General features: G+C 59.4%; 61 protein-coding genes and 1 pseudogene (1 of these 62 running past the window's edge). 28 read left to right on the top strand and 34 right to left on the bottom strand.

The window, feature by feature from the left end; all coding sequences use genetic code 11:
- Positions 1 to 631 carry the beginning of a hypothetical protein gene (locus ACIOZM_RS08845; RefSeq protein WP_401212134.1) on the bottom strand. It extends 1097 nt beyond the left edge of the window, so only the first 631 of its 1728 coding nucleotides appear in the window; it begins with the start codon at positions 629 to 631; its stop codon lies beyond the left edge, outside the window.
- A gap of 78 nt (positions 632 to 709) precedes the next feature.
- Positions 710 to 1192 carry a hypothetical protein gene (locus ACIOZM_RS08840; RefSeq protein ID WP_401212131.1) on the bottom strand — a complete coding sequence of 161 codons (483 nt, stop codon included), beginning with the start codon at positions 1190 to 1192 and terminating at the stop codon, positions 710 to 712.
- A gap of 284 nt (positions 1193 to 1476) precedes the next feature.
- On the opposite strand from ACIOZM_RS08840, the gene ACIOZM_RS08835 reads away from it, so the two are divergent.
- On the top strand, positions 1477 to 2211 hold the full coding sequence (locus ACIOZM_RS08835) for a substrate-binding periplasmic protein (RefSeq protein ID WP_401212128.1): 735 nt from the start codon (positions 1477 to 1479) through the stop codon (positions 2209 to 2211).
- 78 nt (positions 2212 to 2289) lie between these two features.
- Here ACIOZM_RS08835 and hcnC read toward each other — a convergent pair whose 3' ends face one another.
- The 5 genes from hcnC to ACIOZM_RS08810 form a co-directional block, all read right to left on the bottom strand.
- Positions 2290 to 3549 carry a cyanide-forming glycine dehydrogenase subunit HcnC gene (gene hcnC, locus ACIOZM_RS08830; protein WP_401212125.1) on the bottom strand — a complete coding sequence of 420 codons (1260 nt, stop codon included), beginning with the start codon at positions 3547 to 3549 and terminating at the stop codon, positions 2290 to 2292.
- Positions 3542 to 4951 carry a cyanide-forming glycine dehydrogenase subunit HcnB gene (gene hcnB, locus ACIOZM_RS08825; protein WP_401212122.1) on the bottom strand — a complete coding sequence of 470 codons (1410 nt, stop codon included), beginning with the start codon at positions 4949 to 4951 and terminating at the stop codon, positions 3542 to 3544. Before hcnB ends, hcnC begins: the two co-directional genes overlap by 8 nt.
- Complete coding sequence (gene hcnA, locus ACIOZM_RS08820) at positions 4948 to 5262, bottom strand: cyanide-forming glycine dehydrogenase subunit HcnA (RefSeq protein WP_401212119.1); 315 nt, start codon at positions 5260 to 5262, stop codon at positions 4948 to 4950. Before hcnA ends, hcnB begins: the two co-directional genes overlap by 4 nt.
- 239 nt (positions 5263 to 5501) lie before the next feature.
- Positions 5502 to 6050 carry a hypothetical protein gene (locus ACIOZM_RS08815; protein WP_401212116.1) on the bottom strand — a complete coding sequence of 183 codons (549 nt, stop codon included), beginning with the start codon at positions 6048 to 6050 and terminating at the stop codon, positions 5502 to 5504.
- A gap of 220 nt (positions 6051 to 6270) precedes the next feature.
- The gene (locus ACIOZM_RS08810) at positions 6271 to 7215 is read right to left on the bottom strand and encodes a hypothetical protein (RefSeq protein WP_401212114.1); all 945 of its coding nucleotides are present in this window, start codon (positions 7213 to 7215) and stop codon (positions 6271 to 6273) included.
- A gap of 296 nt (positions 7216 to 7511) precedes the next feature.
- Here ACIOZM_RS08810 and ACIOZM_RS08805 point away from each other — a divergent pair, with 296 nt between their 5' ends.
- Together ACIOZM_RS08805 and ACIOZM_RS08800 are read left to right on the top strand one after the other, a co-directional pair.
- Entirely contained in the window at positions 7512 to 8195 is a 684-nt protein-coding gene (locus ACIOZM_RS08805; RefSeq protein WP_401212111.1) for a response regulator transcription factor, read from the top strand.
- Entirely contained in the window at positions 8173 to 9567 is a 1395-nt protein-coding gene (locus ACIOZM_RS08800; protein ID WP_401212108.1) for a sensor histidine kinase, read from the top strand. Before ACIOZM_RS08805 ends, ACIOZM_RS08800 begins: the two co-directional genes overlap by 23 nt.
- 274 nt (positions 9568 to 9841) lie before the next feature.
- Here the strand turns inward: ACIOZM_RS08800 and ACIOZM_RS08795 are convergent, their stop codons facing one another.
- From ACIOZM_RS08795 to ACIOZM_RS08785, 3 genes are read right to left on the bottom strand one after another with little or no spacing between them, the layout of a single operon-like run.
- Positions 9842 to 10252: an SRPBCC family protein gene (locus tag ACIOZM_RS08795; protein WP_401212105.1), complete on the bottom strand. Its 411-nt coding sequence runs from the start codon at positions 10250 to 10252 to the stop codon at positions 9842 to 9844.
- Positions 10253 to 10282: 30 nt separating this feature from the next.
- Entirely contained in the window at positions 10283 to 11080 is a 798-nt protein-coding gene (locus ACIOZM_RS08790; protein WP_401212102.1) for an SDR family NAD(P)-dependent oxidoreductase, read from the bottom strand.
- The gene (locus ACIOZM_RS08785) at positions 11077 to 12099 is read right to left on the bottom strand and encodes an aldo/keto reductase (protein ID WP_401212099.1); all 1023 of its coding nucleotides are present in this window, start codon (positions 12097 to 12099) and stop codon (positions 11077 to 11079) included. Before ACIOZM_RS08785 ends, ACIOZM_RS08790 begins: the two co-directional genes overlap by 4 nt.
- Positions 12100 to 12212: 113 nt before the next feature.
- Between ACIOZM_RS08785 and ACIOZM_RS08780 the strand changes: the two genes are divergently transcribed.
- Positions 12213 to 13154, top strand: a complete 942-nt coding sequence (locus ACIOZM_RS08780) for a LysR substrate-binding domain-containing protein (protein WP_401212096.1) — start codon at positions 12213 to 12215, stop codon at positions 13152 to 13154.
- 86 nt (positions 13155 to 13240) lie between these two features.
- Positions 13241 to 13900: a methyltransferase family protein gene (locus tag ACIOZM_RS08775; RefSeq protein WP_401212093.1), complete on the top strand. Its 660-nt coding sequence runs from the start codon at positions 13241 to 13243 to the stop codon at positions 13898 to 13900.
- Positions 13901 to 14023: 123 nt separating this feature from the next.
- Here the strand turns inward: ACIOZM_RS08775 and ACIOZM_RS08770 are convergent, their stop codons facing one another.
- Together ACIOZM_RS08770 and ACIOZM_RS08765 are read right to left on the bottom strand one after the other, a co-directional pair.
- On the bottom strand, positions 14024 to 14692 hold the full coding sequence (locus tag ACIOZM_RS08770; RefSeq protein WP_401212090.1) for an HAD-IA family hydrolase: 669 nt from the start codon (positions 14690 to 14692) through the stop codon (positions 14024 to 14026).
- 78 nt (positions 14693 to 14770) lie between these two features.
- The gene (locus ACIOZM_RS08765; protein WP_401212087.1) at positions 14771 to 15184 is read right to left on the bottom strand and encodes a response regulator; all 414 of its coding nucleotides are present in this window, start codon (positions 15182 to 15184) and stop codon (positions 14771 to 14773) included.
- A 199-nt stretch (positions 15185 to 15383) separates the two neighbouring features.
- Here ACIOZM_RS08765 and ACIOZM_RS08760 point away from each other — a divergent pair, with 199 nt between their 5' ends.
- Positions 15384 to 16325 (top strand): class I SAM-dependent methyltransferase, encoded by a 942-nt coding sequence (locus ACIOZM_RS08760; protein ID WP_401212084.1) that lies wholly within the window; start codon positions 15384 to 15386, stop codon positions 16323 to 16325.
- A gap of 112 nt (positions 16326 to 16437) precedes the next feature.
- Here the strand turns inward: ACIOZM_RS08760 and ACIOZM_RS08755 are convergent, their stop codons facing one another.
- Positions 16438 to 17211, bottom strand: coding sequence for a LuxR C-terminal-related transcriptional regulator (locus tag ACIOZM_RS08755; RefSeq protein ID WP_401212081.1), 774 nt, complete (start codon positions 17209 to 17211; stop codon positions 16438 to 16440).
- Between the two features lie 110 nt (positions 17212 to 17321).
- Here ACIOZM_RS08755 and ACIOZM_RS08750 point away from each other — a divergent pair, with 110 nt between their 5' ends.
- Entirely contained in the window at positions 17322 to 18425 is a 1104-nt protein-coding gene (locus tag ACIOZM_RS08750; RefSeq protein WP_401212078.1) for a polyamine ABC transporter substrate-binding protein, read from the top strand.
- Positions 18426 to 18586: 161 nt separating this feature from the next.
- Complete coding sequence (locus ACIOZM_RS08745; protein WP_401212075.1) at positions 18587 to 19705, top strand: P1 family peptidase; 1119 nt, start codon at positions 18587 to 18589, stop codon at positions 19703 to 19705.
- 370 nt (positions 19706 to 20075) lie between these two features.
- Here ACIOZM_RS08745 and ACIOZM_RS08740 read toward each other — a convergent pair whose 3' ends face one another.
- Positions 20076 to 20762, bottom strand: a complete 687-nt coding sequence (locus ACIOZM_RS08740; RefSeq protein ID WP_401212072.1) for a GNAT family N-acetyltransferase — start codon at positions 20760 to 20762, stop codon at positions 20076 to 20078.
- 138 nt (positions 20763 to 20900) lie between these two features.
- Here ACIOZM_RS08740 and ACIOZM_RS08735 point away from each other — a divergent pair, with 138 nt between their 5' ends.
- Positions 20901 to 21224, top strand: coding sequence for a YXWGXW repeat-containing protein (locus ACIOZM_RS08735; protein ID WP_401212069.1), 324 nt, complete (start codon positions 20901 to 20903; stop codon positions 21222 to 21224).
- Between the two features lie 42 nt (positions 21225 to 21266).
- On the top strand, positions 21267 to 21479 hold the full coding sequence (locus ACIOZM_RS08730) for a YXWGXW repeat-containing protein (protein ID WP_401212066.1): 213 nt from the start codon (positions 21267 to 21269) through the stop codon (positions 21477 to 21479).
- A 15-nt stretch (positions 21480 to 21494) separates the two neighbouring features.
- Here ACIOZM_RS08730 and ACIOZM_RS08725 read toward each other — a convergent pair whose 3' ends face one another.
- A complete protein-coding gene (locus tag ACIOZM_RS08725; RefSeq protein ID WP_401212063.1) occupies positions 21495 to 22052 on the bottom strand; it encodes a YceI family protein in 558 nt (185 codons plus the stop codon).
- Positions 22053 to 22218: 166 nt separating this feature from the next.
- Positions 22219 to 23580 carry an MATE family efflux transporter gene (locus ACIOZM_RS08720; protein WP_401212060.1) on the bottom strand — a complete coding sequence of 454 codons (1362 nt, stop codon included), beginning with the start codon at positions 23578 to 23580 and terminating at the stop codon, positions 22219 to 22221.
- 176 nt (positions 23581 to 23756) lie between these two features.
- On the opposite strand from ACIOZM_RS08720, the gene ACIOZM_RS08715 reads away from it, so the two are divergent.
- Both ACIOZM_RS08715 and ACIOZM_RS08710 read left to right on the top strand, forming a co-directional pair.
- Positions 23757 to 24317: a chorismate mutase gene (locus tag ACIOZM_RS08715; protein WP_401212057.1), complete on the top strand. Its 561-nt coding sequence runs from the start codon at positions 23757 to 23759 to the stop codon at positions 24315 to 24317.
- Between the two features lie 122 nt (positions 24318 to 24439).
- Positions 24440 to 24802 (top strand): hypothetical protein, encoded by a 363-nt coding sequence (locus tag ACIOZM_RS08710; protein WP_401212054.1) that lies wholly within the window; start codon positions 24440 to 24442, stop codon positions 24800 to 24802.
- Between the two features lie 172 nt (positions 24803 to 24974).
- On the opposite strand, the gene ACIOZM_RS08705 is transcribed toward ACIOZM_RS08710, so the two are convergent.
- Together ACIOZM_RS08705 and ACIOZM_RS08700 are read right to left on the bottom strand one after the other, a co-directional pair.
- Positions 24975 to 26063 (bottom strand): polyamine ABC transporter substrate-binding protein, encoded by a 1089-nt coding sequence (locus ACIOZM_RS08705; protein ID WP_401212051.1) that lies wholly within the window; start codon positions 26061 to 26063, stop codon positions 24975 to 24977.
- A gap of 49 nt (positions 26064 to 26112) precedes the next feature.
- Positions 26113 to 27414: an NAD(P)/FAD-dependent oxidoreductase gene (locus tag ACIOZM_RS08700; RefSeq protein WP_401212048.1), complete on the bottom strand. Its 1302-nt coding sequence runs from the start codon at positions 27412 to 27414 to the stop codon at positions 26113 to 26115.
- 157 nt (positions 27415 to 27571) lie between these two features.
- Here ACIOZM_RS08700 and ACIOZM_RS08695 point away from each other — a divergent pair, with 157 nt between their 5' ends.
- Positions 27572 to 28450: a LysR family transcriptional regulator gene (locus ACIOZM_RS08695; protein ID WP_401212045.1), complete on the top strand. Its 879-nt coding sequence runs from the start codon at positions 27572 to 27574 to the stop codon at positions 28448 to 28450.
- A 9-nt stretch (positions 28451 to 28459) separates the two neighbouring features.
- On the opposite strand, the gene ACIOZM_RS08690 is transcribed toward ACIOZM_RS08695, so the two are convergent.
- Together ACIOZM_RS08690 and ACIOZM_RS08685 are read right to left on the bottom strand one after the other, a co-directional pair.
- Positions 28460 to 28867: a c-type cytochrome gene (locus ACIOZM_RS08690; RefSeq protein WP_401212042.1), complete on the bottom strand. Its 408-nt coding sequence runs from the start codon at positions 28865 to 28867 to the stop codon at positions 28460 to 28462.
- A 63-nt stretch (positions 28868 to 28930) separates the two neighbouring features.
- Entirely contained in the window at positions 28931 to 30262 is a 1332-nt protein-coding gene (locus ACIOZM_RS08685; protein WP_401212039.1) for a PLP-dependent aminotransferase family protein, read from the bottom strand.
- 90 nt (positions 30263 to 30352) lie between these two features.
- Between ACIOZM_RS08685 and ACIOZM_RS08680 the strand changes: the two genes are divergently transcribed.
- The gene (locus ACIOZM_RS08680) at positions 30353 to 31246 is read left to right on the top strand and encodes a DMT family transporter (protein WP_401212036.1); all 894 of its coding nucleotides are present in this window, start codon (positions 30353 to 30355) and stop codon (positions 31244 to 31246) included.
- A gap of 3 nt (positions 31247 to 31249) precedes the next feature.
- On the opposite strand, the gene ACIOZM_RS08675 is transcribed toward ACIOZM_RS08680, so the two are convergent.
- A complete protein-coding gene (locus tag ACIOZM_RS08675) occupies positions 31250 to 32068 on the bottom strand; it encodes a cupin domain-containing protein (RefSeq protein WP_401212034.1) in 819 nt (272 codons plus the stop codon).
- 132 nt (positions 32069 to 32200) lie between these two features.
- On the opposite strand from ACIOZM_RS08675, the gene ACIOZM_RS08670 reads away from it, so the two are divergent.
- Positions 32201 to 32713, top strand: coding sequence for a carboxymuconolactone decarboxylase family protein (locus ACIOZM_RS08670; RefSeq protein ID WP_401212031.1), 513 nt, complete (start codon positions 32201 to 32203; stop codon positions 32711 to 32713).
- Between the two features lie 159 nt (positions 32714 to 32872).
- Here the strand turns inward: ACIOZM_RS08670 and ACIOZM_RS08665 are convergent, their stop codons facing one another.
- Positions 32873 to 34318 carry a SulP family inorganic anion transporter gene (locus tag ACIOZM_RS08665; protein ID WP_401212028.1) on the bottom strand — a complete coding sequence of 482 codons (1446 nt, stop codon included), beginning with the start codon at positions 34316 to 34318 and terminating at the stop codon, positions 32873 to 32875.
- Between the two features lie 161 nt (positions 34319 to 34479).
- Between ACIOZM_RS08665 and ACIOZM_RS08660 the strand changes: the two genes are divergently transcribed.
- Complete coding sequence (locus ACIOZM_RS08660; protein ID WP_401212025.1) at positions 34480 to 34782, top strand: hypothetical protein; 303 nt, start codon at positions 34480 to 34482, stop codon at positions 34780 to 34782.
- 105 nt (positions 34783 to 34887) lie between these two features.
- Positions 34888 to 35433, top strand: a complete 546-nt coding sequence (locus tag ACIOZM_RS08655; RefSeq protein ID WP_401212022.1) for a hypothetical protein — start codon at positions 34888 to 34890, stop codon at positions 35431 to 35433.
- Between the two features lie 42 nt (positions 35434 to 35475).
- On the opposite strand, the gene ACIOZM_RS08650 is transcribed toward ACIOZM_RS08655, so the two are convergent.
- Both ACIOZM_RS08650 and ACIOZM_RS08645 read right to left on the bottom strand, forming a co-directional pair.
- Positions 35476 to 36111, bottom strand: a complete 636-nt coding sequence (locus ACIOZM_RS08650) for a hypothetical protein (protein ID WP_401212019.1) — start codon at positions 36109 to 36111, stop codon at positions 35476 to 35478.
- A 128-nt stretch (positions 36112 to 36239) separates the two neighbouring features.
- Positions 36240 to 36698, bottom strand: coding sequence for a GNAT family N-acetyltransferase (locus ACIOZM_RS08645; RefSeq protein ID WP_401212016.1), 459 nt, complete (start codon positions 36696 to 36698; stop codon positions 36240 to 36242).
- Positions 36699 to 36840: 142 nt separating this feature from the next.
- Between ACIOZM_RS08645 and ACIOZM_RS08640 the strand changes: the two genes are divergently transcribed.
- On the top strand, positions 36841 to 37482 hold the full coding sequence (locus ACIOZM_RS08640; RefSeq protein ID WP_401212013.1) for a TetR/AcrR family transcriptional regulator: 642 nt from the start codon (positions 36841 to 36843) through the stop codon (positions 37480 to 37482).
- A 64-nt stretch (positions 37483 to 37546) separates the two neighbouring features.
- Here ACIOZM_RS08640 and ACIOZM_RS08635 read toward each other — a convergent pair whose 3' ends face one another.
- The 3 genes from ACIOZM_RS08635 to ggt all read right to left on the bottom strand — a co-directional run bounded on the left by ACIOZM_RS08635 (position 37547) and on the right by ggt (position 41079).
- Positions 37547 to 38566, bottom strand: a complete 1020-nt coding sequence (locus ACIOZM_RS08635; RefSeq protein WP_401212010.1) for a lysozyme inhibitor LprI family protein — start codon at positions 38564 to 38566, stop codon at positions 37547 to 37549.
- 128 nt (positions 38567 to 38694) lie between these two features.
- Entirely contained in the window at positions 38695 to 39273 is a 579-nt protein-coding gene (locus ACIOZM_RS08630; RefSeq protein ID WP_401212007.1) for a cysteine hydrolase family protein, read from the bottom strand.
- 78 nt (positions 39274 to 39351) lie between these two features.
- Positions 39352 to 41079 carry a gamma-glutamyltransferase gene (gene ggt / locus ACIOZM_RS08625; RefSeq protein ID WP_401212004.1) on the bottom strand — a complete coding sequence of 576 codons (1728 nt, stop codon included), beginning with the start codon at positions 41077 to 41079 and terminating at the stop codon, positions 39352 to 39354.
- Positions 41080 to 41230: 151 nt separating this feature from the next.
- Here ggt and ACIOZM_RS08620 point away from each other — a divergent pair, with 151 nt between their 5' ends.
- On the top strand, positions 41231 to 41746 hold the full coding sequence (locus tag ACIOZM_RS08620) for a methylated-DNA--[protein]-cysteine S-methyltransferase (protein WP_401212001.1): 516 nt from the start codon (positions 41231 to 41233) through the stop codon (positions 41744 to 41746).
- A gap of 81 nt (positions 41747 to 41827) precedes the next feature.
- Here the strand turns inward: ACIOZM_RS08620 and ACIOZM_RS08615 are convergent, their stop codons facing one another.
- From ACIOZM_RS08615 to ACIOZM_RS08600, 4 genes and pseudogenes are all read right to left on the bottom strand, one after another.
- Complete coding sequence (locus ACIOZM_RS08615) at positions 41828 to 42418, bottom strand: NUDIX domain-containing protein (protein WP_401211998.1); 591 nt, start codon at positions 42416 to 42418, stop codon at positions 41828 to 41830.
- Positions 42419 to 42569: 151 nt separating this feature from the next.
- Positions 42570 to 43571: pseudogene (locus tag ACIOZM_RS08610) on the bottom strand (chitinase); the annotation flags it as partial.
- A 40-nt stretch (positions 43572 to 43611) separates the two neighbouring features.
- Positions 43612 to 44247, bottom strand: a complete 636-nt coding sequence (locus tag ACIOZM_RS08605) for a lytic polysaccharide monooxygenase auxiliary activity family 9 protein (protein ID WP_401211995.1) — start codon at positions 44245 to 44247, stop codon at positions 43612 to 43614.
- Between the two features lie 221 nt (positions 44248 to 44468).
- Positions 44469 to 44906, bottom strand: a complete 438-nt coding sequence (locus tag ACIOZM_RS08600) for a hemerythrin domain-containing protein (protein WP_401211992.1) — start codon at positions 44904 to 44906, stop codon at positions 44469 to 44471.
- A gap of 147 nt (positions 44907 to 45053) precedes the next feature.
- Here ACIOZM_RS08600 and ACIOZM_RS08595 point away from each other — a divergent pair, with 147 nt between their 5' ends.
- Positions 45054 to 45479 carry a GNAT family N-acetyltransferase gene (locus ACIOZM_RS08595; protein WP_401211989.1) on the top strand — a complete coding sequence of 142 codons (426 nt, stop codon included), beginning with the start codon at positions 45054 to 45056 and terminating at the stop codon, positions 45477 to 45479.
- 154 nt (positions 45480 to 45633) lie between these two features.
- Here the strand turns inward: ACIOZM_RS08595 and ACIOZM_RS08590 are convergent, their stop codons facing one another.
- Entirely contained in the window at positions 45634 to 45984 is a 351-nt protein-coding gene (locus ACIOZM_RS08590) for a hypothetical protein (protein WP_401211986.1), read from the bottom strand.
- Between the two features lie 134 nt (positions 45985 to 46118).
- On the opposite strand from ACIOZM_RS08590, the gene ACIOZM_RS08585 reads away from it, so the two are divergent.
- From ACIOZM_RS08585 to ACIOZM_RS08550, 8 genes are all read left to right on the top strand, one after another.
- Positions 46119 to 46448: a DUF6388 family protein gene (locus ACIOZM_RS08585; RefSeq protein ID WP_401211984.1), complete on the top strand. Its 330-nt coding sequence runs from the start codon at positions 46119 to 46121 to the stop codon at positions 46446 to 46448.
- Positions 46449 to 46473: 25 nt separating this feature from the next.
- Positions 46474 to 47178 carry a YoaK family protein gene (locus ACIOZM_RS08580; protein ID WP_401211981.1) on the top strand — a complete coding sequence of 235 codons (705 nt, stop codon included), beginning with the start codon at positions 46474 to 46476 and terminating at the stop codon, positions 47176 to 47178.
- Between the two features lie 183 nt (positions 47179 to 47361).
- Positions 47362 to 47754: a sulfurtransferase complex subunit TusD gene (gene tusD / locus ACIOZM_RS08575; RefSeq protein ID WP_401211978.1), complete on the top strand. Its 393-nt coding sequence runs from the start codon at positions 47362 to 47364 to the stop codon at positions 47752 to 47754.
- Between the two features lies 1 nt (position 47755).
- A complete protein-coding gene (gene tusC, locus ACIOZM_RS08570; RefSeq protein ID WP_401211975.1) occupies positions 47756 to 48112 on the top strand; it encodes a sulfurtransferase complex subunit TusC in 357 nt (118 codons plus the stop codon).
- Positions 48112 to 48405 (top strand): sulfurtransferase complex subunit TusB, encoded by a 294-nt coding sequence (gene tusB, locus ACIOZM_RS08565; RefSeq protein WP_401211972.1) that lies wholly within the window; start codon positions 48112 to 48114, stop codon positions 48403 to 48405. The genes tusC and tusB overlap by 1 nt, the downstream gene beginning before the upstream one ends.
- Entirely contained in the window at positions 48402 to 48737 is a 336-nt protein-coding gene (locus ACIOZM_RS08560) for a TusE/DsrC/DsvC family sulfur relay protein (RefSeq protein ID WP_401211969.1), read from the top strand. Before tusB ends, ACIOZM_RS08560 begins: the two co-directional genes overlap by 4 nt.
- A complete protein-coding gene (locus tag ACIOZM_RS08555) occupies positions 48734 to 49735 on the top strand; it encodes a glycosyl transferase family protein (protein ID WP_401211967.1) in 1002 nt (333 codons plus the stop codon). The genes ACIOZM_RS08560 and ACIOZM_RS08555 overlap by 4 nt, the downstream gene beginning before the upstream one ends.
- 91 nt (positions 49736 to 49826) lie before the next feature.
- Entirely contained in the window at positions 49827 to 50828 is a 1002-nt protein-coding gene (locus ACIOZM_RS08550; protein WP_401211964.1) for a glutathione S-transferase family protein, read from the top strand.
- 135 nt (positions 50829 to 50963) lie between these two features.
- Here the strand turns inward: ACIOZM_RS08550 and cysG are convergent, their stop codons facing one another.
- On the bottom strand, positions 50964 to 52358 hold the full coding sequence (gene cysG / locus ACIOZM_RS08545; protein WP_401211961.1) for a siroheme synthase CysG: 1395 nt from the start codon (positions 52356 to 52358) through the stop codon (positions 50964 to 50966).
- Positions 52359 to 53588, bottom strand: coding sequence for a serine--tRNA ligase (gene serS / locus ACIOZM_RS08540; RefSeq protein WP_401212407.1), 1230 nt, complete (start codon positions 53586 to 53588; stop codon positions 52359 to 52361).
- Positions 53589 to 53753: the final 165 nt, after the last annotated feature.

The following is a 53753-nucleotide window of genomic DNA, read 5'->3' as shown; positions in this document are numbered from 1 at the left end:
CCAACGGATCAAGCACGCCATTAACCGACTTTTGAAAGCGTGGCGGCTTCAGATCCGATAGTCCTCCACCCAGCACCCGCGCCGTAGCGATTCTGGAGCGACCGATCCGCACGCTACCCCTGAACAACTCATACCACGCGGTTACTGTGCTACCACCAACCACCTGCCCGTTGGCCACTTGCAGTATGCAGGGTGATTTCTGCCCGAAATCGTCCGTCTCTACGGTCCCGCTCACTGTCACCACGATGTCCGGCTCGCCATCGATTTTCGCGGTATAGGTAGCGTTGATCACATCCCGCGGTTGAAAACCGGGATCGGTGGTCAGCGCAATCATCAATAACGGATTAGTACCGAGTTTTTCCGGATCGATGATGCCTGGGTCATCCGAAGGATCGTCGGGTTTTTCTCGCAGGATCAGCCCCGACAAACGCTGCCCGGCCAGATCCACGTCCACCTCCGTTGTAGCTGACCACGGCGAATCGGTATCCGGGGTGTTACTCAACTTGTCGGTTACCGTGAAGGAGAGTTTGAAACTCGAACTGTCTCCGTGCGACAGATCGGCGCGGGTTACCGGGAAGCACACAGTCACCGGGATGTCCGAAGCGGGGAGCGGTGCTTCGGATTCGGTCACCGTATGATCCACGTCATGGCCATTGCAGTTCAGACGAATCTTGTCGCCCGGGCGGCAATACGGGTACGAAACACACACCTAGGCACCGACGAAATCAGGCCCCACTCCGTTTTTGATGGCATCAGGCAACAACAATTCGAGCCGCGAATGGCCATCGACACCGGGGTCGGTGTCCTGATTGCCGGGACGAATGGCGTTGTACAACATCGTCAGCGGTGGCTCCGAAGTACCGATATTGTTGCTGCTGCGCTCCACCGTGTAAGTCATCTGGTTCAGCACACCATCGCGGAGCATTTTTTTCGGTAGATACAGCGTGGTATTGCTGCTGTTGCTTTGAGTCTGCGCATTGGTGATGTCGACCTGACCATTGAGATTGATACGGATGGTGTCCCCAGCCGCCTGCCCCAGATAAGCCTGCACCGTAATGAGCAGCCCCATGGGCTCAAGGTAAATGTGCAGTGGTACACCGTAATTGGCCCCCGCCACCGGTGTTGTACCTCGGGGAATTAGCGGTCGGTCTAACACCAAGGGACCGTTTTTGGGCAACACGGGGGTGGTCATGACTGAAGCTCCTGCACGCTGGTGGATTGCTGCCCTTATCAAACAACCTGGTGGTGGGCTCCGCTACTGTCATATCTGACAGGTAAAGGAAGCTTTCCGACCTACGGCGCTCTGAGAAGTACTCATCGCGCCACGAGATGATGACCTTCGCGAGCAAGCTCGCTCCCACAGTATTTCAGGTGACTCTCCAGTCCTGCTTCCTGACACAAAAGCCCCACAGATTCCCCACGACAGCCTTCACCGGCCGTACTAAGCTGCGCGTTTGTTTTCGTCAGGGAAGATTCATGAAACGGATTGCCGCGTATCTGCTGTCATGCCTGGCCCTGGCGGCCAACGCGGCGGATCTGCAACTGCTCACCGACAACCATCCGCCGCTGCATTTTCTGCAAGGCGATCAACTGGTGGGTTACGGGGTGGACGTGGTACGGGCGCTGGCCGCACAGACTGGCGATCACATCAATCTGCAACAAGTACCGCTGCTGCGCGCCCTGCGCATGGCGATCGATACACCGGACACCGGTGTCTTCACCGTGTTGCGCACCGAAGAACGCGATGACCGCTACCAATGGGTCGGGCCGCTGATTGAAGTTGAAACCGCGCTTTACGCACAAGACACTCGTCACCCTCGGGTGCAGAGTCTGCAAGAGGCTGACCAATTGGGCCGGATTACCGCGCCGCGTAAATGGCTGGTCTACAGCTATCTGCAACAGCAAGGCCTGAGCAATCTCTACGGCGTGGAAACCCCCGAGCAAATGATGCGGCTGTTCAGCCTCGGCCGTACCGATTTCGTGGTGTCCGATACCCTGTCCAGCGCTTCCCTCGCCCGCGAACAAGGCATGGAGCCGGGCCGCTTGCAGTATCAGATTCCACTGATGAAGCAGGAAACCTACATCGCCTTCTCGCTGCAGACCGACCCGAAGCAGGTGGCACGTTGGCAACAGGCACTGAACACCTTGCGCAAGAATGGACAGTTGGAGCAGATGCGCCAGCGCTGGCTGGTGAATGCCCTTCCACGTTGATCATTGATCTTCGCTAGGGGCACCCGGTTTGGCTCTATACCTGTTGGAGCTGCAGCGAGCAGCTCCGACAGGATTGGATCAGGCCATTTCCAGTTCTAGCGCCTGTTTGACCGGAGCAACCTCGAAGCGATCCGCCAGGAACGGCGTAATGTCCAGCGGCAACGGCTCATCGTTGACCAGTTTATCCAGCAACACGCCGGTAATCGCCGAAGTCAGGATGCCGGTGCGGAAGTGCCCGCAGGCATTCAGATAACCCTCCACCCCACGCATCGGCCCGAGGATCGGCAACTCATCCGGCGAGCCCGGACGCAGCCCGGCCCAGGTGCGTTTCAGATTGACGTCCTTGAGTTCCGGCAAACACCGCACCGCGCCCTGCACCAGCCCGGCGATTTCCGGGTAGGTGGTGGTGACGTCGAAGCCTTTGTCTTCGGTGGTGCTGCCAATCAGGATCTCGCCATTGTCCTTTTGCGCCACGTAGCAGTCGCTGGTGGTCAGGCAACCGTTGAGGATTTTCGGCATGCGTTCGGTGAGCAGAATCTGCCCTTTCACCGGTTTCACCGGGATGCGGATGCCGCTGGCCCACTCGCTCAGATCCGCCGCCCAGGCACCAGCGGCGTTGATCAGGGTCTTGCAGTGGAACACGCCAGCCTCGGCGGTCTGCACACCAGTCACGCGGCTGCCGTGGTGCAATACGCCAGTGACGTTGGTGTTGACGAAGATATCCACGCCATTCTGCCGTGCGCCTTCGGTGTAGGCATCGGCGAGGCGGAACGGGCTGACCTGATGGTCACAGAGGAACTCCAGCGCCCCGCGTGCTTCGTGACTGACGCTCGGCTCGGCCTCGCGCAGTTCTGCCTGATCGAGCCAACGCACCTGGTCGGCGAGATGCGGAATGCAGCCGACAATGTGCTCGGCGTAGAGCCGGTCTTCATCGTCATAAATCACAAATTTCAATCCGGTCTTCTCGAACTTGAAATCCATCCCGTGGTTTTCCATCAATTCACGGTGCAACGCCGGGTACAGCGCATTGGACTGCAAGGCGAAATCGAAGAATGAGTCCGGCAGGATATGCGGCGTACTGGAATCCACCGCGACTGCCGCGCCCTGGGTTTCGCGCTTGCGGTTGGCCGACATCATGCGAAAGAAAATCACCCCGCAGCCCAGCCCGACCGACTCGCCAATCGCCCACAAGCCACCGGCCGAAGCACGGGTCGCATTGCCCGGACGCTTGGCGTCGATCAGCGCAACCTTGAGGCCTTTGCGCTTGGACAATTGATAGGCGCAGGACGCCCCGATCACACCGCCGCCGGCAATGACCACGTCATAGAACTTACTCATGGGAAGCGGCCTCCGTGCCGACGGATGTGAATGCGGAAAAAGGAATCGGATCAATCGGGAAGCGCGGACGCAGCCAACCGACGTCCTGACGTCCGGTGGCCTGGCGCAAGCGGTCGCTGCAATAACCGACGCACATCCGTCCCTGACAGTCGCCCATGCTCACGCGGGTGCGCATTTTCAGGCTGGCGATGTCTTGCACGCCCTGCTCCAGCGCCCGGTCGATGTCGGCGCGGGTCGCGTGTTCGCAGCGGCAGATCACCGTGTCGGCGGCTGGCAGTGCAGTTTGCCCGACACCGCGTTCGGTATAGCGATCCACGGCGGCTCGAAAGCGCACGATGGCCTTGAGCTTGCCGAGGAAGCGGTCGCGACGGACCTTCGCCAGTTCTGCTTCAATCACGCCACGTTGCAGCAGAATCGAGGTCGCGGCGATCTTGCCCGCCAGCATCGCTGCCTCACCGCCGCGAATGCCGTTGACGTCGCCGGCCAGATGCACATGCCGCTCGTTGCTTTGCTGCCAGACATTCGAGTTGGCGCGCAGGTAACCGTCGTCGCTGAAGCCGTGATCCAGGCCCATCTGCTGACTGAGTTGAGTACGCGGAATGAAACCGTAACCGACCGCCAGTGTCTGCGCTTCGAAACGCTCGACCCGTGTCAGATCTGGCGCCCAGGTGGCCGAATACGGTGCGACGCTGACGCTTTTCAATTCGCCCTCGCCGTGGGCTTCAACTATGCCCCAACCGTAATTCATCGGGATGCCGTGCAGTTTCAGGTAGGCGAGCATGCTCAAACCGTCGAGAAACAGCTGCGGCTTGTTCAGCAGCGCGAGGCTTTCACGGGCGATCTTGCCGAAGGCGCAGGCTTCATACACACCCGCAACCTTGACCCCGGATGCATGTAACTGCGTCGCCACCAGCGGCAGCAACGGCCCGGTGCCGGCGATGATCACCGGCCCTTGCGGCTTGACCACGCCACTCTTGATCTGCAGTTGCAGGCCACCGAGCATAATCACGCCCGGCAAGGTCCAGCCGGGAAACGGCACGCTGCGTTCATGGCAACCGGCGGCCAGCAGCAATTGCGGGTATTCGATTTCGTGCAGTTGCTCGTCGGCGTCCAGCACCACCAGTGCGCGAGTGCCTTCGGCGCCGACCACGCGATGGTTGAGATGCACGTCAATCAGCCCGGATTGTTCCTGGAATTCACCGTGCAGTTTGCTCAGGGCTTCGGAGTAGCGCGGCCCCAGATAATCCAGCTGCACGCCGTCACGCAGCGGCCCGCGATAAACCACGCCGCCGAGTCGTGAAGATTCTTCGAGCAGAGTGCTGCGCACACCGTGGCGCGCCAGTTCGCAGGCTGCTGCCATACCTGCCGGCCCACCGCCGACAATAACCGGTTGCAGGCTCATACGACCTCCTGCGCGGCGACGCGGTTGACCTGGGTTTCGATCTGCATGCCGTCACGCACGACGGTCTGGCAGGCGCGGCGCTTGTGCCGGCCATTGATTTTCACCAGGCAGCACTGGCACACGCCCATGCCGCAGTAGGCGCCGCTGATCTGGTTGTGATCGTTGCGCGCGACCTGGCGCACGCCGAGGGCCTGGATGACACTGAGGACGGTTTCCCCAATGGCAGCGTTGACCGGTTGACCGTTGATGTGGACGGTCATATCCGCCTGCGCCAAAGGCTGGATATCGAAGGTTCTGTCTTGGCAGTGCATTGCTATGTTCATCCGTGAAGGTTCGGTTGAGGTTGTGTCAGCTCCTTGCTGCACTACACCTGATCGACGCATTTATTTCTTTGATTGGGGGCGTCGACGCGGGTACTCCGTCAGCGCAACAAGGCGCGCGGGAGCACTGTAGCTCAAACACCAGCAAAGGCCTGGATCATTTAAGTTAGGCGATATTGCCAGAGGAAATATTGATCCAGGCCAGTGAAAGCCGTCGGATTGTTCAACGATCAGTTCGAGAAAACGAATTGTCCCTTGATCTTTTTCGCACCGATGAACCCGAGGTCAGGGAACAGCAGGGTTTTCAGCCACGCCGCATAGCCCACAATCGCCAGGGTAATGCCCACCACGACCAGGGTGGTCACCGGGTCTTCTTCGAAGCCCTTGAACATGCGCGATAGCTGGCTGAGCGTCAGGATCACGTAGACGGTGTAAACCGACGCGATGTTCTTGTAGAAGCCCCAGGCAAACAGCAGTGGAATGCCACCGGCGATCAGCATCACCGTCAGAGCCATGCCCGCGCTGAATTCGTAAAACAGGAAAAACCCGGCCACCGCGCCGATCAATGCCTGAATGCAGGTCAGCACGACGAGGATTGTGACTTTGAGTGAGTGACGCTCTCTGAGAGCGGGATCAGGCCGGCCGGCAATCCATGCAGCCAACACACGATCCTTGACCTTCCCGCCCGAGAGCGCCTTGAAAGTTTCGGTCCTGGAGCGTCCGGCGTCGAGCATCTCGACCAATTGCCGTTTGATTTCCTTCTTGTCCAACGTGCTCATCCTTAAATCGCGGTGAAAGCGGCCAATCCACTTCCGCCGGCGATTCTCGCCGTTGGCCCTTGAGAAAGCAAAAAGCCGCTTGCACCGTGAAGTGCAAGCGGCCGAGGCAGTGGCCTCAAGGGAGCATTCGGTCAGTGTACGAACAGGGCAATCAGGATAATGATCGGGATCGGTACACCGAGGAAAAACAGCAGTAATGAGCGCATGGTGATGTTCCTTGTTAGCGGACTGGAGGCAGTGTGGTGGTGGCTGTGGTGTAGGTGTCGACTTCAACGTACTCGACCGCATCCCGACGACGACCGCCGAAAGTGGCCGCGAAGCTGGCAAAGAACGCACCGATCAGCAGCGCAACAAACATCCACAGGGAAGTCAGCGCAGCGACTTTTGCAGCAGCGTCAGCAGCCTGTTGGGCTTTGACTTTGGCGTCGGCGATGGCTTTCTGAGTGCGAGCGTAGACTTCATCAACACGACGTTCGGCGTCGGCCTGAGTCAGGTTGGTGCGTTGCGCTACCAGTTGCGCGAGGTAGGTACGGTCTTCGACACTGAGCTGACCGTTGGCCAGGCTCTGCGCAAAGATTCGCGCTACGGCGCCATGCGCAGCATCGTCACTGACAGCTGCCGGACGGTCATCGCGAAACAGGCTGTCGATGAAGTAGCCGTACTGGTTGCTGTCGGTTTTGGCTGCTGCGGTACCCGCTGCTTGAGTCATAGCGCTGGCTGCACCGCCGGCAACACTTGCACCGGCCTGAACGCCACCGCTGATCACGCTGCTGACCGAGCCGACCACCAGAATCGCGGTCACCAGAGTCGCTACGCACCAGGAGAGGAAGCCGTGGGCCGTGTCGCGGAAATACACTTCGTCACCGTGCATGTTCGCCCACTTCACCCGCAGGCGTCCGGCGATGTAACCGCCCATGCCGGAAGCGATGATCTGCGTCGCCGCCAGCCAGACTATCGTTGAAATGCCCAGGCCCTTGGCGCTGATGCCCTCCCCGGCCCACGGTGAAACTGCAGAGAAGCCAAGCCCGAAGCCCAGCAGCACCAGAATCATCGACAAAGCGGCTGCCGCTGCCGCGCCAGCGAAGATCGCCCCCCAGGACACACCTGAGACGTTGCTCGACTCTCCTTCGAAGGCAGGATAAAACCCATCTGAGGATCTATTCATTGTTGTTCTGCTCCAGGCATGAAAAATGGTGTTACAACTCGTCACGAGATGAATTGCAGCGACCGTGCCAGTCGTCAGAAATAAATAAATCCTTATTTTTCAATAAGTTATAAAGAATGAACTTCTTAAATCCGTGCAATTTGCAACAAGCTGCAGATATCAGCGGGTTTTATGCATTGGCACAAAGTCTGTTATTTGCGTTTGTGACAGGCTCAACATGAAAGTTAATTTAAAGCGTCACGGAAAATACTTGGCAAAATGCTGCCATTCCGTTTCAACCGATCAAGGCCTGCCCTATGACTCGTATTTTGACCATCGAAGACGACGCCGTGACCGCCCGGGAAATCGTTGCCGAATTGAGCAGCCACGGCCTGGATGTGGATTGGGTCGACAACGGCCGTGAAGGCCTGGACCGTGCCGTCAGCGGCAACTACGACCTGATCACCCTCGACCGCATGCTGCCCGAACTCGATGGCCTGGCCATCGTCACTACCCTGCGCACCATGGGTGTGGCCACGCCGATTTTGATGATCAGCGCCCTTTCCGATGTCGATGAACGCGTGCGCGGGCTGCGCGCCGGTGGCGATGATTACCTGACCAAACCATTCGCCACCGATGAAATGGCCGCACGAGTCGAAGTGCTGCTGCGTCGTCAAAGCACTGGCGGCACGCAACCGACCACCTTGCGCGTGGCGGATCTGGAACTCGACTTGATCAGTCACGAAGCGCGCCGCGCCGACCAGGTGCTGACGCTGCTGCCGACCGAGTACAAGTTGTTGGAATTCCTGATGCGCAACAGCGGCCAGATTCTCTCGCGGATGATGATTTTCGAAGAGGTCTGGGGCTATCACTTCGACCCCGGCACCAACCTGATCGACGTGCACATCGGGCGCCTGCGCAAAAAGATCGACGCCGCGGGTTATGTTCCGCTGATCCGCACGGTGCGAGGCTCGGGTTATGTCATTGCCGAACCCGTCTGACGGTTGGCGTTCCTCCAGCAGTCGCTTGCTGGCGCTGTACAGTTCGCTGTTCGTGGCCTGGAGTGCGATCCTCATGGGGGTCATGTATTTCGAGGTGTCCGGGTATCTGGACAACCTGGCCAAGCACTCGCTGATGCAACGTCAGCACCTGTTCTCGCACTTTCGCGGCGAGCAACTGGAAGAAGCCCTGGCCGCGAGCATGACCTTCGATATTCGCGGCATCGACGCCTACGGCTTGTTCGACGCCGAGCAGCGCTACCTCGGTGGTGCCTTGCAGCAAATCCCCGAAGGCCTTCCGCTCGACGGCAAGATCCACACCCTGGCCGACTGCGCCGATTCCGATGACCCGACCCTTCCCGCCGACAGCTGCGACGCGGTCGCGACCCAGACCCGTGACGGCCGCTGGCTGGTGTTGCTGCGCGACAACGGCTCATTGTTTGCCGTGACACGGATCATTTTGCACGCGTTGTTCTGGGGTGTTTCGCTGACGATTCTGCCGGGGATTGCCGGTTGGCATCTGTTGCGGCGGCGGCCATTGCGGCGTATCAGGGCGATTCAGGCCAGCGCTCAGGCGATTGTTGCCGGCGACCTGACCCATCGTTTGCCGCTGTCCAATCGCCGTGACGAACTGGACATGCTCGCCGCTATCGTCAACGCCATGCTCGAACGCATCGAGCGCTTGATGCATGAAGTCAAAGGCGTCTGCGACAACATCGCCCATGATCTGCGCACTCCGCTGACTCGTCTGCGGGCGCAGTTGTATCGCATGCAGCAACAAGCCGGTGAAGGCTCGCAGCAAGCGGCGCAACTGGATCTGGTGCTGGGCGAAGCGGATACGCTGATGGCGCGGTTTCGTGGGCTGTTGCGGATTTCCGAGCTAGAGGATCGGCAGCGGCGCTCCGGTTTTGTCGAACTCGATCCGGTGCAATTGCTGGAAGAACTGCACGAGTTTTATCTGCCGCTGGCCGAAGAAGACGAATTGCGTTTCGAACTGAACATGCCGGAAACCTTGCCGCCGCTGAATGGTGACCGGGCGCTGTTGTTTGAGGCACTGGCGAATCTGTTGAGCAACTCGATCAAATTCACCCCACCCGGTGGCACGGTGATTTTGCGTGGTGTGAGTGTCGGTGGGCATACGCGCATCGAAGTTCACGATTCGGGCCCCGGAATTCCGGAGGCCGAGCGCGAGGTGGTGTTTCAGCGTTTCTATCGCGCCGAGGGCGGGCAACCACAAAGCGGTTTTGGCCTGGGCTTATCGATCGTTGCGGCGATTGTCAGCCTGCATGGTTTCACGCTTGAAGTGGGTAGCAGTGATCTAGGCGGCGCGAAACTGGCGCTCGACTGCAAGCAGAGCCTGATTTCGCAATCCTGAGGTTGATTGCAAACCTCCAATTCACGCCCCCCCTGTGGGAGCTGGCCTGCCAGCGATAGCGGTGGTTCAGTCGGCATAAATATTGACTGGACCGGCGCCATCGCTGGCAGGCCAGCTCCCACAATGTCCGTGGCGTGACTGGATGCTGTGGTCACACCACAAAACCTGTAGGAGTGAGCCTGCTCGCGATGGCGTCGGCACATTAAGAATATTAGCTGGCTGACACACCGCTATCGCTGGCAGGCCAGCTCCCACAGGTTTTTGTGGTTATCAGTCAGTCCGGATAGTTGGCCCGCAGGGCTTCGAGGCCGCCCTGGTAGATGCCGTTGAACAGCGCCACCACTTCTTCATCGCTGACGCCATTGGCCGTGAAGCGTCCCGACCACGTTACCCGTGCGCCCTGCCCCTGAGCTTCGACTTTGATCGTCGCCAGATATTCCGTCGCCGGGAACGGTGCCTCTACAATCGAATAGCTGTAAATCTTCGCCGCATTATCAAACGTCTGCAGACGCTCGATCACCGTGCCGCCATCGGCGGTTTTCAGGGTGCGCACGCGACCGCCTTCGCTCAATTCGCTGCTCGGAATGAACGGTAGCCAATCCGGCAACGTGTTGAACCCGCCGATCAATTGCCAGACCTGATCGGCCGAGGCCGGGATGTCGATGAATGCTGATGCAGTTGCCATAAATAAACGTCTCTCCAAAAATATTCGGGTTCAGATTGCCATGCTGTCGACCACACCACCATCGACCCGCAGGGCCGCGCCGGTGGTTGCCGAGGACAGCGGTGAAGCGATGTAGGTCACCAGATGCGCGACCTCTTCGACATCGGCCACACGCTGGATTATCGAGGTCGGCCGCGCCTTGCGCACAAAGGCGTCGGCCTCATCGCGCAGGCTGCGGCCGGATTCGGCGGCGGCGTCCTTGAGCATTTGTTCCAGGCCATCGGTAAACGTCGGCCCCGGAAGGATCGCATTGACCGTCACGCCCGTGCCAGCCAGACGCTTGGCCAAACCGTGGGACACCGCCAGATTGGCACTTTTGGTCACGCCATAATTGAGCATGTCGGCCGGCGTCGCCACACCGGATTCCGAAGACAGAAAGATCACCCGGCCCCAGCCCTGCTCGACCATCGCCGGCGTGTAATGCCGCGACAGGCGCACGCCGGAAATCACGTTGACCTCATAGAAACGCGTCCACTCGCTGTCCGGCGTTTCGAAGAAATCCACATCATTAAAGATGCCGAGATTGTTCACCAGAATGTCCGCACGCGGTTCGGCGGCGAAGAGAATTTCCGCACCTTCGGCGGTGCCCAGGTCCGCCGTCAAACCGCGCAATTGTGCACCCGGGACTTTTTGCCGAATGCTCGCCAGCGCCTGATCGACTTTGCTGGTTTCGCGGCCGATTACCACCACGGTCGCGCCAGCCTCGGCCAGCGACTGGCTGATACCGAGACCGATGCCAGCGGTGCTGCCGCTAACGATTGCAAGTTTTCCACTCAGATCGATTTTCATGCTTTCACCTCATCGATTGGCAATGGTGCACGTTCGGACACCAGTTTCGCTTCACGCATGGCCTTCCAGAAACCGGCCGGAATCACCGCCGACAGTGCTGCCATATCTTCAGCAATTCGCCCCGGTTTGCTGGCACCCGGAATCACTGCCGCCACTGCCGGATTGGCCAGCGAGAATTGCAGCGCCGCAGCTTTTACATCGACGCCGTATGCAGCAGCGATGCGTTTGATCTGTTCAACCCTGGCGATGATCTGCGGGCTGGCCTTCTGGTATTCGAAGTGCGCACCACCGGCAAGAATCCCCGAGCTGTAAGGGCCGCCAACGACGATTTCGACATTCTGCGCCAGCGCTGCATCCATCAATCGTTGCAGGGCGCGGTCGTGATCCAGCAGGGTGTAACGGCCGGCGAGCAGGAAGCCGTCCGGTTGCGCTTCAGTCAGGTCCAGCGTCAGTTCGCACGGTTCGACCTTGTTCACTCCGAGACCCCAACCCTTGATCACGCCTTCTTCACGCAAACGGGTAAGAACTTTGAATGCGCCGGTGCGTGCCTGATTGAAATACTCCAGCCACTGATCACCGTAGAAATCCTGGGCGATGTCGTGCACCCAGACGATGTCCAGACGATCGGTTTGCAGGCGCTTGAGGCTGTCTTCAATCGAACGCATCGTTGCGTCGGCGCTGTAGTCGTTGACGATTTTGTTCGGGCGACCGTGCTCGAACACGCCGCTTTTCTCACCGAGATCACGGGCTGCTGCGTCTTCGACTTCGTCGAGAATGACCCGGCCAACCTTGGTGCTCAGCACGTAGTCATCACGCTTGTATTGGGCCAGCGCGGCGCCGAGGCGAATTTCCGAGAGGCCCGAGCCGTAGAACGGCGCGGTGTCGAAGTAACGCACGCCAGCATCCCAGGCTGCATGCACGGTGGCTTGTGCCTCTTCTTCAGGGATGGCGCGGAACATGTTGCCCAGTGGTGCTGTGCCGAAGCCGAGTTTGCCCGGCAGTTTGTCTTTCAAGCTCATTGGTTTGTCCTCGTAGGTGTCTGGGTCTGTGTGACCGTTGAGCAGATCCTAGATTGCGCAGTCGAGACCGTCCAAGACATAATCAGCAGCACTTGAGTCCCTACAGGTCTGACATGATCGACATCCGCCAATTGCGCTATTTCGTTGCCGTCGCCGAAGAAGAACACGTCGGCCGCGCCGCCGAACGGCTGCATATTTCCCAATCGCCGCTGAGCCGACAGATAGCCCAGCTCGAAGAACGACTGGGCCTGACCCTGTTCGAGCGCAGTCAACAACGTATTCGGCTGACCCGCGATGGCCAGACTTTTCTCGCCGAAACCCGCGCCCTGCTGACTCACGCCAATCGTCTGGAGTCCCTCGGCAAACGTCTGGGCCGGGGCGAAGAAGGCGGTTTGTGCATCGGCTACATCGAAAACGCCATGCACGCCGGGGTCTTGCCGAACGCCTTGCGGGTGTTGCGGGTGGATCGGCCTAACGTGCATGTCGCGCTGTACAACCTGAGTTCCACCGAGCAACTGGAAGGACTGCGTCAGCGTAGTCTCGATATCGCGTTAGTGAACGAGCCACCGACCGACGACGATCCGGATCTGCTGGGTTTTCAGGTGCTCGACGACCCGATGCTGCTGGCGCTGCCGGAACAGCATCCGCTGGCGCAGCAGGCGGTGTTGAGTCCTGCGGATCTGGCCGATCAGGAATGGATCGGCGTCCAGCCGCGTCAAGGCGCGGAGGATGACTTTGTGAGTGCCTGCATCCGTGCCGGGTTCACTCCGGATGTGCGCATGCAGGCAACAGAGCCGTTCACCGCACTGGGGCTGGTGGCCTCGGGGCTGGGGATTGCGATGATCCAGAAAGGCCTGAGCCACAACGCCCCGCCCGGCGTGGTGCTGCGGGAAGTGCCATGGCTGGCGTTCACGACACCGTTGTGGGCGGCGTGGCACCGGATCAATTTACGGCCGTTGGTGGAGACCTTTCGTAAAGTCCTGACCGATACCCATCCCTGTGGGAGCCAGCCTGCTGGCGATTTGGCCGGCATATCCAGAATATCTGCTGGCTGATACGCCGTCATCGCCAGCAGGCTGGCTCCCACAGGTTTTACCGGGGATCTACACTTTATGGGAGAGTTGTCTGCCGTGAGGTGCCCATGAAAATGTCCGCACAAATGACTGTGGTCGCTGTACTCGCCACCCTCGCCTACCTTGGCCTGGCGGTGTGGGGCATTGGCGGCCCGGCGATTTTCTTTGCCCATGGTTCGCTGGTGATAGTGGCGCTGGCGACCTTGCTGATGGTCGTCGCATCAATGTTCACCGAGGTCAATCTGAGTTCAGGTGAACGTGAAGACCGCGCCAACCGCTGGGTGCTTCCGGCATTCGGGGTGATTGGCCTGCTCAGCGGATTCCTGCCGGCGTATTGCGACCGCATCGATTTCTGGACCTTTGGTGGCGAGGGCGTGCGTTGGCTGGGGGCGTTGCTGTTCATCATCGGCGGTGCGTTGCGCTTGTGGCCGGTGTTTGTGCTGGGGCGACGATTTAGTGGGTTGGTGGCGATTCAACCGGGGCATCGGCTGGTCACGGATGGCATTTATCAGCGTCTGCGCAATCCGAGTTATCTGGGGTTGGTGGTCAACGCTGTGGGTTGGGCACTGGCGTTTCGCTCGAGCGTTGGATTGTTGCTTGCGGTACTGACCTTGATTCCGCTGATCGCCCGCATTCACTCCGAAGAAGCGTTGCTGCGCAGCCAGTTCGGCGCGGAGTACGACGCTTATTGCAGTCGCAGTTGGCGGCTATTACCGGGCGTCTACTAAACACTACAAATCCCATGTGGGAGCCAGCCTGCTGGCGATGAGGCCTGCAAATCCAAAAGCCTTGTCGCCTGACACTCCGCTATCGCCAGCAGGCTGGCTCCCACAGGGCTTTATCGATGCCGGTTAACGGGTTTCCAAACGCAATTTGCCGTCCGCATCGACGTCCACGCTCAGCGTTTCATAGCTGGCCATCGTCGCGTGCTGCGTTTCAATCGGATGTTGATGCGTGGTGGTGACGACCAACAGCGCAGCGCCTGCGGCTTCAGCCGCCTGAATACCCACGGCAGCGTCTTCGAAGATCAGGCATTCACCTACTTCAAGCCCTAGACGTTTGGCTGCTAGTCGATAACCAGCGGGATCGGGCTTACCGGCAGTGACATCCTCGGCAGTAACCATCACCGCAGGCTCGGAAATCCCCGCCGCCGCCATACGCCGCAGTGCCAGATCACGCGGCGCCGAAGTCACCATCGCCCAACGGTTCGCAGGCAACGAATTGAGAAACGCCTGCGCGCCGGGGATTTCGATGATGCCTTCAACGTCGTCGATTTCCGCTTGAGCGATGAACGCGGCTTGCGCTTCGGCATCCACGCCCGGCAGGTTCAGGCGATTGATGGTATCAATGGCCCGCGCGCCATGAATGGTCGGCAAAAACGTTTCGACGTCCACCCCGTGGCGCACGGCCCAGGCAGACCAGACGCGCTCGGCAGCGGCAATGGAGTTGAGGACGGTGCCGTCCATGTCGAACAGGAACGCGCCAAACGCGCGGTTGAAAATGGTGTCGTGAGCAGACAAAGGGTCGAGTCCTCTGGCAAGGGGCCGGGCAGATTTGCCCGGCAATGTAGCATTAGCGCGGCGGATCGACCCAGCCTGTCAGTGCAGACTCGGCGTCTTCGACTTGAACGCGCTTTCCACACAATCCAGCAACTGCCCGATTGCCCAAGGCTTCTTGATGAACGCCACCGGACGCTTCACCCCGGAAGTCTCGGGGGTTTCATAACCGGACATGACCATCACCGGTTTGTCCGGCCAGCGCTCGCCGACCAGATTGGCCAGATCCGCGCCGTTGAGGGTGCCGGGCATGGTGATGTCGGTCAGCAACAGCGCGACTTCCGGCGCGTGTTCCTCGAGATATTTACTGGCCGCATCCGCACTGGTCTGCGGTTCAACCAAAAAACCTTCCTCCTGAAGAATTTCGCAAAGAAACTCCAGAATCAACGGATCATCCTCGACCACCAGAATCAACCCGCCAGGAAGGTGCGCGCTCGCCGTCGGTGTTGGGCTCATGTAGTGGCACTCCCTGATTTACATTAACGATTTAGCGGCTCAAATCCGCTGCTTATCTGGTATGAGCAGCAGGCCCGGCATTAATTCATTTTTGATACAGCTCTTTTCTAAATGGTCAGTCTTACGCTTTACCAGCGGGCGTTCGCGGCCGCTCATTTGTGGTTAAAATGCCAGCCCTTTTGCTTGCCGATCGTGACTGATGAACCCTGAAGCCCTCGCCACCCTCCGCGCCCACTTGTTGCCAGCCCTTGCAGCGGCGCCAAGCGAAACCCGTCGTTTGTTCCACGGGCGTGGACGTTGCTGGCCGGGTCTGGAACAGGTCACGGTGGACTGGCTGCAAGGTGTGGTGCTGGTGTCGCTGTTCAAGGAACCGCCATCCGAGCAGCTCGAAGCGCTGAAGCAATTGCTGATGGACATCAGCACCAGCGCCGAGTGGCAACAGTCCGGCGCGCACACTTTGCTGATTCAACATCGCTACCTGCCGCAAAGCACCGCCGAATGGCTGTTGGGCAATGAAATCGATGAGATGGGCATTGTTGAAGGTGGCTTGCAGTATCGGGTCGATCTGGGCCGCAAGCAGAACGCCGGGCTGTTTCTCGACATGCGTTACGGACGCAACTGGGTGCGCGAGCAGGCTGCCGGCAAACGCGTGCTGAACCTGTTCGCCTACACCTGCGGTTTTTCCGTGGCGGCCATCGCCGGCGGCGCGAGCCATGTGGTCAACCTCGACATGTCCCGCGCGGCGCTGAGCCGTGGCCGCGATAACCATCGGGTGAACGGGCATGACGTGAGCAAGGTGAGTTTCCTCGGCCACGACCTGTTCAAGTCCTGGGGCAAGGTGATCAACAGCGGTCCGTATGATCTGGTGATCATCGATCCGCCGTCGTTCCAGAAAGGCAGCTTTCTGCTGACCAAGGATTATCGGCGCGTGCTGCGTCGCCTGCCGGAACTGCTTACCCCGCAGGGCACGGTGCTGGCGTGCATGAACGATCCGGCGTTTGGTTCGGACTTTTTGATCGATGGCGTGATGCAGGAAGCGCCGAGCCTGCGCTTCGAGCAGCGCCTGGACAATCCACCGGAATTCCCCGACATCGACCCGGAAAGCGGCCTCAAGGCCCTGATCTTCAAACGCCTCGAATAACCCAACACAACCCCTGTAGGAACTGCGGAACGCTGCGATCTTTTGATCTTGTTTGTGAAAAGCAAGATCAAAAGATCGCAGCGTTCCGCAGTTCCTACAGGGTTATGTGTTTTTAGTGGGGGCGTAGCACCAGGGCGAACAGTTCGCCGTGCCCGGTGACATTAAGCTTGTGATACAGGTTGCGCCGATGGACTTTGACCGTCTCCGGCGAAATGCCCATCTGCTGCGCCATCGCCTTGCTGGAGAAGCCTTGCAGGATCAACCGGGCGGTGTCGATTTCGCGGGTCGTCAGCCGTGCGTCGAAGCGATCAAGCAAGGTCGCCAAATCACCCACCGGCGCCTCAATAACCGGCCCTTGCGCCGGCAACAACTGCACATGCCGACGCATCGCCGCCAGCACCCAGTCCCGAACGCAAAGCAAGCGCCCCTGCTCGGCCAGATCGAACGGCGAGTCGCGCCCGAGTGACAACCCGAGTACGCCGCCCTCGACGTTGATCATGAATTGCAGCTCATCCGCGCCGACCACCGAGCGAAAGTAGCTCTGGTAATACTCGCTTTGCAGAAACTGGTCCGGCGCCACCGAGGCCAGGCTGTGCAAGCCATCGGCAAGCCCTGCCGACGCTGCCTGATAAAACGGATCGAGCAGGTACATGCCAGCGCAATAACCGGCCAGATCCTCCTGTTCATCAGCCCGGCCTTTGCTGTCGAAATCGATCAGCAAGCGCGGCGCCTGCCCCGGCGACATCAGCGCGACCAGGGCGTTATCCAGCGGCACCAGCAATCGCAGCGTATCGACCAGCGCCCGCCAGAAACCCGCCTGCCCGACCCCGGCAAACACCCGCGCCAGACTTTGATGCACCGGCAACTCCTGCAACAACGCGTCCACGCTCTACCCCTTTTGAGTAACCCATGATGGGAATGGGTCCGGCACAGCCCGCCCGATAGGCTGACGGCTCCTGTTCATCACCGGCCTGCACAGGCCAGGAGTGCCGCATCATGCGTCGTCATCACGGGTATATCAACCTGGGCCTGACTGCCTGTCTGTCTGCCGTAATCACCGCAAATGCGGCCGATGCGCCGACCGTGCATGTCTACAACTGGTACGACTACATCGGCCCCACTACCCTGCACGATTTCAAACGCGACAGCGGCATCGAACCGGTCTACGACACCTTCGACAGCGCCGAAGTGCTGGAAGGCAAATTGATGACCAGCCGCAGTGGCTATGACGTGGTGGTAGCGAGCAACTACAGCCTGCCGACCCTGATCAAGGCCGGCGCCCTCGCCCCGCTGCCCCGCGAGCAATTGCCAGGCTGGAAGAACCTCGACAGCGATCTGCTGAGCAAACTGGCCAACAACGACCCGGGCAACCAGTACGCCGTGCCGTATCTGTGGGGCACCAACGGCATCGGCTACAACGTCGACAAAGTGCGTGCCGCGCTGGGCGACAAGGCGCCGGTGGATTCGTGGGATCTGGTGTTCAAGGAAGAGAACCTGGCCAAACTCGGCCAGTGCGGCGTGGCGATGCTCGACTCGCCGTCGGAGATGATCCCGGTTGCCCTCCATTACCTCGGTCTGCCGCCGAACAGCACCAACCCCGAGGATTATCAGAAAGCCGAAGCGTTGCTGCTGAAGTTGCGTCCGCATATCGCCTACTTCAACTCGTCGAAATTCATCAGTGATTTGTCCAACGGCAATATCTGCGTGGCGGTCGGCTGGTCGGGAGCGATGCTCGAAGCCAAGACCAACGCCGAGCAGGCCGGCAACGGCGTGAAGATCGCCTACAGCCTGCCCAAGGAAGGCGCGCCGGTGTGGTTTGACACGCTGGTGCTGCTCAAGGATGCGCCGCATCCGGCTCAGGGCCTGGCGTTTATCGACTACCTGTTGCGCCCGGAAGTGATTGCGCCGGTTACCGATCATTTGTCCTACCCGAACGGCAATCGACCGGCGACGGCGCTGGTGGCCGAGGCTACTCGTGAGAATCCGGCGGTGTACCCGTCGGCCACGGCGATGGCCACGCTGTTCACCCTTGAACCACTGCCCAAAGCCACCGAACGGGTGCGTACGCGGGTGTGGAGCAAGGTTAAAAACGGCCAGTAAACACACCACACAACCACTGCAAAACCCTGTGGGAGCTGGCTTGCCAGCGATGGCGTCGTCCTCGTCAACATTTATACCGACTGAACCACCGCTATCGCTGGCAAGCCAGCTCCCACAGGATCGGTGACAAGCCCTACCTTTCTGTTAAGAGACAAAAACCAATGAACCCACGTGCTCGTGACTTGAACATCCGCATCGGCCAGATGCAGCCCGGCCCGCTCAACGCCATCACCGATGTGCCCGGCGTGCGCGTCGGCCACAGCAACGTGCGTGGCCGCAGTGACGCCGGCCGCGATATCTGCACCGGGGTCACAGTGATCGAACCCCGAGCCGGCTCGACCAATCAGCAACCGTGTTTCGCCGGGGTGCATGTGCTCAACGGCAATGGCGACGCCACCGGGCTGGAATGGATTCGCGAGGCAGGATTGCTCACCAGCCCCATCGCCTTCACCAACACCCACAGCCTCGGCGTGGTGCGTGATGCGTTGATTGTGCTGGATCGTCAGCAACAGCCCGATGACGGGCGTCTCTACTGGAACATGCCAGTTGTGCTGGAAACCTATGATGGCCTGCTCAACGACATCAACGGTTTTCACGTTCGCCCCGAGCACGTTGCCGAGGCGCTGCACAGCGCGCAAAGCGGCCCAGTCCAGGAAGGTGCGGTCGGTGGCGGCAGCGGCATGATCTGCCATGAATTCAAGGGCGGCATCGGCACCGCGTCGCGCAAGCTGAGCACAGCTCAGGGCGGCTGGACCGTTGGTGCGATTGTGCAGGCCAACCACGGCATTCGCAGCGAGCTGCGGGTCGATGGATATCCAGTCGGGCGCTACATGGAACAGGTCGATTCGCCGTTCCTGCGTGCCTCGTTACCGCATCCGGGCATGGGCTCGATTGTGGTTTGCCTGGCCACCGATGCGCCGTTGTTACCGCATCAATGCACGCGCCTCGCGCAACGGGCCAGCCTCGGCCTGGCGCGTACCGGCGGCGGCAACGAAGACCACAGCGGTGACATCTTCATCGCCTTCGCCACCGGCAACGACCACATTCAGCCAGCAGCCTACGAAGGTAAAGGCGCACCAACCTGCAACGGTTTGCGCATGGTCAACAACGACCACATCAGCGAACTGTTCCTTGCTGCCACCGAGGCGGTTGAAGAAGCAATCATCAATGCTCTGCTGACCAGCAACAGCACCGAAGGCAACGGGCATTCGGTGCCGGGGCTGGATGCTGAAACAATGCTTGCGTCTCTCGCAAAAGCAGGCTGGCCCGGCGCCCGCTAATAACACGCCCCCTGCAGGAGCTGCGGCACGCTGCGATCTTTTGATCTTGCTTTCAAACCAACATCAAAAGATCGCAGCGTGCCGCAGCTCCTACAGGGTCAGGTGAACATTTGGCTACCGAGGTCATGGGGGGGCAGGTGCAATGCCGGACTGAACGCCCGGGCGACTAGTGGTACTTGAGTCGGCCCTTGCGCGCTCCCAGTATAAAGATACGCGGTCGTTTCACTCCTGAGCGGCTGCGTAGGGAGTGGGTGTTCTGAACCCCAAACAAGCCCACTCTTGTTTCACGCGCAGCTTGAGCCTCACGGGCTCTACTCTCCCCATCAAAGAGTCTTGAGGCTCTTTTTTATTTTGCGTTTCTCAAGCGTGCTCAGTGAACCGTCAGGCGCTGGCGGACAAATTCTTCGGTATGGCGGGTGACTTGATCCAGATGCCGGTCGCGCTGTTTCTCGGCGTCGACCATGGCGCGCTTGCCATTCTTTTGCAGCAAATAGGTGTGAATCTGCTGCACTTCCAGTGAGCGGTAAATCGGCATGGTGTCGATAAAACCATGCAAGCCGTTGCTGCGGTAATGCCGGGTGCTCATCAGCACCTGCGTCTCGCGCTGACCGATCACCTCAAACCCGAGGTTCTCGAAGTACGGCACTTTGCCGACGCTGCACGCCAGCTCCGCATGCGGATAATGCCCAACCATCTCGGCCAGCATTTCCCGCGCCACACCCTGGCGCCGATGGCCTTCGCGCACGGCCATGTAAGCAACGCTGCACGCCTCCCAATCGCCCTGCACCGGCAGGTACAAAAGGAAACCGGTGACTTGCTCCGGATCTTCCTCGGCAGTGGCAACCAGCAACTCCACCTCGACACCCTTCTCGCCGTTGAGCGCTTCCAGATACAGATGCATCTCGTAGCCAACCGCGTACTGATAGACGTTGTACAGGAGGTTGCTCGGGCCGAGACCGACCGCGCTGATGTCGGTCAGGTAATCGACCACCATCTGCAAAATCTGGCTGTTGACACCCTCAGGACACGGGGTTTTGAAATGGGTGATGCGTGGCATGGCAAACGGGCTCCGGCGGAAAACCGCAACATCATACCCTGAAGAAAATTTCATCTGCTGAAGATCGGACTTTTCAGCGATTTGGCGTCCAACCCTTTAGCTGCGTTCACTTTTCGACGCAGGCCTTGAGGAGTCTTCATGAGCGTTCTGCGTTCTCTGTTCAAATGGCGAAAAGCTTTGCTGTTGGTGCCGTTGACCCTGGCCACGCTGGCGAGTGCGCCGGTGTTTGCGCAACCCGTGGTCATCGTCCAGCAAGCACCACCGCCGATGCGCATGGAAGTGATGCCCGGTGCCCGGCCCGGCTATGTCTGGGATCAGGGCCATTGGCGTTGGCAAGGACGCGGCTACGTGTGGATACCCGGGCACTGGCAACCGGTGCGATATGGCGCCCGCTGGAAACCGGGACACTGGCAGGCTCGCGGGCCTAACTGGTTCTGGGTAGAAGGTCACTGGGTGCGTTAAGCCCCGATCAGCATGCAAACCTCACTTACCGGAAACATCACCATGTCGCGAACCGTAAAAACCCTGATCAGCGCCACATTGTTGGCGATCACGCTGTCCGGCTGCGTTGTCGCGCCGGCCCGTCCGCATCGACCACCACCGCCAGTGGAAGTGGTGCCAGTGATGCCCGCACCGGGTTATCACTGGGTTAATGGCCATTATCGCTGGGGCGGCAATGAATGGCGCTGGGTGCCGGGCCACTGGCGGGCGTACTGATCCGCAGCTGCGGCGTCACTGTTGTGGCGCCACCACCTTGAACTTGATGGCGATGTCTTTGGAAACCACGGTGTCGGCCCACTCGCCGGCACCGAGTCCGAAATCATCGCGTTTGAGTACCAGTTCGCCGTCGAAGATGCCGATGGCGTTGTCCGGTTTCAACTCCACCGGCACTTGTACTTCGCGGGTGATGCCTTTGACGGTGAGTTTGCCGGCAATCAGATAGTGATTGTCTTTGTCCTGAGTCACGCGGGTCGATTCGAACACCGCCAGCGGGTATTTTTCCGTGTCGAACCACGCCGGTTTCACCAGCTCGGTATTGGCGTCTTCACTTCCGGCGTCAATGCTGCTGAGGTCAATGTGCAACGTGGTGCGGGCGTTGGCGAGGTTGTCGGTGTCGAAGTCCAGCGTTGCGTCGAACTTGCCGAACGTGCCGTACATCCGCGAGCCCATCTGGTTGTAGGTGAAACTGATCTGACTGGCGGTGGTGTTGACCCGAGTGTATTCGACCGCCTGCGCGACCGGCATAACGATCAGGCAACAGACGACAGCCAACAGCAATCGGATCGACATGGGGATTCTCCGGCGCCTGCGTGGGCCTCCATAGACTTAAGCAAACAATTCAGGAACTGCCAACAATCCCCTGTAGGAGCTGCGGCACGCTGCGATCTTTTGATCTTGTTGCTCAAAACCAACATCAAAAGATCGCAGCGTGCCGCAGCTCCGACATAGAGCAAAATCAGACCAGGCGTTCAATCTTCTGATGCTGCCAGACCAGTTTGTAATACAGGGTCTGCAACACCAGCATTCCCAGATATGCCACCGGAAACGCCATCCACACACCCTGCAAACCATACTGCCCATCGAGCCAGTAAGCGGCCGGCAACTGAATACCGACCACGCAGACAATCGCAATCGCCACGGGCACCAACACCGTGCCGCTGGCACGCATGATCCCGCCGATGATCGCCTGGAAGCCGAACACCAACAGGCTCCACAACATAATGTGCAACAAGTGTTCGGCCATCGCCCGCGTCGAATCCTCGGTCAGGAACAACCCGAGCAACCAGTGCGACAACAGATAGCCGAGCACGATCAAACCGCCGGTCAAACACACGTTGATCAACAGCCCGGTGCGCAGTATCGGGCCCATCCGCTCCAGTCGCCCGGCACCGATGGCCTGCGCGCCGAGGATCGAGGCGGTGATCGCAATCGACAGCGCCGGAAACTGCACATAGTTGACGATCTGCGTCACCGCGCCATACGCCGCCGTCGCCTGGGAACCGTGCTGGTTCACCAGCGCCAGAATCACCAGTTCCGACAACGACAGCACAATCATCTGCACGCCAGTCGGCAGACCGATGCGCAACACCTTGCCGAGAATCGCCCCGTCGAGTCGCAGCGCTTTGAAAAACTCCCGATCCGGCGCCAGCGGATGGCCCTTGCGGATCAAGCGCCACGCCAGCCACGCCATCGCCGACAGGTTACCGGCCAGTCCCGCATACGCCGCGCTCTGAATGCCCAGTTGCGGCAAGCCGAACCAGCCACGAATCAGTGCCGGCGTCAGCGCCAGCCCGACACTGGTCGAGACAATCAGCGCCAACAGCGGCGACAGCGTATCGCTGACCCCGCGCAACAACTGGGTGAACAGCACAAACACCAGCATCGACGGCAAAATCCACATCATCACATGCGCATACGCCACCGCATCGTCCAGCACATCGGCCGGCGTGCCGAGGCCCTGCAACGCCTGCCGCGCAAACACACTGCCCAGCACCGCCGCCACCAGCCCGATCATCACCCCGAGCAACAACGTCGCCCCGGCGATAGCCTTGACCATATGCGACTCACGCGCACCCCACGCCTGACCGATCAACACCCCGGCGCCCGCGCCCAGTCCAATGACCAGTGCGATGAAGAAAAAAACGATCGGGAACATTCCCGAGACCGCCGCCAAAGCCTGCGTGCCGAGCATCTGCCCGATGTAGATGCTGTTGATCGTGCCGGACATCGATTGCAGGAAATTCGACAGCACCATCGGCGCGAGAAACAGCAGATAGGTTCGCCAGAGTGGGCGTTGGGCAGCGGCGGCACTTTGCATGGGATTGAGGTCCATCTCGGCTACAGGTTGGCAGGTGAAGGATAGCTTCGGCGAGTTGCCGCCAAGGTGCAATTAACATCTCGGACAGGTGATTATTTTTTCGGGTTTAAACGCGCATGCATCCGCCCAATCGTGATAAAAAACAGGCCTTTTCGCCCGTCATCGAGGCCTCGCCCATGCCCCACGCTCCACGTTTTCTGACTTGCGCCCTGCTCGCGCTGATCGCTGGCAGCGCACACGCCGCCCCGGCACCCGAAACCTTGCAGCCGCTGCTGGTCACGCTAAACGAACGCCTGAACATCGGCGATCTGGTGGCGTTGACCAAGTGGGACAGCGGCAAGCCGATTCAGGACAGCGCTCGTGAAGCACAGGTCATCGCCAATGCCCGGACGCTTGCCAGCGAACGCAAACTCGATCCGGAAGATATCGCGCAGTTGATCGCCGCCCAGATGGAAGCCAACAAACTGGTGCAATACGGGTTGCTCGCGCAATGGCAAGCAGCCGGCGCAGCGCCGAACACGCCGCGCCCGGATCTGGCCAAGCAGATTCGCCCGCGCCTGGATGAACTGCAAACGCGCCTGTTGCAGCAATACGCCGCTTTTGCGCCCTATCGCCAAGACCCGGCTTGCCCGACCTGGCTGGCAAATGCGCGCAACGGTTTGACTCACGACACGCTGCACCAGCTGGCCCTGACCCGCGCCACCGGCGAACTCTGCATTCGGCCAACAGCCCTGTAAACCGCGGCGACGGCATACATCGCTGGCGTCGATAGTCACCATCACGTCAATGAAGTTCTCATAAAAAATCCCGGGCGTAAGATCGGCTCCATACCAAACAACTACCCCCGGAGCACACGATCATGAAACGCCAAACCCTTCTCGGCCTCGCATTCTCGGTTTTCGCAATCAACGCTTTTGCTGCTGTTCCAGCTCACACGATGATCGCCGAAGGCGGTTCGGACAAACTGATCGAAAGTCGTGTGGCTGAAGGGGGTTCGGATCGTCTGCTCGAACGCCGTGTAGCTGAAGGGGGTTCGGATCGTCTGCTCGAACGCCGTGTAGCTGAGGGTGGTTCGGATCGTCTGCTCGAACGCCGTGTTGCCGAAGGTGGTTCGGATCGTCTGCTCGAACGCCGTGTAGCTGAAGGTGGTTCGGATCGTCTGCTCGAACGCCGTGTTGCTGAAGGTGGTTCGGATCGTCTGAACGAACGCCGCGCTGTATAAATCGCTGGCTGTACCAAGCGCAAAAAAGTAGCCCGGCCTGATCAGCCGGGCTTTTTCATGAGCGCAGTGGCTCCCGACTATCACGAAAGGTTATTTTTGCTGCAAACGCCCTCTCGCATCGGGTCGCGAAAGAGCGCCGTTCGTCCGTCACTGGAATGAGTGTTTTACCGACTCAGGTATTGGTCTTCAGTTTGGTCCACAACCGCGTACTCAGCCGCGCAATCGCAGCAGGCAACTCTTCGACGGTGAACAACTTCTCCAGCACGCTTTTTGGCGGATAAATCGCCGGATCGTCTTTAACGTCCGGATTCAAGAACTCATTCGCCGCCGCATTCGGGTTGGCGTAATGGATGCTGTTGCTAATGTTGGCAATCACCTTGGGTTCGAGCAGGTAGTTCATGTAGGCGTAACCGTTTTTCTCATGCGGCGCGCTTTTCGGCATGACCATCATGTCAAACCACAATGTCGTGCCTTCGTCCGGGATCGAGTAAGCGATGTCGATACCGTTTTTCGCTTCTTTGGCGCTCGCGGCAGCCTGGACGATATCGCCGTTGAAACCGATCACCGCGCAGACGTTGCCGTTGGCCAGATCGCTGATGTATTTCGAAGCATGGAAGTACTGAATATACGGACGGATCTTCAGCAATGCCTGCTCGGCCTTTTTATAATCTTGCGGTTCGTGACTGTGTGGCGGCAAGTGCAGATAGTTGAGGGTGATCGGCAGCACCTGTGTCGGGTTATCGATGAACGCTACGCCGCACTGGCTGAGTTTCTTGATGTTTTCCTCATCGAAAAACATCTTCCACGAATGGGTGATATCAGTGTTGCCGAAGATCGCCTTGATCTTTTCGACGTTGTAACCGATGCCAGCAGTGCCCCACATGTACGGATAACCGTACTGATTGCCGGGGTCGTTGACTTGAAGATTTTGCATCAACAGGGGGTCGAGGTTTTTCCAGTTGGGCAACTGCGACTTGTCGAGTTTCTGGATCGCTCCGGCCTTGATCAGACGCGACAGAAAGTGGTTCGACGGGCTGACCACGTCATATCCGGTGTTGCCGGTCATCAACTTGGATTCCAGCACTTCGTTGCTGTCGTGAATGTCGTAAGTGGTCTTGATGCCGGTGGCCTGGGTGAAGTTGGCCAAGGTATCCGGGGCGATGTAGCTGTTCCAGTTGGAGATGTTGACGGTTTCATCGGCGTAAGCGGCCGTCGAACTGGCTGCGAGTGCGACGGCCAGGGAAAGTGAGTTGATGCGCATGTTCTATCACCTGTGTTGAATGGCTTTTGTTCTTGTGCGATGCGGAATTTCAGATTTCTGTTCTGGCCCTGACCGCCTCCACGCGCATGCGAAGCATGGCACCGATATCGAAGAAAGGACGTGGCGGCAGCCAGCCGGGCTCGGCCCGTTGCATCACCGATTGCAGAAGTGGCGAGTCAACGCCGCTCGCCAGTTCCGCGAGCAACCGTCCCCACAAGGTTCCGCGTGCCACGCCCGAGCCATTGCAACCGGCGACGGCAAACATGCCCTCTTGCACCCGTTCAAAAAAGGCCTGACCGCTGCGGGTCGCACTCAAATGGCCGGTCCAGGTGTACTGAATGTCTCGCTCGCCAAGGAACGGAAAGCGCCGTTGCAGTCCGCGAGCATGGTGTTGCCGACGTTGGGCCAGTTCGCTGTTGGACAGATCGCGCGTGCGGTATTCGGCAGTGTTGCGGATCATCACGCGCCGGTCAGGCGTTAACCGTACCGTCGCGCCCAGCGGTCGGGTCGAGAGCACGCCCCACGGCTCGACCGCGCCAATCGATTGAAACTCCCGATCAGTCAACGGCCGCGTGAGGCTGGCGCTGAGTTCCATCGGGAACGTCGCGCTATCGCTGATCCCGACTCGGGGGATGAACGCATTCAGGCACACCAGAACCTGCTTTGCCTCGATGCTGCCATCGACAGCATTGGCCAGCAGACGCCCATGGCTCAGGCGCTCAAGAGCGCTGATATCCGTGTTCTCGAAAACCGTGACGTTATCCGGCAATGCATTGAGCAAGCCCTTTACGTATTTGGCCGGCTGCAGCAGGCCGTTGCCCTGGCCGCACCAGATCGCCGATTCGTAGTGACGGGTACCGAGTTTCGCGGCCAGTTGTTCACCCTGCAAAAACTCGGCGCGGGCACCGAGTGCGCGCAAGGTCGCGAGTTTTGCGTCGACATGATCGAGCTTGGCCGGGTCATTGACCGCAAAGTAGTAACCGCTGTCACGAAAGTCGCAGTCGATGGCATGCCGGGCAATGCGTTGGCGCACTTCTTCGCTGGCTGCGCGGGAAATCTGTGTGTCGATTTCGAACCCGGCGAAACCCGGTGCACCAATCAGCTCACTTGTCGCCGGAAGTTCGTGAGCCACGACAAACCCGGAGTTGCGTGCCGAAGCGCCTTGCGCCGCACGTTGCCGATCCACAACCACGATGCGCGCCTGAGGGTGCATTTCAGCAAGTGTATGAGCGGCACTGAGCCCGGTGATTCCCGCACCGATTACCAGCCAATCGGCGCGTTGCGCACCACTCAGGCGACCGCGCTCCGCTGATCCACCCGCCTGCGCGATCCAGCCACATACGTTTTCCATGCTCACCTCATTGACTATCGTTCTGGGCTTGCTTCTCAACATCCGTCATGCGTGAATCGCATGCTCAACTTGAGAAGACTGCCGCCAGAGCTAAAATCTATAAGGTCTTCGCTGGACCAACCAACGTTATAAAATCATCGAGCCATTCTGAAAACGCATGGATAAAATTCGCCACGTTCCGTCGCTGCAAGCCATGCAAGCGCTGGTTGAAGTCGCTGCTTGCGGCAGCTTCACCCTGGCGGCGCAGAAACTGTGCCTGACCCAAAGCGCCGTGAGCCGGCAGATTCAGCAACTGGAAAGTCATTTCAATGTCGCACTGTTGATCAGAACCAGCCGCAGCCTGCGCCTCACGCCGGAAGGTGAACAGGTACTGGCCAGCGCTCGCAGCATCCTTGAACAACTGAAAACCCTCGAAGAACGCCTCGCCCCGCAGCAACGCCCGTTCCGCATCCGCATGCATGTGTCGCTGGCGGTACGTTGGCTTTTGCCGAAACTCAGCGACTTCTATGTGAGCCATCCAGAGGTCTCACTGGCGATTGAAACCGTCGCCACTGAAGTCGTCGAACCGGCCATCGACAGCGATGCGTACATTCTCTATCTGCCGCAAGCCTCCAGCGACCGGGATTGCCTGACGCTGTTTGAGGAAATGCTGGTGCCGGTGTGTTCACCCGATCTGGCAAATGCGCCACGCTCGATAGAGGAGTTATCGCGCTTTGCGTTGCTGCATCGCTCGGTGGATCGTCAGGCCTGGTTCGAATGGCTGACAGCAAACGACGGCAAACCGCTGGAGGATTACCGGCACATTCCATTCAACCTTGATGAACTGGCACTGGATGCGGCGGCACGAGGATTGGGAGTGGCGGTGACGGACATGACACTGGCGGCGGAGTCGATTGAACGTGGTTTGCTGGTTGTGCCGTTCGGCGAGCCGTTGAACACCGGGGGGATTTATTCGTTGTGTTTGCAGCCTGCGGCGGCTTCACATCCGGCGACCGCGTTGGTCATGCAATGGTTTGCGGCAAAAGCTCAGCAGTAACACACACGCCTACTGGGGATTGGCTTTTGCCGCCGGGGAAAAGGTTTGCAGATAGGCCAACAGATTATCGAGTTTTTCCTCGTCACTCAGCCCCCAGAAGATCATCCGCGTTCCCGGCACCACGCCTTTCGGGTCTTTCAGATACGCCGTCAGGGTTTCACGATCCCAGGTCACGCCTGAGTTTTTCATCGCGTCCGAGTAGACGTAATTTTCCGATGTCCCGGCAGGTCGGCCGATGATCCCGTTGAGTTGCGGGCCGAAGCCCGGACGCGCGGATTCGCCGACCTGGTGGCAACCGCCGCACAGGCGCGGGAAGATCTTTGCGCCAGCTTCCGGGTCGCCGGCTGCCAGCACGGAAGTGCTGAGCAGGCCATTGCAAAGGATCAAGGCAAGAATGAGTGAGGCGGTGTTTTTCATCTGGCGGTCCAAAACGGCGTAATGCAATCGGGCTAAGGCTAACACTTTGTGGCGAGGGAGCTTTTACAGGTAGGCGGCGATGGTCTTTCTGACTTTGATCAATGCCTCGCGTAACTCCTCCATCCCCACCGAGCCCAGCGCCAGGCGGATCGCGTGCGGCACATGCGCCGACACCACAAAAGGCTCGGCACTGGTGACTGAAACCTGTTCGTGCATCAATTCGACGACGATCTGATCGGTGCGCACGTCTTCCGGCAACGGCATCCAGACAAAGTACGACGACGGATGGGCAACGTAACGCAGCCCTTTGAGCAACCCGGCGGCCAGCGCCTGACGGGCCTGTGCGTCATTGCGCTTTTGCGCTTCAAGCACGGTGACGGTACCGTCGTCGAGCCAACCGCAGGCAATCGCGGTCATCACTCCGGGAGTGTTCCAGGTGGTGGCGCGGATGATCCGTTCCAGCGCCGGCACGGTTTGCGCGGGCGCGGCGATAAAGCCGACGCGCAACCCGGTGGCGATGCTCTTCGAAATACCCGACACATAAACCGTGCGCTCCGGTGCCAGATCGATCAGCGGACGTGGTGGGTTTTCGACCAGAAAGGCGTAGGCCGCGTCTTCGATAATCGTCAGATCATGCTTGCGGGCAATCGCGACCAGTTGCTCGCGTTGTTCGATTGGCGTCACCCAGCCCAGCGGATTGTGCAGCGTCGGCATGCAGTAAATGGCCCGCACCGAGCGCTGGCGGCAAAGTTTTTCCAGCGCCTGAAGATCCGGCCCGTGCTCGGTGACAGGAATCGCCACTATCTCCAGATGCAGCGCTTCGGCCAGCACTTTGAAGCCCGAATAGGTCAGCGCATCCGCGGCAATCACATCACCGGGTTTGAGCAGCGCCATCATCGTCACCGCGAGGCCCTGCTGGGCACCGTTGACGATCAGCACTTGCTCGGCATCAACGCTTACCCCACGGGTTTTCAGGTGTTTGGCGACAGATGCCCGCTCATGGGCGCGACCGGCGTGCGGCTGGTAACGCAGCAGAGCCTCCAGATCGCCGGACAATGCCAACTGGCGCAACGCGGTGCGTAACAAATCAGCCTGACCGGGTAATGACGGATAGTTGAAATTCAGATCGATCATGCCGACCGCGACATCTTTCTGATCGATGCCCTGCCCCGGCGACAACGAGGTTTCCCGAACGAACGTGCCGCGCCCGGACTCACCGCTGACCAGTCCCATCGCCTCCAACTCCGCATACACCCGCGAAGCCGTAACCAGCGCCAACCCTTCGCGGGCGGCCAATTGTCGATGCGTGGGCAACCGGGTTCCGGGCGACAGCAGGCCCGAACGGATGTCCGCTGCGTAAGCATCAACCAGCGTCTTGTAACGGGAGCGCGGCATGTCGACTGTATCCATGACGATTTTTTGATTGTGCTGATTCTCAGCCATAGGATTCAACCGACGCAACCCCACTTTCGAGCGTGATCGCACATGGAACGAACCTCGCACCTGCCTCACCCGGCACTGGAAAAAACCAGCGGCTGGATCAACGGTTTCATCGGCGTGCTGATCTTCAGCGGTTCGCTGCCGGCCACGCGCCTGGCGGTGATGGAGTTCGATCCGGTGTTTCTCACGGTCGCCCGCGCGGCCATAGCCGGGGTGCTGGCGCTGTGCCTGTTGTGGTTGTTTCGCGAGCGCCGACCGGCACGCGATCAGTGGCTGTCGTTGTTGATTGTCGCCATGGGCGTGGTGTTGGGTTTTCCGCTGCTGACCGCGCTGGCGCTGCAACACGTGACGTCGGCCCATTCGATTGTGTTTGTAGGATTGCTGCCGCTGGCGACGGCGATTTTCGCTGTGCTGCGTGGCGGTGAGCGCCCGCGCCCGGTGTTCTGGATCTTCTCGGTGCTGGGCAGTGCGCTCGTGGTCGGCTTCGCGATGTCCCGAGGTCTGACCGCCTCGCCTACCGGTGATTTGCTGATGCTGGCGGCGATTATCGCCTGCGGTCTTGGTTATGCCGAAGGTGCAAAACTGTCGCGAACCTTAGGTGGCTGGCAGGTGATCTGCTGGGCGCTGGTGTTGTCTTTGCCGGTGATGGCGTTGTCGAGTCTGTGGCTGGCGCCCGCCACGTTCAGCGGCATCAGCCTTCCGGCGTGGCTGAGTCTGGCCTATGTTTCGCTGTTCAGCATGCTGATCGGTTTTGTGTTCTGGTATCGCGGACTGGCCCAGGGCGGAATCGCGGCGGTTGGGCAGTTGCAATTACTGCAACCGTTTTTCGGCCTGGCGCTGGCGGCGACGTTGCTGCACGAACAAGTCAGCCTTGGCATGCTCGCGGTGACTTTGGGCGTGATTCTGTGTGTGGCGGGCGCGAAGAAGTTCGCCAAATGAAGTTCAAGCCTCGCCAGCCTTCCACTCGCGAGGGCTGAGCCCGGTCTTGCGGCGAAACGCCCGGGCCAGCGCTGAAGGACTTTCGTAACCGACCTCCTCGGCAATCAACGCAATTGGCTTGCCTTCGCGCAGACGCTTCTGCGCCAGACTGACCCGCCAATTCACCAGATAATCGGCGGGCGACTGGCCCACCACCCGACGAAACTGCTCGGCAAACCCGGCCCGCGACAGGTTCGCGGCAGCCGCCAGTTCGGCCACGCTCCACGGCGTGGCCGGTTGCTCATGCATCAGGTTCAAAGCGCGGGACAAGCGCGGATCGGCCAGCCCTGCGATCATCCCCGGTTGTTGTTCGCGACGGCTGATGAGGTGGCGCAACAGCAGAATGACCAGCACCTCGAACAACCGATCCAAGACCGCCATATGCCCGCAATGCCCTTCAGATGCTTCCTTGAACAGCCATTCGAGAGTGGGACCGAGTTCCGGAATTTCAGTCAGTTTCAGCACCAGATAATCCGGCAGCGCCGCCGCCAGCGCATTGCCCGAGCCGCCGTCGAACGTCAGCGTTGCGCACACCACTTTGGTGTCCATCGCCTCGTCGGCGAACATTCGGTGGGCAAAGGGTCTGGGAAAGAAAATCAGCGACGGCTCGTCCAGACGGATCTCACGCTCAATGCCAGGCTTGAGCAACAACTCGCCCGCCTGCAACAGATGCACATGCCCGCACGGCTCGCCCTCATGGACGTTGACGCCGCAGAAGGTGCCGCTATGAAAGGTGCCGGCATTGACGCCGAAATGGCTGAGCAGCGTGGAAAGGCGATCCATGGGCAACTCCCGAGTACGATTCTGGACGATCTGTCGCATATCCTCGACGATATGCATCCAAAGCACCAGTCACGCTGAATAAGATGACCTCCATCCCCGGCGCACAACGCACCGGGATTCTGGAGAGTCACCATGAGCCGCATCACCGCAATCAGCCTCGCCAACGCTACCGACACCACTCGCCCAGTGCTTGAAGGTGTACAGAAGAAAATCGGCTTCCTGCCCAACCTGTTTGCGACACTGGCCAAGGCGCCCGTGGCGCTCGACACCTACGTGCAAGCCTCCGCGACCCTCGGCAAGACTTCTCTGAGCGCCAAGGAAAAAGAAGCGGTGTACCTCGCCACTTCGCAGGTCAACGGTTGCGATTACTGCCTGGCGGCGCACACTTTGTTCGCGAGCAAATCAGGGCTTTCAGCGCAGGACATCGTGGCGGCGCGTCAGGGTGAACTGAATGCCTATGCTGCCCTCGCCTATCAGTTGACTGAAAGTCGTGGTCACTTGAGTGATGAGCAGATTGCGGCAGCCCGCGCTGCCGGTATCGATGACACGAAAATTATCGAGGTGATTGCGCTGGTCGCGGTGCAGACCCTGACCAACTACCTGAACAACACCGCACTGACCGACATCGACTTCCCGGCCATCTAACCCCCTAAACAAACACAAAACCCCTGTGGGAGCTGGCTTGCCAGCGATGAGGCCGGTACATCCGACATTGATGCTGGCTGACCTGACGCCATCGCTGGCAAGCCAGCTCCCACAGGTATTTCTGTTGATTCATTAAATCTGGCGGGATCACCCAAGTCTTCAGGCGTGCTCGACCCCGGCGCGTTTTAGCAGTTTCTTGCAGCGTTCGGACAAGTGAAAAACCTGCAAATCCTTGCCAGCCTTTTCATAGCGCTCGCGCAAGGTTTTCAGCGCAGCAATCGCCGAGTAATCGACAAAGCTCAAATGCCGACAATCAAGCGTGACCCGCGCCGGATCATTGGCCGGATCAAATTGATTGAGGAACGGCGCGGTCGAGGCAAAAAACAATGTGCCATGCAGGCGATAGAGTTTGCTGCCGTCAGCCTCCAGATGCTCGTCGGCGTACAGTTCGCGAGCCTGCTGCCAGGCGAAGTTCAGCGCGGCGATGATGATGCCGCACAGCACCGCTGTCGCCAGATCGGTGAACACGGTAATCGTGGTCACGGCGATGATCACCAGCACATCGTTGAGCGGCACTTTGTTGAGCACGCGCAACGAAGCCCAGGCGAAAGTCTGCTGCGACACCACAAACATCACGCCCACCAGCGCCGCCAGCGGAATGCGCTCGATCAGCGGCGACAGAAACAGAATGAACAGCAGAATCAACACCCCCGCCACCACGCCGGACGTACGTCCGCGCCCACCGGAACTGAGGTTGATCACGGTCTGCCCGATCATCGCGCAACCGCCCATGCCGCCAAACGCACCCGACACTATGTTCGCCGCGCCCAGCGCCACGCACTCACGATCCGGATAACCACGGCTCTCGGTGATTTCGTCGGTGAGGTTGAGGGTCAGCAGGGTTTCCAGCAGACCAACCAGCGCCATCAAAATCGCGTACGGCGCGATGATGCGCAGGGTTTCCAGGTTCCACGGGATATCCGGCAGCGCGAATGTCGGCAAGCCACCGGCGATGTGCGCCATGTCACCAAGGGTGCGAGTCGGCAAGCCGAACAGGTAGACCAGCAGCCCGACGCCGAGGATCGCCACCAAGGCTGGCGGCACGGCGCGGGTCAGGCGCGGGAGGATGTAGACGATGGCCATGGTCAACAGCACCAGCCCGGTCATCAGGTACAAAGGCGTACCGCTGAGCCAGTGTTCACCGGATTTGAAGTGCTCCAGTTGCGCCAGCGCAATGATGATCGCCAGACCGTTGACGAAGCCGAGCATCACCGAATGCGGCACCATCCGCACCAGTTTGCCCAGCCGCAGCAAACCGAACGCCATCATGATCAAACCGCCGAGCAGCACCGTCGCCAGCAGATACTGCACGCCGTGCTGCACCACCAGCGCAACGATGACCACCGCCATCGAACCCGCCGCCCCGGAAACCATTCCCGGCCGACCGCCGAACAACGCGGTCAGCGTGCAAATGATGAAGGCGCCATACAGGCCCATCAACGGGTTGAGGTGGGCCACCAGTGCGAACGCAATGCACTCGGGCAACAGGGCAAAAGAGGTGGTGAGTCCGGCCAGGACATCGGCGCGCAGACGTTTAGCTTTCATGGTTTACCTGACTGGCGACTGACGAGCGTAGTCGCTGTTTTTCGCGGAAAAAAGAGGGTGGCGAATGTTACGGAATTGTTCGTGATCGGGCCAGTCATCGCTGACATCGCCCCGCCTGCGCTCTATGCTTGCGCGGTCTTTCTTGCCCATTGAGTTCCAACATGCCGCCACTTCTCACTGCTCGCGAGGTTTGTCAGTGCTTGCGCGATGCTGCGCTTGGGGTTCTTGCGTTCAAGTTGAGCGAGGCACCTGCCGGGGCGGGACTGGTCGCGGTCGATATCGAAGGCTGGCGTCTGGTACTGGATTTTGAAGGTGGGCGGTTGCATCACTGCGAGTCCGCTCGCTGCCCCGATGGACGCGAAGGTGCGCTCGACACCTGGCAAAACTACGGCACCGATCCGGTGAGTTTGCTCAGTACCTGGGAGTTGGCACAAATTGAACGGATGCTCGCTGAGCGGGATTGAAAAGGGATATGGGGGATTGTTTTAGCGGTGTGGACAAACACAGTTGCCCGACGATGGCACTCTGCCCATAATTCGCACCCCTAAATTCCCACGCAAGGAACTGCCGTGAAGAAGTCTCTGTTGTTGATCCCGATGTTGGCGCTGCTGCTGCAAGGGTGTGGCATGACCATGACTCGCTATGAGCCGAGCTACGAAAACGTCCAGAAGCTCAAGCAAACCCCGCCACTGCATGCGATCAGCAATCCTCAAGTAACGGCAGAATCCGGTGAAGGTTCGCTGATGGTGCGGGCCAACCCGATCAGTTCGCCGACCGGCAGCATCCCGGCGCACATTCAGGACGCGATTACCGAAGAACTGCGCAAAGCTGGTTTGCTCGATCCGCAGGCTCAACGTCAGTTGAAAGTCCTGGTGGTGAAAAACAATCTGACTGCCGGCATGGGCACGGGCACTGGTCAGCTCGCCGCGCGCTTCACCCTGCTGAACGGCAACGATGTTGTCTATGATGCGACCAAGGATGTCAGCAGCCAGTGGAGCAGCAGCTTCTTCGGTGTCATCGCGATCCCCAACGCGGTCAATGCTTACAACCCGATGCTGCGGGATTTGCTGAAGGATCTGTACAGCGATCCACAGTTCATTCAGGCACTGAAGTAACAGACAAAAAAAGAGCCGCAATCGCGGCTCTTTTTTTTGGCTTCACGCCCGTGGAATACGGGTTTCGAGTGCCGAGTACTTCAGGTTCTTGTTGTCGACCATTTGCTTGAGCAGCGCGTTGACCTGACGGGTGAACGTGTCATTCACCGCTTCTTTAGGCGTGTTGGCCATCAGCGGGATGAACCAGATGCCGATCCAGGTGCCGACCGCATCATGGTTGCTCGCGGTGGTCAGGGCCTGGCCCGTTCCGTCCACGGCTTCGAGGCTCATGGTGTATTGATCGGTGCCGTACGCCGGGATCACCCCCAGGCTGAAACCGCTGATGAAGCCCAGTACCATCGAACCGGCATTCGGCGGATGGTTGTACATTTTCAGGCGCAGGCTGTAGTCGCCCGGCTGCTTCTGGAACTCGTCCAGGGTGACGCGACCGAACAGGCCGGAGTCGGTGAGGATTTTCTGCAACTGCGGCTTCAGTTGATCACGCGCTTGCGGCACTTCCACGGCGGAAGCGCTTTTCGGCTCGCCCTGATAGAAGTCGAAGTCTACGTAGACATTAGGTTTGTTGGCGTAGTTGGCCATCGACGGCATGGTCACCGGCGCCACTTCGTCTTTGGTGAAACTGGCACAACCGCCCAGCGTAAGTACCAGGCCCAACGCCAGAATTTTCCCGAATTGCATGATGTCCGTCCCTAAATGAACAACGCCAAATGATGGCAATGCGCCTCCATTTCGAAGGCCGGGCGGATTCTAGAGAGAGCTGACGTTCAGGGAAAGGCTGAAATCGCGATTTTCATAAAAATATTCAGTCAGTCCTGCCGCAAATCGAGCAGGTAGGTGTAATAACCCGTATCCCGCACATAACCGAGCGACTCGTACAAACCCTGAGCGCTGAAGTTGTCGGTCGCGGTTTCCAGCATCAGACCCTTCGCGCCAGTCTCCAGAGCGAAATCCCGCGCTGTATTCATCAGCAATCTGCCGACGCCCCGGCCACGGGCGGCCTGAGCGGTGAACAGATCACTGAGCAGCCAGGTACGGTGAGCGTCGATCGAGGAAAACGTCGGGTACAACTGCACAAAACCCAGCGCCTCGCCCCTCTCATCCAGCGCGAGAAAAAGCGCCGATTCGTTGTTGGCCATGCGCTCGGCAATGAACGCCCGCGATTGCTCAAGGTTCGACGGCTGCTGATAAAAGCCTCTGTACGCATCGAATAACCGCGCCACCGCATCCAGATGGGTCGCGTCGGCCCGCAGTGCCTTAATCGTCATATCCCTGCCTCGTTCCTTTAAATGATCGACCCAGCATAGCGCTGTCCGTCAAGTAAGCTGGCCTGATCGCTATATAGTTTTGTATATTGCGAAACCGAAATCGCCAGAACCTGTCCATGCCGTCCATCAATTCCGTGTATCCATGAGCGCCATCCGAGTACGCAACGAGCAACTGATCCTTGCCGCCGCCAGCGAAGAGTTCGCTGCCAACGGCTTCGACGCCACCCAGACCCGCGACATCGCGGCCCGTGCCGGGGTGCCCAAGGCCAACCTGTATTACTACTTCCAGACCAAGGAAAACCTTTACGGCAAAGTGTTGCTGGGGTTTGTCGAACCGCTGCTGGAAGCTTCCGCCGTGCTGCGCGAAAGCGACGATCCGCTGATCGGCCTGCGCGCCTACGTCGCCGCACGCATCCGTATCGCTCGCGAGCACCAGGCCATCGCCAAGGTATTCAGCGGCGAACTGCTGCTGGGCGGTCGCCAGTTACCCGACGAGTGCCGCGACCTGTTGCACGCCGAAGCCCGGCGTAACGTCGAATGCCTGCGTAGCTGGATCGACCGTGGCCTGCTGGCGCCGGTTGATCCTGAACATCTGATGCTGTTTATCTGGTCGGCCACCCGCACCTACACCAATATCGGCTGGCAAATGGGCCGCATCACTGGTCGTGAGGAACCGCAGGATGAGGATTATCAGACGGCGGCGGATACGATTACTCGGTTGGTGCTGGAGGGGGTGATGGCGCAGAGGGTTGGGGAGATTCGTGGGGTTTTGTTTGCGACTTGAGGGAGGTCGGGGCTGCTGTGCAGCCCAACGGGGATAAATCCCCTCGCCACCGGGTTTTGCAAGCTCAGGGCATGAGGTCCAGTGGCAAAGTCTGGTCGTCCGCTATTCGTTTGTGCCAGGCGAGCAATGCATTGGGTACTCGTTTTTTCCATTCCGGCACGTTGGTGTAGTAACGAGCGCGGGATTCGCGCTGATCATCGAAAACCAGCAACACCAGCCACAATTTGCCTTCCGGTGCGCGCATCAGAATCCCCGCGTTGCTATTGGCCAATCCGCGCAGCCAGAATTCATCGACTTGAGCATTCGGAATATCGCTGGAGGCATCGCCCGACGCCATTGATCCGCTGTTTTGCAGCAATGTCTGGTAATCATCCTTGAGCAGCGCATGTAGCAGTTCATCTTCCTGCTGAGTTCGTGCCACGCCAAGGCTGAGCAGATCGTAGTCGATTGACTGTGATTGTTCCGACGCAACATAACGTCCGCCGTAGTAGACCCCCATCCCACCACCGCAAGTTGGATCGGAGCCGTCTTGCGTAACGTCCAGCAAACCATTGAACGCACTGAACTTCAGCGTACAACCTGTTCCGCTGTAATGAGCTTCGGTGCCAACAATGGTGGCAATACCGTCCATATCGCCCGAGTTGGCGCCGGCCACCGCCGATATATCGAAAGATATATGGTCGGCGTCGATGCGCTTTGTTTGCAACGTGGCCCCGGAGGATACGCCCCAGGGAATAATCTGCCAGGTGGCATCCCAACTGAACGGCTTGACCATATATTCAAGCGCCTTGAGTCGCATCAAATACTCGCGACGCAGACACGGAACATCCTCGGCGCATTGATTGCGGTTTTTTAGCCATCCTCGCTGGTCGGCCTTCAACGCTTTCGGATCAGCGACTTTGGCCAAAGTCGGACGCCATAAAGCACCCAGCTTCTTATCAAGATCAGAAATATAAGAATCGCTACAGATGGTTTTTTCAGTCTTGCTGACAGCGCTGGCGCAATCGAAGCTGCTGGCGTGAACGACCGGGATAAATACCAGGGATGTCAGTAACAAGGCATAGCGCAGATTGAACGCGAGCATCGACAGATTCCATTCTTCAGACGGCGGCATTATGCATGCGCCCACCATTTTTGGGGCGCAACAAATCCCTGTGGGAGCGAGCTTGCTCGCGAAGACGTAGTGTCAGGTCACGTTGATGCCGGATGTGCCTAAGCCTTCGCGGGCAAGCCCGCTCCCACAGGGTTTACCGGGCTTTCAGAAATGATGTCGGCGGCGGGTTTGACGTCGATACGGGCCATGGCGCCGGTCAGGTGGGCCAGATCTTTGTTGTGTTCGGCGATGATGTCTTCGGCCGACATGTTGCCGTTGTCGAGGGTGGAATGGGCGTCGGCGACCAACACCACGTCGTAGCCCAGTTGATGGGCTTGGCGCACGGTGGCGTTGACGCAGTAGTCGGTTTGCAGACCACAGATCACCAGCGAATCGAAATCTTCCTTGGGCAGGAGTTTTTGCAGGTTGGTCTGGTAGAACGAATCCGGGGTGGTTTTACGTACGTGCAGATCTTTCTCCGAGGTTTCCAGGCCTTCGGCCAGCTGCCAGCCTTCGGTACCGTGCGTCAGCGGGCTATCCTTTTCTTCGTGCTGAATCAGCAACACCGGCACTCCGGCCTTGCGGGCACGGGCGCTGAGGTGGTTGATGGTGTTGATTACGCGGGGAATGTCGTAGCACTCGTATTCGCCCGAGCAGAGGGCGCGCTGTACGTCGATGATCAGCAGTGCGGTGGCCATGGCGTGTCTTCCTTGATCGGAACTTGAGACAAGGGCGGACGCGAGTCCGCCCCCTATTTATGCCTCTATTTACGCCCCTCAGTAGCCCAGTGACAACCCTGTGTTGCGCCGTGGATCGTTGGCGCCGTAGAAGCGGTTTTTGCCGACCGGTTTACCGCCCAGCGATGGCGCGCCGACCAGAATCGCGGCGATGTGGTTGGCATCTTGCGGCCCGGCAAACTTGTGACCCCAGCTCTCGAGGATTTTCCTGGTGTCGGGACTGGCGGCGTAGTCTTCGAGGTTGGTCTGCTCCGGCATCCACTGCTGGTGGAAACGCGGCGCATCGACCGCTTCCTGCAAGCCCATGCCGTAGTCGATGACGTTGAGCATAGTCAGCAACGTCGCGGTGATGATGCGACTGCCACCCGGCGTGCCGACCACCATTACCACTTTGCCGTCCTTGGTGACGATGGTCGGGCTCATTGACGACAACGGCGCCTTGCCGGGAGCGATGGCATTGGCTTCGCCCTGTACCAGACCGTACATGTTTGGCACGCCGACCTTGGAGGTGAAGTCGTCCATCTCGTCGTTGAGAATCACCCCGGTTTTGCTCGCCATCACACCCGCGCCGAACCAGTCGTTGAGGGTGTAAGTCACCGACACCGCATTGCCCCACTTGTCGACGATGGAATAGTGAGTGGTGTTGCTGCCTTCATGCGGCGCCACACCGGGTTTCAATTCAGCCGAGACACCGGCCTTCTGCGGCTGAATCGCATCGCGCAGCTTGGTCGCGTAGTTCTTGTCGAGCAGGTGCTCGATAGGGTTCTTCACGAAGTCCGGATCGCCGAGGTAGCTGTTGCGATCCACATAAGCGTGGCGCATCGCTTCGATCTGGTAGTGCATGCCCTGGGCCGAATGGAAGCCCAGATCCTTCATCGGATAACCTTCCAGAATGTTCATGATCTGGCAGATCACTACCCCGCCAGAGCTTGGCGGCGGTGCCGAGACGACGTGGTAACCACGGTAATCGCATTCCACCGGGGCCAGTTCGCGGGTCTTGTATTTGTCGAGGTCGGCCTGGGTGATGATGCCTTTGTTGGCCTGGCTCGACGTGACGATGGCGTCGGCTACCCAGCCTTTATAGAAACCGTCGGTGCCCTTCTCGGAAATCGTCCGCAGGGTCTTGCCGAGGTCTTTCTGCACCAGTTTTTGCCCGACCTGCATCGGCTCGCCGTTGTGCAGGAAGATCGAGCCAGAGTCGCGCATGTCCTTTTTGAACACATCGGTGGCGTAGTCGAGCAGATCGACGTCGCCCTGTTGCAGCTCAAACCCTTCTTCCGCCAGTTTGATCGCCGGGGCAATCATTTCCTTGCGCGGCTTGGTGCCGTACTTGGTCAGCGCCAGTTCCATGCCCGAGACAGTGCCGGGAATGCCAACCGCCAGATGGCCGCGAGTGCTCAGGTCCGGGACGACGTTGCCGTCCTTGTCGAGGTACATGTTGGCCGTCGCCGCCAATGGGGCTTTTTCGCGGAAGTCGAGGAACGTCTTGCGACCGTCGGCCAACTGAATGGTCATGAAACCGCCACCGCCGAGGTTGCCCGCTGCGGGATAAACCACCGCCAGCGCATACCCCACCGCGACCGCCGCATCCACCGCGTTGCCGCCACTTTTCAATACATCGACACCGACGTGCGTGGCCAGATGTTGCGCAGTAACCACCATGCCGTTTTCGGCGGCGACCGGCGCCACCGACGCGGCGTGGGCCATCAGACAGCTGAGTGCCAGGGAGGTCGCTATCAGCGATTTGGCTAAAGGTCCGTACTTCATGAGTCGATCTCTTTTTTTGTTTTTAGGGTCTGTGAACAACAGAGGGAGCGCTTCAAGAGCAACAAGCAGTATGGCTCCGTTTGCGTATTGCGCCTCCCCGATCAGGCAGTATGCTGGGCGCCATTGCTGTCCTGATCCGGAGTTCGCCTGCATGTCTTTCACCTTCATCACTCTGCCCTCGCCCGTCGGCGAGTTGAAGCTGGTCGCGAACGGTTCACGACTGGCGGCCATCCTCTGGGAAAACGACAAACTGGGGCGAGTGCGTCTCGGGCCGATGACTGAGGCGCCAGACAATCCGGTTCTGGTGAAAACGGCTCGGCAACTTGCAGAATATTTTTCCGGCAGCCGTGACTGTTTCGATGTTGAGCTGGATTTCGTCGGCACCGAGTTTCAGAAAAAGGTCTGGGCGGCGCTGTTGACCATTCCGTTTGGCGAGACGCGAACCTATAGCCAGATCGCCGAGCAGATCGGTAACCCGAGCGCGGTGCGGGCGGTGGGCGCAGCGAATGGGCGGAATCCGATTTCGATTATCGCGCCGTGTCATCGGGTGATTGGTGCGTCGGGGAAGTTGACTGGATTCGCCGGAGGGCTAGAGGCGAAGGAGCGGTTGTTGACGCTGGAGGGTGGCGACTGGGCTGGCGTGGGTAAAACCGGAGAGCTGTTTTAGATCAAAAGATCGCAGCCTTCGGCAGCCCTTGCATTGGACTGCATTCCAGGGTGAGAGCTGAAGGCTGCGATCTTTTAGATTTTAACCATCAAACAGGTTATTCATCGCCGCATATTGCAACAGCATGATGGTCTTGGCGTCGCAGACTTCGCCGCGATGGAACGCCGCCAAGGCCTCATCGAAAGACCACTCCAGCACTTCCAGTTCTTCGGTCTCTTCTTCCAGACCGCCGCCAGCGCCGACCTTTGACGCAGAGTCGTATTCGGCAATAAAGAAATGCAGCTTTTCGGTAACCGAGCCGGGGCTCATGTAGGCCTCGAAGACTTTCTTCACGTCATGCACGCGGTAGCCGGTTTCCTCTTCCGCCTCTTCGCGAATTCGTTGCTCCGGTGCAGCACCTTCCAGCAGCCCCGCCGCCACTTCGATCAACAGACCATCATGGCCGTTGACGAAGACCGGCAGACGAAATTGTCGAGTCAGCACCACGCTGCGTTTTTCGCGGTTGAACAACAGAATCGCCGCACCATTGCCCCGGTCGTAGACCTCGCGGCTCTGACGTTGCCATTCGCCGTTATTGCGCAGGTAGTCGAAGGTAATCTTCCTCAGCAGATACCAGTCGTGGGACAACACTTGGGTTTCGACGATGTTGACCCGCTCGGCGGTGTTGGGCATGACGTTCGATCCTTCTCATCAATGGACGTCCATGGTCGAATAATTGCGTCCATAAAAAAAGCCCGGCAGCGCTACCGGGCTTCTTTATTTTCAGCTAACGAGCAAAGTTCGATAGCGCATCAGCCGATTCCGTAGAGGCTGAACCCGCGCCGTGGATCAGCGGCCCATAACGCCGACTGAACTCCCAGTTATACGGCACACGATCCTTGCTGGTGCCGTTGTCCCAGTTTACCGACCAGGTCATCAGGCCCTTGATCGGCAGTCCTTTTATCGCCAGCCGCTTGAGCACATTGCCCACCACGGTTTTGTCGATCACGTAACCGGTGGCGGCCGCATCAACGTTGGCTGGCAAGCCGATGACAAACTTGTCGGCAGCAATCCTGGTGAATCCACGGGTGCCGGTTACCAGACTTTCGGTCAGGTAATAGAGGAAATCCTCTTTCAGCGCGTCGTTGTTCTGCGCGATCCACGCACCGGCGCCGTTGTTGGCCTCTGGCACCCAGACTCCGTCGCCACCCTGGTTGTAGAACTGCGGGGCGATGAAGTCGTAGTAGCCTTCGAGTGCCTGCAAGTAACCGACGTATTTGCCATTGGTGGTCAGGTACGGAAACTCCGGGGCCATGCTGATGATGAAGTGCTTGCCCTGGCCTGTGTAGTGATCCTTGACCAGTTTCAGCGCGGCCGGCAGTACGGTCTTGTTGGCAGCGAAATCAATCGCGCTCTGTTCAAGATCGATGTCCAGCCCATCGAAGCCGTATGTTTCCACCAGACGGATGATTTCATTGGCCAGCGGTTGCTCTTGACCGCTGCGCAAATCGATGTGCGCATCGGCGCCACCGAGGGAAATCAGCACCGCCCGTCCCTGACTGTTCAGCACGCCAACCTGACGCCGGAATTCAGCATCGGAGACGTTGAACGGTTTGAAGGTCGGAATTCCGCTGCCCTTCATGAAGGCGACGGCAACCACGTTGTATTCCGTGGGCACATTCTCCAGGGAGATATTGGCGAATTGACCCCGTTGGTACCCGTCACTCGGCCCTGCTGGCCAGTTGTGCCAGAAGCCCATGAGGATCTTCTTGCCAGCGAGACTCGGCATCAGCGAGGCAGCGTCGGCTGCCAGATTTTGCATCAAGGTAAAGTCGATTTTAGACATGTTCTAATCCTTCAGAACGTGTGGGTTGAGCGTTGCGAACTTATTTGAAGTCCACGTCGAAAGCCTGATAGAAGGCGTTGCCGGTGTTGGCGACGATCCACATCAGCACGATAACGTGATGACCTTTTTTGCCGGCAGGTAGTTTCACTTCGTGATTGACCTTGGCCTTCAATTCATTCGGATAGCTGTAGTACGGCACCTGAGTGTAGAAGTCCTCGGCGAAAGGCTTCGCCTCAAGTTGTGCACGGGTGATGCGTTGCTGCGGGTCCCAGCCATCCTTGGTGATCAGCCAGCGATAACCACGGGTGGTGTGCGGCGCGGTGTAGTTCCATTCGACTTTGAACGTCTGGCCTGGCTCGACATTGAGCAGCGGCCAAGTGAACGGACGGCCCAGTTTCTGGCTCATCTCGGCTGCCGTGAAGTTCACGCAATCACGGGCGTCGGTCTTGCCGCCGCTGAGGATGAAACCATCGGCAGGTGGCGTGACGCTGTCACTGTCAGAGCCGTACGGGGCAGGAAAAGGGCCGGCAGTCAGTGCCGGAAAATTCTTGCCGCCTTCCATTTCGTTGACCTGCCAGGCACCGAGCAATCCTTGCTCGATAGCCACCGCACCGCGGCTGGATGGGGATGTGACACGACCGTGTCGCAGTTGGGTTTGAGCTTCTGGTTGATTCATGTTTTTCACTCCGTTGATTTAAGAACTCTCCTTCCCGAGGAGAGGCCTTCAAGCTAACGGAGGTGATTTTTTTGTCCATCGGCGGATTTTCGCAGGGCTCTCCGATTGCACCAGCAAAACGCCGAATATACTGGATATAAACACAGTATATTGCGCCGATTCCTACCCCACCTATGGCAAAAGGAGTACAGCCCAAAGGTACGAAAACTCGCATTCGCCGCTCACGACAACTGCGCTTTGAACTCTTTTTCGTATTGTCCGGCGAGCTGTTCTTTCTGCTTTTCGTTGAGCAACTTGCCAGCCATCTGGAAAAACTTCTGCTCTTCTTCTTCGAGGTGGTGATGCACCTTGTCCGAGAGTTTCTTCGCGGTGACCAGCCATGCCGGACTGGACATCTCGGTTTCATCCAGCTCTTCCATCATCTCGTCCATCTCATGGTGCTCGGAGATAGCGTGGCGGCTGAGATCGACGCCGTTGTCGAGTTCCATCAACGGGATGTAGAAATGGCGTTCTTCAGCGGTTTCATGGGCCTGTAACTCGGCCTTGAGCTGCTTGTAGGCCTCGACCCTTTCAGGGGTATCGCCGCTGGTTTCGATCAGGGTTTTGGCATAGCTGCGCTGGCGGTCATGGCTTTCGCGCAGGGCTTCGAAAATGTTCATGGAGAGTCCTCGACGGCGAGCGTTTGAAATGACGCTGTAAAGGCTAGACCCCTGCGTACAAGCGGCGGTTCCACCTCATCTAGACAGGATTGGTAGAAATCCCCGAGGCGCGATAGGCTGCGGGCTCACCGCCATAAGGATGTCGCCATGACTTTGCGTATCGAGCTGTCGCAAAACCCCACGGAAGAACAACGCCAAGCCATTCTCGCGCCCCTGCGCGCCCATAACGCGGCCAAGGCTGGCGCGACAACGCCTGAGCCGGTTGCGCTGCTGGTGCGTGATGAGCACGACGCGATCCTCGGCGGGCTGTATGGCCGGGTGTTTTATCAGTGGTTGTTTATTGAGTTGCTGTCCGTTCCGGAAGCGGGACGGGGCCATGGCGTTGGCTCGAAACTGATGCACATGGCCGAAGAGTTCGCCAGGAACAAGGGCTGCGTAGGCATCTGGCTCGACACCTTCGATTTTCAGGCGCCGGAGTTTTACAAGAAGCTTGGGTACAGCGAGTTCGGGGAGATTGTCGATTATCCGCCGGGGCACAAGCGGCACTTTTTCCAGAAGCGCTTGATGGATTGACGCCACCGGCCTCATCGCGGGCAAGCCCGCTCCCACAGTGATCCAGGTTGAACACCGATCGTGTTCCAACACAAAAAAATGTGGGAGCGGGCTTGCCCGCGATGGGGCCCGCAGCAATCAACACATCAAACAGTTGAAACTCAACTGCTTTGCTTTACAAACAAGTCGCCAACGCCGCCAACCGGCGCTTGGCGAAGAAGTCGTCCTTCTGCGCGTAATAGCTCAAAACCGTACCCGAGGCACCGGCGTCCACATCGACAAACGATTCCGCCGAACGCGTGTAAACCGTCGAACCACCCTTCTTGCCCGGCTGCAGATATGCACCCGCATCAACCCCGAACACCGCCTCGTCCTGCCAGGCGAATTGCACGCACTGCGCCACGACGTTCTCGGGCTTGTCCGAGGTCAGGGTTTTATAGGGGGTTTTGGTGCGAGCATCGTTCATTACCGAACCCGCGCAACCGGCCAGCACAGTCGCTGCCAGCGCTACCATCAGAATTCGCATTGCATTCGCTCGTTCAGAAAAAAGCGGACTGTATCACCGCAGCCAGAAGAATCGTTCTGCTTTACTGGATTTATAGCGCGACAGGCACGGGGCGCTTTGGCACCCTAAGGTCATCAGCCTCACAAGGAGCACATATGGCGGCCACCGACCACCGACACGAACACGCCCTGCAACTGTTTCTCGACGCACGCCCCGAACTGCGCGAAACCCTCGACCATCTCAACCCGCTGCTGGCCCAGGCCAAAGGTGAAACCCAGGCGCAATACCGTCAGGAACGCCTGGACGAAGCCTTCGAAGCCGAGGCTGAAAATCAGAAACTGTTTGCCTGGGAGTTGACGTTGAAGCTCACCGTCGCAACGCCCGAGGAGTATCAGGCGCAGCGTCTGGAGGTGCACCGCGAAGTCGCGGAAATGGCCGGCATGGACTGGCTGGAATATTGCGATCTGTATGGCATAGAACCGTAACCGCTCACCCAGGAGAACTTCGCCGATGTTGCCTTCCGCTTCGAGCCATCGCGCCAGCCCCGGCCACCTGCACACGCAGAAGTGGCGCGGTCGGATCGGGCTCGCGCTGGTTGCCAGCCTGTCGGTACTGGCGGGAATGACCGACGCCATTGGTTTCATGGCCAGCGGCGATTTCGTCTCGTTCATGAGTGGTAACACCACTCGACTGGCGGTAGCGATCAGCGATGGCAATCTCGGGCTGATCTTGCGGCTGGTGATCCTGATTTTCACCTTTATCGTCGGCAACGCTTTGGGCATCGTCATTGGGCGGCTCGGCGGACGGCGGGCGCTGCCGTTGATGTTATGCATTGCCACCCTGCTCTGCGCGGCGGCGGCCTGGCCGTATGAAGCGCAACTGCCGGCGCTGCTGGCGGCGATCATCGCCATGGGCATGCTCAATGCCGCGGTGGAGGAAGTGAACGGTCTGCCGGTCGGGCTGACATACGTGACGGGCGCGTTATCACGGTTTGGCCGGGGGTTGGGCCGATGGCTGCTGGGCGAACGGCGCAATGGCTGGCGGGTGCAACTGGTGCCTTGGAGCGGGATGTTCATCGGCGCCATTATTGGTGCGGTGCTGGAACATCATCTGGGACTCAGGGCGCTGTTCGTCAGCGGGTTACTGGCGGGCGTGGTGGCGCTGTTGTCCCTGAGCATCCCCCGGCGCTGGCAACTCGGCTATATGCCGCGCTGAGGTTTCCTGTGACATCCCCCCTGCCGCCATCGCTAGCAGGCTAGCTGCCACTGGGAAGTTGTGATCGGCAGCGGTCAATGTGGGAGCCAGCCTGCTGGCGATGAGGCCGTGTGGGCAACATCGACTTCGCCGCCTCGCCGATAAAGCTTTATCATGGCCGCAGTTTTGCTGATCGAGTCCGTCATGAAGTTCGCCATTGCCGTGTTTTCCGCCGCCCATGCGCCCTCCTCGCGCCGTGCCCTGCTGTTTGCGCAGGCAGCGCTGGCCGGGGGGCATGAAATTGTCCGGCTGTTTTTCTATCAGGACGGCGTTTATAACGCCTCCGATGCCGTGGTCACGCCGCAGGATGAGCTGGACCTGCCCAAGCAATGGCGCACCTTCGTCACCGAACAGCAACTGGACGGCGTGGTGTGCATCGCCGCTGCCCTGCGCCGTGGCGTACTCAATGACGAAGAAGCCAAGCGCTATCAGCGCGACGCGGTTGCCGTCAGCACACCTTGGGAGTTGTCCGGTCTGGGGCAATTGCATGATGCGGTGCAAGACGCCGACCGTCTGATCTGTTTTGGAGGCGCATGACATGGCCAAATCCTTGTTGATCATCAGCCGCCAGTCGCCATGGTCCGGCCCCGGCGCCCGTGAAGCGCTGGACATCGTGCTGGCCGGTGGCGCCTTCGATCTGCCGATTGGCTTGCTGTTTCTCGACGATGGCGTGCTGCAATTGGCTGCCGGGCAAAACGCCAAGGCTGTGCAACAGAAAGACCTCAGCGCCAATCTGCAAGCGCTGCCGATGTTTGGCGTTGAAGAGTTGTTCTATTGCGCCGACAGCGTCGGCATCCGAGGCCTGAATAATGTTTCGCTGGACGAAGCGCAGGCGCTCGACGCCGAAGAAATCACCGCCCTTATTGACCGTTACGACCAGGTGATGACCCTCTGATGTCGACTTTGCATGTGTTGTCTCATTCCCCGTTCGGCGATGCTCGCCTGAGCAGTTGCCTGCGCTTGATCGGCGCGGCCGACGCCTTGCTGTTATCCGGCGATGCCGTCTACGCCTTGCAACCGGGCACTGCGCCGTTCGACACGCTGAACCAGCGCCGAGTGAAACTGTTCGCCCTCGCCGAAGACGCGCAGGCCCGCGCCATCGACGTTCCGGACTGGGCCGAAGCCATCGATTACCCGGCCTTCGTCGAACTGTCGATCCATCACGACAAGGTCAACAGCTGGCTATGAATTCCATGACCGTCGGCGAGCGCGCCATCGAACTGGACAAGGACGGCTTTCTGGTTGACCTGAGCGACTGGTCGCACGACGTCGCCAGCGCCCTCGCCGCCGCCGAAGAAATCGAGTTGAGCCCCGAACACTGGGAAATCCTCGAACTGCTGCGCAGCTTCTACGCTGAATTTCAGCTGTCCCCGGCTACGCGCCCGTTGATCAAATACACCGCGCTGAAACTCGGCGCGGACAAAGGCAACAGCCTGCACCTGAACCGACTGTTCAAAGGCACCCCTGCCAAACTCGCCGCGAAACTGGCGGGCCTGCCCAAACCGACGAATTGCTTATGACCGACTATCCAGCGCTGACCCTCGAGACGCCTGCCGAACATCCATTCGCCCAATTCGTGCGAATCCTCGGCAAAGGCAAGCGCGGCGCCCGCGATCTGACTCGCGAAGAGGCCCGCGAGGCGATGGGCATGGTGCTCGACGATAAAGTCGAAGAGACCCAACTCGGCGCATTCCTGATGTTGCTGCGACACAAGGAAGAAAGCGCCGAGGAAATGGCCGGTTTCACTGAGGCATTGCGCGACCGTTTGCAGGCGCCGCCATTGAATGTCGATCTGGACTGGCCAACTTACGCCGGCAAAAAGCGCCATCTGCCGTGGTATCTGCTGGCGGCCAAATGCCTGGCGCGGAACGGCGTGCGCATCTTCATGCACGGCGGTGGCGCCCACACTGCCGGACGTCTTTACAGCGAGCAATTGCTTGGCGAACTGAACATCCCGTTGTGCCGCAACTGGCAACAGGTCGGTAGCGCACTGGACAACGGTGGTCTGGCGTTCATGCCGTTGATGGACTGGGCGCCTCAACTGCAAAAAATGATCGACCTGCGCAACACCCTCGGCCTGCGCTCGCCGATTCACTCGCTGGCGCGGATTCTCAATCCGCTGGGCGCTCGTTGCGGACTGCAAAGTATTTTCCACCCGGGTTATCAGGCAGTGCATCGCGATGCCAGCGGCTTGCTCGGCGACACGGCGATTGTGGTCAAGGGCGACGGCGGCGAAATCGAGATCAATCCGGATGCCGACAGCCATTTGTACGGCACCACGGGTGGCGAAAGCTGGGACGAGGAATGGCCGCAACTGTCGGCGCAACGCCACGTAAAACCGGCCTCGCTGGACGTTGAACACCTCAAAGCCGTGTGGCGTGGCGACGTGGTCGATAGCTACCCGCAAATGGCGCTGATTTCGACTATGGCGTTGGCATTGCGTGGCCTCGGACAAGATCGGGTTCAAGCCTTCACCACTGCCGAAAACTACTGGGCGGCGCGGAACAAATCGATTTAGCCGATCATTCACGCCCGATCTTTGCGCTTTTTGTTCGAACTCAGCGGAATAGACTCGACTCCAACGTTTATCGGTTTCTGGAGTCTTGATCATGGGTTTACTAGTCGACGGCCGCTGGCAGGACAAGTGGTACGAAAGCAGCAAGGACGGTGCGTTCGAGCGCGAACAGGCCAAACGGCGCAACTGGGTCACCGCTGACGGCCAACCCGGGCCGAGCGGTGAAGGTGGTTTTGCCGCCGAACCCGGGCGTTATCACCTCTACGTTTCCCTCGCCTGTCCATGGGCGCACCGCACGCTGATCTTGCGCAAACTCAAGGGGCTGGAAAGCCTGATTGATGTTTCCGTGGTCAGTTGGCTGATGCAGGAGAACGGCTGGACGTTCGACAAGACCTTCGGCTCGACCGGCGACAAACTCGACCACTTCGAATTCATGCACCAGCGCTACACCGCCGATACTGCCGACTACACCGGCCGCGTCACCGTGCCGGTGCTCTGGGACAAACAGCAGAATCGCATCGTCAGCAATGAATCGGCGGAGATCATCCGCATGTTCAACAGCGCCTTCGATGAACTGACCGGCAATGATCTGGACTTCTATCCGGCGCCGCTGCGCGGTGAGATCGATGCGCTGAACGAGCGGATCTATCCGGCAGTGAACAACGGCGTGTACCGCGCAGGCTTTGCCACGTCGCAACAGGCTTACGAAGAAGCGTTCGATGAGGTGTTTGCCGAACTGGATCACCTTGAACGGGTGCTGGGCGCCAATCGTTATCTGACCGGGGAATACCTGACGGAAGCGGACATTCGGCTGTTCACCACGATGATTCGCTTCGACGCGGTGTATCACGGGCACTTCAAGTGCAACCTGCGACGGATTGCCGATTACCCGAACCTGTCGAACTGGTTACGCGAGTTGTATCAGTGGCAGGGGATTGGCGAGACGGTGGATTTCCAGCACATCAAGCATCACTACTACGGCAGCCACAAGACCATCAATCCGACGGGGATTGTGCCCAAGGGGCCGGAGCAGGATTTCACCGTGGCGCATGATCGTGCGCGGTTGAGCGGGAAAGGGGTTTGGCGTCGGGGCTGAGGTATGTAGCGGTTTTGAGGACCCCATCGCTGGCAAGCCAGCTCCCACAGGAATTTGCGTGATGCTGAAGATTGCAGCATCAACACAGAACCTGTGGGAGCTGGCTTGCCAGCGATTGGGGGCGACGCAGTACTTCTAGACCTGCGCCTGAGCCCCTTCGAACCACGCCAGTTTCTCGCGCAGTTGCACCACTTCACCGACGATCACCAGTGTCGGCGCATGCACTTCATGCTCCGCGACCATTTTTGGCAAGTCTGCCAGCGTGCCAGTAAAGACTCGCTGATTGACCGTGGTGCCCTGCTGGATCAACGCCGCCGGGGTATCGGCGCCGCGACCGTGTTTGATCAACTGCTCGCAGATGATCGGCAGGCCCACCAGGCCCATGTAGAACACCAGCGTCTGCGCCGGGGCGACGAGGTCGGCCCATGGCAGATCGGTGGAACCGTCCTTCAAATGCCCGGTGACAAAACGCACCGACTGCGCGTGATCGCGATGGGTCAGCGGAATCCCGGCATACGCCGCGCAACCACTGGCCGCCGTGATACCCGGCACCACCTGGAACGGAATCCCGTGCGCTGCCAGCTCTTCGATCTCTTCGCCGCCACGGCCGAAGATGAACGGATCACCGCCCTTCAAGCGCACCACGCGTTTACCGGCCTTGGCCAGATCGACCAATTGCTGGTTGATCTGATCCTGCGGCACCGCATGATCTGCCCGACGCTTGCCGACATAAACGCGCTCGGCATCACGACGGCACAATTCGAGAATTGCCGGCGCGACCAGACGGTCGTAGAGCACCACGTCAGCCTGTTGCATCAGACGCAAGGCTTTGAAGGTCAGCAGATCAGGATCACCCGGCCCAGCACCGACAAGATAAACCTCGCCGGTGATCACGGTCGCTTCGCCGTCGATTTTCGCCTGCAACAGGCGTTCAGCCTCGGCGCCCTGCCCGGCCAGTTGCCGGTCAGCAATCGGGCCCTGGAAAACGTCTTCCCAGAACCCGCGACGCTGCTGCACATCCGGGAACAAGCCTTTGACCTGATCGCGGAAACGCGCAGCCAGACCGGCCAGTTGACCGTAAGTGGACGGAATCCAGGTTTCGATCTTGGCGCGGATCAGCCGTGCCAGCACCGGCGCATCGCCGCCGCTGGACACCGCAATGATCAGCGGCGAACGATCGACAATCGCCGGGAAGATCACGCTGCACAGCGCAGGCGCATCGACCACGTTGACCGGCACGCAACGTCGATGGGCATCGCTGGAGACTTGCGCGTTCAACTGCTCGTCGTCAGTCGCGGCAATGATCAGCCCGCAACCGTCCAGATCCGTTTCGGCGTACCCGCGCAGCAGGCACTCGCCACCGCTGGCATCGACCAGTTCGCGCAGTTGCGGTTCGATCTCGGGTGCGACTACCCGCAGCAGCGCACCGGCATCGGCCAGCAGGCGGGATTTGCGCAAGGCAATTTCCCCCCCACCGACGACCAACACACGACTGCCGCGCAGGTTGTGAAACAGCGGCAGATACTTCATTTAGCCGATGACCTCAAGGCCACCCATGTACGGCTTCAGCACGTCCGGCACGCGGATCGAGCCGTCGGCCTGCTGGTAGTTTTCCAGCACGGCAACGAGGGTACGACCGACCGCCAGGCCAGAGCCATTCAAGGTATGCACCAGTTCAGGCTTGCCGGTTTCCGGATTGCGGAAACGCGCTTGCATACGGCGGGACTGGAAGTCGCCACAGTTGGAGCACGACGAGATTTCGCGGTACTTGTCCTGGCTCGGAATCCACACTTCGAGGTCGTAAGTCTTGACCGCGCTGAAGCCCATATCGCCAGTGCACAGCGCCAGGGTGCGGTAAGGCAGACCAAGCAGTTGCAGGACTTTTTCAGCGTTGGCGGTCAGGCCTTCCAGCGCTTCCATCGAGGTCGACGGCTCAACGATCTGGACCATTTCAACCTTGTCGAACTGGTGCTGACGGATCATGCCGCGAGTGTCACGACCCGATGCACCGGCTTCGCTGCGGAAGCAAGGAGTGTGAGCAACGAACTTGATCGGCAGCAATTTCGAATCGACGATTTCACCGGCAACAATGTTGGTCAGCGACACTTCAGCCGTCGGGATCAGGTACAGATCGGCTTCGCCTTCACGAGCGATCTTGAACAGGTCTTCTTCGAACTTCGGCAACTGACCGGTGCCTTGCAGCGCCGGGGCCTGAACCAGATAAGGCGTGTAAGCCTCTTCGTAGCCGTGCTCGTTGACGTGCAGGTTGATCATGAACTGCGCCAGCGCGCGGTGCAGACGGGCAATCGGGCCACGCAACAGGGCGAAACGTGCGCCGGACAGCTTGGCGGCGGTTTCAAAGTCCAGCCAGCCGAACTTCTCGCCCAGGGCCACGTGGTCTTTCACTTCGAAATCGAAAGCAGTCGGCGTACCCCAGCGGCGCACTTCGACGTTGTCGTCTTCGTCTTTACCGACCGGTACCGACTCGTGCGGCAGGTTCGGGATGCCGAGCAGGATCGAATCCAGATCGGTCTGGATCGCGTCCAGTTCGACTTTACCGGCACTCAACTCGCCCGCCATGCGCTCGACGTCGGCCATCAGCGGCGCGATGTCTTCGCCGCGCTGCTTGGCCTGACCGATGGATTTGGAACGCGCATTACGTTCAGCCTGCAGTGCTTCGGTGCGGGTCTGGACGGTCTTGCGCTGTTCTTCCAGCGCTTCGATGCGCGCAACATCCAGGGCATAGCCACGGGAAGCCAGGCGGGGGGGGGGGGGGGGGGGGGGGGGGGGGGGGGGGGGGGGGGGGGGGGGGGGGGGGGGGGGGGGGGCGGGGGGCCCCCCCCCGGGGGGGGGGCGGGGGGCGGGGCGGGGAGGACGCCGGCGAGAAAAAACACCCCCCAGACAAACAAAATGAGGAGGAAGCAA

It is taken from the genome of Pseudomonas sp. NPDC087346, assembly GCF_044744235.1.
In the GTDB taxonomy this organism is placed as follows: Bacteria; Pseudomonadota; Gammaproteobacteria; order Pseudomonadales; family Pseudomonadaceae; genus Aquipseudomonas.
This window is presented reverse-complemented; position numbering and strand designations above follow the sequence as displayed.

Coding starts and splice junctions, on each gene's coding strand:
- ACIOZM_RS08745 (WP_401212075.1), top strand. CDS start 18,587: ATGAACCCACGTGCTCGTGACTTGAACATCCGCATCGGCCAGATGCAG.
- ACIOZM_RS08620 (WP_401212001.1), top strand. CDS start 41,231: ATGTCTTTCACCTTCATCACTCTGCCCTCGCCCGTCGGCGAGTTGAAG.
- hcnB (WP_401212122.1), bottom strand. CDS start 4,951: ATGAGCCTGCAACCGGTTATTGTCGGCGGTGGGCCGGCAGGTATGGCA.
- ACIOZM_RS08715 (WP_401212057.1), top strand. CDS start 23,757: ATGCCCCACGCTCCACGTTTTCTGACTTGCGCCCTGCTCGCGCTGATC.
- ACIOZM_RS08780 (WP_401212096.1), top strand. CDS start 12,213: ATGATCGACATCCGCCAATTGCGCTATTTCGTTGCCGTCGCCGAAGAA.
- ACIOZM_RS08705 (WP_401212051.1), bottom strand. CDS start 26,063: ATGCGCATCAACTCACTTTCCCTGGCCGTCGCACTCGCAGCCAGTTCG.
- ACIOZM_RS08750 (WP_401212078.1), top strand. CDS start 17,322: ATGCGTCGTCATCACGGGTATATCAACCTGGGCCTGACTGCCTGTCTG.
- ACIOZM_RS08685 (WP_401212039.1), bottom strand. CDS start 30,262: ATGCCGCGCTCCCGTTACAAGACGCTGGTTGATGCTTACGCAGCGGAC.
- cysG (WP_401211961.1), bottom strand. CDS start 52,358: ATGAAGTATCTGCCGCTGTTTCACAACCTGCGCGGCAGTCGTGTGTTG.
- ACIOZM_RS08720 (WP_401212060.1), bottom strand. CDS start 23,580: ATGCAAAGTGCCGCCGCTGCCCAACGCCCACTCTGGCGAACCTATCTG.
- ACIOZM_RS08645 (WP_401212016.1), bottom strand. CDS start 36,698: ATGACGATTAAGGCACTGCGGGCCGACGCGACCCATCTGGATGCGGTG.
- ACIOZM_RS08695 (WP_401212045.1), top strand. CDS start 27,572: ATGGATAAAATTCGCCACGTTCCGTCGCTGCAAGCCATGCAAGCGCTG.
- ACIOZM_RS08805 (WP_401212111.1), top strand. CDS start 7,512: ATGACTCGTATTTTGACCATCGAAGACGACGCCGTGACCGCCCGGGAA.
- hcnA (WP_401212119.1), bottom strand. CDS start 5,262: ATGCACTGCCAAGACAGAACCTTCGATATCCAGCCTTTGGCGCAGGCG.
- tusC (WP_401211975.1), top strand. CDS start 47,756: ATGGCCAAATCCTTGTTGATCATCAGCCGCCAGTCGCCATGGTCCGGC.
- ACIOZM_RS08675 (WP_401212034.1), bottom strand. CDS start 32,068: ATGGATCGCCTTTCCACGCTGCTCAGCCATTTCGGCGTCAATGCCGGC.
- tusB (WP_401211972.1), top strand. CDS start 48,112: ATGTCGACTTTGCATGTGTTGTCTCATTCCCCGTTCGGCGATGCTCGC.
- ACIOZM_RS08590 (WP_401211986.1), bottom strand. CDS start 45,984: ATGCGAATTCTGATGGTAGCGCTGGCAGCGACTGTGCTGGCCGGTTGC.
- ACIOZM_RS08585 (WP_401211984.1), top strand. CDS start 46,119: ATGGCGGCCACCGACCACCGACACGAACACGCCCTGCAACTGTTTCTC.
- ACIOZM_RS08660 (WP_401212025.1), top strand. CDS start 34,480: ATGCCGCCACTTCTCACTGCTCGCGAGGTTTGTCAGTGCTTGCGCGAT.
- ACIOZM_RS08595 (WP_401211989.1), top strand. CDS start 45,054: ATGACTTTGCGTATCGAGCTGTCGCAAAACCCCACGGAAGAACAACGC.
- ACIOZM_RS08810 (WP_401212114.1), bottom strand. CDS start 7,215: ATGAATAGATCCTCAGATGGGTTTTATCCTGCCTTCGAAGGAGAGTCG.
- ACIOZM_RS08550 (WP_401211964.1), top strand. CDS start 49,827: ATGGGTTTACTAGTCGACGGCCGCTGGCAGGACAAGTGGTACGAAAGC.
- ACIOZM_RS08785 (WP_401212099.1), bottom strand. CDS start 12,099: ATGAGCTTGAAAGACAAACTGCCGGGCAAACTCGGCTTCGGCACAGCA.
- ACIOZM_RS08605 (WP_401211995.1), bottom strand. CDS start 44,247: ATGAATCAACCAGAAGCTCAAACCCAACTGCGACACGGTCGTGTCACA.
- ACIOZM_RS08725 (WP_401212063.1), bottom strand. CDS start 22,052: ATGTCGATCCGATTGCTGTTGGCTGTCGTCTGTTGCCTGATCGTTATG.
- ACIOZM_RS08670 (WP_401212031.1), top strand. CDS start 32,201: ATGAGCCGCATCACCGCAATCAGCCTCGCCAACGCTACCGACACCACT.
- tusD (WP_401211978.1), top strand. CDS start 47,362: ATGAAGTTCGCCATTGCCGTGTTTTCCGCCGCCCATGCGCCCTCCTCG.
- ACIOZM_RS08815 (WP_401212116.1), bottom strand. CDS start 6,050: ATGAGCACGTTGGACAAGAAGGAAATCAAACGGCAATTGGTCGAGATG.
- ACIOZM_RS08555 (WP_401211967.1), top strand. CDS start 48,734: ATGACCGACTATCCAGCGCTGACCCTCGAGACGCCTGCCGAACATCCA.
- ggt (WP_401212004.1), bottom strand. CDS start 41,079: ATGAAGTACGGACCTTTAGCCAAATCGCTGATAGCGACCTCCCTGGCA.
- ACIOZM_RS08800 (WP_401212108.1), top strand. CDS start 8,173: ATGTCATTGCCGAACCCGTCTGACGGTTGGCGTTCCTCCAGCAGTCGC.
- ACIOZM_RS08840 (WP_401212131.1), bottom strand. CDS start 1,192: ATGACCACCCCCGTGTTGCCCAAAAACGGTCCCTTGGTGTTAGACCGA.
- hcnC (WP_401212125.1), bottom strand. CDS start 3,549: ATGAGTAAGTTCTATGACGTGGTCATTGCCGGCGGCGGTGTGATCGGG.
- ACIOZM_RS08640 (WP_401212013.1), top strand. CDS start 36,841: ATGAGCGCCATCCGAGTACGCAACGAGCAACTGATCCTTGCCGCCGCC.
- ACIOZM_RS08665 (WP_401212028.1), bottom strand. CDS start 34,318: ATGAAAGCTAAACGTCTGCGCGCCGATGTCCTGGCCGGACTCACCACC.
- ACIOZM_RS08690 (WP_401212042.1), bottom strand. CDS start 28,867: ATGAAAAACACCGCCTCACTCATTCTTGCCTTGATCCTTTGCAATGGC.
- ACIOZM_RS08710 (WP_401212054.1), top strand. CDS start 24,440: ATGAAACGCCAAACCCTTCTCGGCCTCGCATTCTCGGTTTTCGCAATC.
- ACIOZM_RS08700 (WP_401212048.1), bottom strand. CDS start 27,414: ATGGAAAACGTATGTGGCTGGATCGCGCAGGCGGGTGGATCAGCGGAG.
- ACIOZM_RS08600 (WP_401211992.1), bottom strand. CDS start 44,906: ATGAACATTTTCGAAGCCCTGCGCGAAAGCCATGACCGCCAGCGCAGC.
- ACIOZM_RS08775 (WP_401212093.1), top strand. CDS start 13,241: ATGAAAATGTCCGCACAAATGACTGTGGTCGCTGTACTCGCCACCCTC.
- ACIOZM_RS08580 (WP_401211981.1), top strand. CDS start 46,474: ATGTTGCCTTCCGCTTCGAGCCATCGCGCCAGCCCCGGCCACCTGCAC.
- ACIOZM_RS08795 (WP_401212105.1), bottom strand. CDS start 10,252: ATGGCAACTGCATCAGCATTCATCGACATCCCGGCCTCGGCCGATCAG.
- ACIOZM_RS08740 (WP_401212072.1), bottom strand. CDS start 20,762: ATGCCACGCATCACCCATTTCAAAACCCCGTGTCCTGAGGGTGTCAAC.
- ACIOZM_RS08615 (WP_401211998.1), bottom strand. CDS start 42,418: ATGCCCAACACCGCCGAGCGGGTCAACATCGTCGAAACCCAAGTGTTG.
- ACIOZM_RS08680 (WP_401212036.1), top strand. CDS start 30,353: ATGGAACGAACCTCGCACCTGCCTCACCCGGCACTGGAAAAAACCAGC.
- ACIOZM_RS08835 (WP_401212128.1), top strand. CDS start 1,477: ATGAAACGGATTGCCGCGTATCTGCTGTCATGCCTGGCCCTGGCGGCC.
- ACIOZM_RS08760 (WP_401212084.1), top strand. CDS start 15,384: ATGAACCCTGAAGCCCTCGCCACCCTCCGCGCCCACTTGTTGCCAGCC.
- ACIOZM_RS08630 (WP_401212007.1), bottom strand. CDS start 39,273: ATGGCCACCGCACTGCTGATCATCGACGTACAGCGCGCCCTCTGCTCG.
- ACIOZM_RS08635 (WP_401212010.1), bottom strand. CDS start 38,566: ATGCTCGCGTTCAATCTGCGCTATGCCTTGTTACTGACATCCCTGGTA.
- ACIOZM_RS08765 (WP_401212087.1), bottom strand. CDS start 15,184: ATGAGCCCAACACCGACGGCGAGCGCGCACCTTCCTGGCGGGTTGATT.
- ACIOZM_RS08560 (WP_401211969.1), top strand. CDS start 48,402: ATGAATTCCATGACCGTCGGCGAGCGCGCCATCGAACTGGACAAGGAC.
- ACIOZM_RS08735 (WP_401212069.1), top strand. CDS start 20,901: ATGAGCGTTCTGCGTTCTCTGTTCAAATGGCGAAAAGCTTTGCTGTTG.
- ACIOZM_RS08650 (WP_401212019.1), bottom strand. CDS start 36,111: ATGCAATTCGGGAAAATTCTGGCGTTGGGCCTGGTACTTACGCTGGGC.
- ACIOZM_RS08730 (WP_401212066.1), top strand. CDS start 21,267: ATGTCGCGAACCGTAAAAACCCTGATCAGCGCCACATTGTTGGCGATC.
- ACIOZM_RS08790 (WP_401212102.1), bottom strand. CDS start 11,080: ATGAAAATCGATCTGAGTGGAAAACTTGCAATCGTTAGCGGCAGCACC.